Below are 57,120 nucleotides of genomic sequence, written 5' to 3'. Positions count from 1 at the left end.
CGTGCCCATGTCGGCCGCCGAGGAGCGCGGGGCGACGCCCGCCGAGGCCGTCGAGGAGGCGCGGGAGCGGCTGGCCGCGCTGCCCGCGGAGCGGTATCCGCACTTGGTCGCGCTGGCCGGGGAGCTCACCGGCCCCGACATGGACAGCCGTTTCGAGTTCGGGCTGGCCCTGCTGCTGGACGGGCTGGGGATGCTGCGGGAGGCCGGGGCGGGGTAGCCGGCCGGGGCGCGGCTTGGGAGGGGTGTGGCGTCTGTGATGTGCTGTGGCGTTCCCTTCGCTCGATACCGCTCGCCAGGAGGCGCCCCAGCATGGCCCGGATACCGATACCCAAGGCACCGCCCGGGAGGCGGTGCCCAGTGGAGGAGGCGGCGGCGGCGCGGCCTCCCGGGGAGCGCGGTCCGGGCCGCCGCCCCGGCCCGCCGGCCGCCGCGGTCCGGTTCCTGCGGCTCGACCGGCTGGACGCCGCGGACCGGGCCGTGCTCGGGTTCTACGCGCTCACCAGGATCGCCGTCCTGATCACCGGCTACTGCGGCGCCTGGCTGTTCTCCTCGGACCCCGAGGCCCGGCGGGCGCCCTCGTTCCTGTCGCTGTGGGCGCGCTGGGACTGGGACTTCTTCCGGCGGATCGCCGAGGACGGCTACTTCGCCGAGCCAGGCGCCCCCGGCTCGGCCCATCCGGACAACCGGGAGGCGTTCTTCCCCGGCCTGCCGATGGTCCTGCGGGCCGTGCACACGGTGGTGCCGAGCTGGCCGCTGGCCGGCCTGCTGGTCTCCTTCGCGGCCGGCGCGGTGGCCGCCGTGGCGCTCTCCCGGATCGCACGGCTGCGCCTCCCGGCGGAGGCCGGGGAACGGGCGGGGCCGCGCGCCGCGCTGTTCCTGCTGGTGTCGCCGTGCGCGGTGTTCCTGGCCGTCGGCTACACGGAGGCCCTGTTCCTGGCCTTCGCGCTGCCGGCCTGGCTGGCCGCCGAGCGGAACCGCTGGGCGCTCGCCGCCGTCCTGGGCGCCCTGGCCACGACCGTCCGCATCAGCGGTCTCTTCCTGGCGGCGGCCCTCGTCGTCCGGTTCCTGGCCGCCGCGCGGGAGTCCGGACGTGAGAACCGGCGGTGGCGCTCGGCCGGCTGGCTCGCGCTCCCCGCCCTGCCGGCCCTGGCCTACAGCTGGTACCTCCAGGCGCACACCGGCGACTGGATGGCCTGGAAGCACGCGCAGGAGCGCGGCTGGTACCGGCAGTTCCACACGCCGTGGGAGGCGTGGTGGCACACCTGGGACGGCGCCTTCTCGCACACCAACCCCACCGCCTACGCCGCGATGTTCCAGGCGGAGCTGCTCGCCATGGCGGTCGGGGTGCTGCTGCTGGCCCTGCTGGTGCGGCGGCGGCAGTGGCCGGAGGCGGTGTACATCGGGCTGAGCCTGTGGGCGCTGGGCACCTCGTACTGGTACATGTCGGTCCCCCGGGCCACCCTGCTGTGGTGGCCGCTCTGGGTCGCGCTGGCCGTGGCGAGCGTGCGCCGGCCGTGGATCCGCGCCGCCTACCTGACGGTGGCGGCCCCTCTGGCGACCGTGCTCACCCTGGTCTTCACGTCGGGCAAGTGGGCCGGCTGACCGGTCAGCGTTCGCCGGCCACGGCGTCGCGCCCCTCGGCGGGCGCCGCCGTGCCGCCGGCCGCCTCCAGGGTCCAGCTGGCCAGCAGCCGCAGCGACTCGGCGGACGCCGACCCCGGCTCCGCGTGGTACGTCACCACCCGCTGGTCCTGGTCGACGGGCAGCACCAGCGTCTCGCAGGCGAGGGTCAGCGGGCCGACGACGGGGTGGCGCATCTCCTTGATCCCGAAGCACTTGTCGCGGACGTCGTGCGCGGCCCACAGCTTCCGGAACTCGGGGCTCTTCATGGACAGTTCGCCGATCAGCGAGGCGAGGGCGGGGTCGTCGGGGTAGCAGCCGGCGTGCGAGCGGAGCAGTGCGACGATGTCGGACGCCTTGCCCTCCCAGTCCGCGTAGAGCTCCCTGGTCGCCGGGTCGAGGAAGACCATCCAGGCCATGTTGCGCCGCTGCGGCGGCAGCGCGCCGAAGTCGCCCAGCAGCGCGGTGTTCATCCGGTTCCAGGCGAGGACGTCCAGCCTCCGGCCGAGCACGTGCGCGGGCACGTTCTCCATGGAGTCCAGCAGGTGCCGCACGGCGGGCCGGACGCGCTGCGGCCGGTCGGCGGGGCGCCGCGGCCGGTTCTCGGGGCGGGCGAGTTTGTGCAGGTGGTGCCGTTCGGCCGTGTCCAGCCGGAGGGCGTCGGCGATGGCGTCCAGCACCGACGTGGACACGTTCTGGCCCCGCCCCTGTTCGAGCCGGGTGTAGTAGGCGACGCTGACCCCCGCGACCTGGGCCAGCTCCTCGCGCCGCAGCCCCGGCACCCGCCGCCGCCCGCCGAAGGGCGTCAGCCCCACGTCCTCCGGCCGCAGCCGGGCACGGCGGGAGCGGAGGAATTCGCTGAGCTCTGTCACTTTGGTTGCCACTCCCCCACCCTAGCCAGAGCCAGTGGTTTTACGGAGCGTAGTCAACCGGGCGACCGGATTCACCTTGTGCGGATACCAGGGAGACACAGCGGCGCGTTTCGGCCAGGCAGCACCCTGATGCCGACGGTCCGCGAACCCGAGGGGGCGGCGGGGTGGAGGTCAGGTCGTACCTACGGCGGCTGCGCCGGTGGCAGACGCTCGCCGCCGCGGTCGTCACCGCGCTCCTGGCCCTGGTGGGAACCGTCGTCGGCGCCGTCATCACCTCCTCCTCTCATGACGACGACTCCGCCGGGCCGCGGGCCGGCACGCCGCCCATGGGCCGCGAGAGCACTCCGCCCCTCTCGCTGGGCATCACCTCGGTCACCGAGCGGGCGGTCGGTCCCGGCGCCCGCGAGTACGAGTTCGTCGGGCGCGTGGCCGGTCTGCCGGAGCACTGGAGCGTCTACGTGATAGTCGAGAACCCCGCACCCGAGCTTCCCCGGCCGGTCGGCTCCGGCCCCGCCCCCGGCCCGACGGTCCACTCCTCCGGGGGGCGCTGGCTCGTCTCCCCGTCGGCCACCGTGGACAAGGCGGGACGGTGGGAGGTCCGCTGGCGCGTCGAGCGGCTCCCCCTGAAGGTCACCTGGCGGGCGGCCGTGTTCGACAACGGGTGCGATCGCGAGAAGGCCTGCTCCGCCACACCCGCGTCCCCGCCCTCCCTCGTGGACGAGGGACCGGCGGCCGGGGGCGTACGGGCCACGGCCACCTTCCGGTAGCCACCGCCCAAGGTGGTCCTGCCAGTGGTAGGCACCGCGAGCCTACGTTGAACGGGGTTCTGGCTGCCCGCCGCGCGCCCCCGCATGATCGAGGGCATGAACAGCATGACCGTCGCCGCGTACGCCGCACCGGCCCCGAAGGCCCCCCTCGTCAAGACCACCGTCACCCGCCGCGCCCTGGGGGCGCACGACATCCTCATCGACATCAAGTACGCGGGCATCTGCCACTCCGACATCCACACCGTCCAGGGCGACTGGGGAGACCGCGTCTACCCGATCGTCCCCGGCCACGAGATCGCCGGCGTCGTCGCCGCGGTCGGCGCCGAGGTCACCCGGTACGCCGTCGGCGACCGGGTCGGCGTGGGCTGCTTCGTGGACTCCTGCCGCACCTGCGACAACTGCCGGGCCGGGCTCCAGCAGTACTGCACGGGCGAGTCGGGCATGGTCGGCACCTACGCCGCCACCGGCCGGGACGGCGAGCAGACGCAGGGCGGCTACTCGACCCACGTCGTCGTGGACGAGGAGTACGTCCTCCGGATCCCCGACGCCATCCCCCTGGACACCGCCGCCCCGCTGCTCTGCGCGGGCGTGACGCTCTACTCCCCGCTCGCCCACTGGCAGGCCGGTCCCGGCAAGAAGGTCGCGATCGTCGGCCTGGGCGGCCTCGGCCACCTCGGGGTGCGGATCGCGGACGCGATGGGCGCCGAGGTCACCGTCCTCAGCCAGTCGCTGCGCAAGAAGGAGGACGGCCTGCGGCTGGGCGCGGACCACTACCGGGCCACCTCCGACCCGGCCACCTTCGAGGAGCTGGCCGGCACCTTCGACCTGATCGTCAACACCGTCTCGGCCGACCTGGACCTGGACGCCTACCTGGGCCTGCTGCGGCCGGGCGGCACCATGGTCCAGCTCGGCGGTCCGGAGAAGCCGCTGGCCGTCTCGCCGTTCGCCCTGATCACCCACCGCAAGTCGCTCGCCGGCTCGATGATCGGCGGCATCCCCGAGACGCAGGAGACGCTGGACTTCTGCGCCGAGCACGGCATCGCCGCCGAGGTCGAGGTGATCGACGCCGCGCGGGTCAACGAGGCGTACGAGCGGGTGCTCGCCGGTGACGTCCGCTTCCGGTTCGTCATCGACACGGCCACCATCTGACGGCCGGCGCACCGCGAGGACGGCCCCGGGCGCCGGAAGGGCGCGCCCGGGGCCGTCCCGCGCCGTCAGGGCAGCTGGGCCCCGAGGGCGCTCAGCGCGTCGGTGACGGGCTGGAAGAACGTCTCGCCGCCGGACGAGCAGTCGCCGCTGCCCCCGGAGGTGAGGCCGACGGCGGACGAGTCGGCGAACAGGGCGCCGCCGCTGTCGCCCGGCTCGGCGCAGACGGTGGTGTCGATCATCCCGGTGACCGAGCCCTCCTGGTAGTTGACGGTGGCGTCGAGCCCGGTGACCTGGCCGCCGTACACCCCTGTGGTACTGCCGCTGCGCTGCACCGACTGGCCCACGGCGGCCTCGGCGGCGCCGGTGATGGGCTGCTGTCCGCCGTCGTAGAGGTCGACGGCGCTGGGGTGGTCGATGTTCGCCGTGTATCTGACGAGGGCGTAGTCGTGGCCGGGGAAGACGGACGTCACCGTCCTGCCGATGGCGGCGCCGCTCTGCCGGTCGGACCAGGTGGACGAGATGTTGCCGCAGTGTCCGGCGGTCAGGAAGTGCGCCTGCCCGTTCTTGGTGACGTTGAAGCCGAGGGAGCAGCGGGCCCGCGGGGCCCAGATGGCGTCGCCGCCGGCGAGGGTCGGCCGGAAGGCGCCGGGCACCCGGCGGAGGGTCGCGGCGTCGCCGAGGGAGGCGACGGCCTTGTCGAGCCGCGCGAGCCGCTCGCCGCGCACGGTGCTGTCGGCCTTGACGACGACCTTGTTGGTGCGCGGGTCGACCGCCCAGGCGGTGCCGGGGATCCGGGCCTGGGCGTCCAGGGTCTTCGTGGCCGCGGCGAGCCGCGCGGCCGAGCGGGTGACCGTGCGCGGTTCGGCGCCTGCCGCCCGTACCGCGGCGGCGGTCTTGGCGTCGACGACGTTGACGACCAGTTTCCCGGTCGCGGCGTCGTAGTAGGCGCCGGCGGTCCGGTCGCCGAGGTCGTGGGTGATCCGGTGGGCGAGCGCGCCGGCCTGGGTGTCCGTCAGCGGGGTGGGGTCCGCAGCGGGTGCCGCGCCCGCGCCCTGGGCGCCGAGGGCGGTCGCCGTCATGACCGCCGCGGCGGTCGCGGCCAGGGCGGCGTGGCGCGCGCGTGTGCGTCGTGTTGTCAACTCGACCTCCTGTGAGGGGGGTGTGCCCGCTGTGGCGGCGGGCCCGGAGGCAGTGAGGACCGGTCGCGGCGATATCGCACCCGAAAGAGGGGTGGTCGTCGCGTCCATGCCAAACGTGAGGCGAGTATCGGACCGCTCTCATCCGTCTACAAGGGACGGCGCCCGCCGACACCCCTGGGACGCACGGGAAACCGGTCACTCCGAGGCGCCTCCCCCGGCCTTTCCCCACCCCGGGCGACACCCTCCGCACCGAGCCGCCGCCCGCCCTTCGCGGAGGTCACGGCCGTTGCCCGGCCGGGCAACGGCCCCCGGCACAGGCCACCGGCATGCCCCCGGCCCCCGCGCACAACGGCCGTAAACGGCCCCCTTTCAACCACCTCTGACATGACAGACGCCGGGATCTCCCGCCACCGGTCCGGCAACCCTTCGGCCGCCGACGGCCTCTTCTCCGGAGGGCGCGGCGCCGCCACGCCCCACGACGACGGTCACACGGAAGCCGAGGGACGCATGGGCGCGGTAGGCAGGACCAGGGGACGGGCGAGGCCGGAGGCACCACCCGCACGCCGGGCGGAGTTGCTGATGCTGGGCTTCGCGGTGCTGCTCACCCTGTTCGGCCATGCCTGCGTGGGGGTCGCCACCGCGGACCGGCTGCCGGACGACCTGTTCGGGTACGCGGCCGGGCTGTCGGCCGCCGCGGGCGCCGGGCACCTGATGGTCCGCCGGTTCGCGCCGTACGCCGACCCGTTGATCCTGCCGCTGGCCGTGGCCCTGAGCGGGCTGGGACTGGTCCTGCTGCACCGACTCGACCTCTCGTACGCCATCCGGTTCCACGCCACCCCGACCGAGGGGAATCAGCGGCTGTGGAGCGTGATCGGACTTGCCGTCTGCCTGGCCGTGCCCGCGCTGCTCAAGGACCACCGCCATCTGCGGCGGTACACGTACGTGATGGTGTTCGGCGCGCTGGTGCTGCTGATGGCCCCGGCGTTCTTCGGGGCGGACGCCTACGGCGCCAAACGCTGGATCCGGCTGGGCGCCCTCTCCTTCCAGCCGGGCGAGTTCGTCAAGATCGGCATCGCCGTCTTCTTCGCCGGCTACCTGACCCAGTACAAGGACGCCCTGGCCCTGACCGGCCGCCGCGTCCTGGGCTTCCCGCTGCCGCGGGGACGCCAGTTCGGGCCGATCGCCGCCGTGTGGCTGCTGAGCCTGCTGGTCCTCATCTTCGAACGGGACCTGGGCACGTCGCTCATCTTCTTCGGCCTGTTCGTGATCATGCTGTACGCGGCCACCGAGCGCGGCGGCTGGGTGGTGTCCGGCCTGCTGATGTTCGCCGTGGGCGCCGCGGTGGTCGGCAGCCTCGAACCGCACGTGAAGGGCCGCGTCTCCGCCTGGCTGCACCCGATGTCCTACTGGGACACGCCCCGGCCGCCGGGCATCATCTCCGACCAGTCCGCCCAGGCCCTCTTCAGCTTCGGCAGCGGCGGTGTCCTGGGCACCGGACTCGGCAGCGGCCACTCCGACCTCATCGGCTTCGCCGGCCGCAGCGACTTCATCCTTACCACCGTCGGCGAGGAGCTGGGTCTCGCCGGGCTGATGGCCGTCCTGCTGCTCTACGCCCTCCTCGTCGAGCGCGGTTTCCGTACGGCCCTCGGCGCCCGCGACGCGTTCGGCACCCTGCTCGCCACCGGGCTGTCGGGGGCCCTCGCGCTCCAGGTGTTCGTGGTCGCCGGCGGGGTCACCGGACTGATCCCGCTCACCGGCAAGGCGCTGCCGTTCCTCGCCTCGGGCGGCTCCTCCCAGGTCGCCACCTGGGTGCTCGTCGGCCTTCTGCTCAAGATCAGCGACGCGGCCCGCCGGCCGGACCCGGACCCGGAGGCGGCCGGAGTCGACGAACAGGCGACGCAGATGATCCCCCGATAGCTCCAACTCCCGTGCCGGTACGCCCCCTTGCCTCGTTGTTCAACAATCCCTATCGTCGTCTGACACCACCGCCCCTCCCACACCGGCGAGGTGTCCATGCGCACATTCCCGCACGCCACCACCCCCGCCGCGGCCCGGGCCGCGGTCCGCGCCGGCCGCGCCGAGCCCACCGCGGGCTGGGCGGACGGCCACACCCAGGCCAACCTGATCGCCGTCCCGACCGACTGGGCGTACGACGTCCTCCTCTTCGCCCAGCGCAACCCGCGGCCCTGCCCTGTCCTCGACGTCACCGAGCCGGGCGGCGTCACCACGCCGCTCGCCCCGGGCGCCGATCTGCGGACCGACCTGCCCAGGTACCGCGTCTGGCGCGACGGCCGGCCGGTGGCCGAGCCCACCGACGTCACCGACGTCTGGCGGGACGACCTCGTCGCGTTCCTCATCGGCTGCAGCTTCACCTTCGAGGGCGCCCTGCGCGCGGCGGGCGTGCCGCTGCGCCACGTCGAGCAGGGCCGCAACGTGTCCATGTACGTGACGAACCGTCAGTGCCGCCCGGCCGGCCGGCTCCGCGGGCCGCTCGTGGTGTCCATGCGCCCGGTCCCCGCCGGCCTGGTCGCGACCGCGCACCGGCTGACCGCGCTGATGCCCGCCGTGCACGGCGCGCCCGTGCACGCGGGCGACCCGGCGGAGCTGGGCATCGCGGACCTGGCGCGGCCGGACTTCGGCGACCCGTGCACCGCCCACGAGGGGGACGTGCCCGTCTTCTGGGCCTGCGGCGTCACCCCGCAGGCCGCCCTGGCGGCCTCCGCGCCGCCGTTCGCGATCACCCACGCGCCCGGGCACATGCTGGTCACGGATGTCCGCGACGAGGTGTACCGGGTGCTGTGATCCCGTCCCCGGCCCGGGCCGACGCTCGGAAGACCGCGGCCTCGGGGCCGGGGCCGCCCGGCGGCCGCTCCCGCCCGGCGCGCCAGGCACCGGCACGTGAGCGGCCCCCGGCCAGGCCGAGCGGCTCGGCGCCGGCGGCCCTGACCCGGCGCGTCAAGAGCAACTACTGCTGCTGCAACTCGACGACGAGCAGCTGCTCGACGAACAGCTCGACCCGGACGAGGAGTCGGAGGACGAACAGCCGGAACCGGACGAGCAGAGCAGACCGCCGGTGTGCCCGGCCGAGCCGCCGGAGTCGCGCGAGGTGCCGCTGTCGCAGGAGGCGCCGACGACGAGCACCGCGCCGCAGGACCAGGACGAGGAGGACGACGAGGTGGCAGCCGTTCCCGAGTCCGAGGAGCCCCCGCGGCCCCGGCCCTTCCGCGACCGCCGGGAAGGCACCGGCTCCTGCTCGGCGGCCCGTTCGAACTCCCGGCGCAGCCGGCCGTCGGGCAGCGCGCCCGTCCCGCCGACGGCGACCACGCCCGCGGCGCCCTCCGGGTGGCGGGCCGGGTCGGGTTCGTTCCTGGGGGCCGTTCGGATCCGCTCCCGCGCCAGTCGGCGTCCCTCCCGGGTGAAGGGCATCAGCGTCTTCTCCGGCCGGCACGCGACCCGCGCGACGACGCCCAGCATCACCAGGATGAGGGCCGCCATCGAGGCGGGCTGGAACAGCACCAGGGCGAGGACGCCCGTGACCGGCAGCCCGGGCAACTGGATCCACATCACCCGGCGCCACCAGCGCCGGACGTCCGGCCGCAGCAGCACGCCCCGTTCGACCAGCGACCGGTGCAGGTCCGCCACGGCCGGGTCCTCGCGCAGGGCGCGGCGGAGCTTCCGCAGCGAGCGGGCCCAGTCGTTGCCGCAGTGCCGCAGCAGCGCGCGTTCCAGGGCGTCGCGCGAGGCGGGGCTGACGACCGTGACCCGGCCGCCGTTCACGGTGACGCGCCCGTCCTGCTGCATCGCGGTGATCACGGTGTCCGCGACGCGGCCCGCTCCCCCGGTCAGGTAGGCGAGGTCGAGCCGGTCGAGCTCGATCCCGGGCGCCAGATCACCGTAACCGAGGTACCACAGCCGCAGTATCCAGACGGAGGGGGCGACGACGGTCAGCACCGCCACCAGTAGCAGGAAGATCATCGGTCGCCGCCTTTCGTACGCCAGGTGGACAGGGCCGCGGCGAAGCGGCGCAGTGGCCCCGGCCGGGTGGTCTCCTCCGCCGCGGCCGACCACTCCGCCAGCCGCCGGGCCGGCTCGCCGGCGACCGCCGCGGTGCGCAGCAGGTGGCGGGCGAAGTCCCGGGCGTCGCGCCGGTAGCCGTGCGCCATGGGCCGGCCGGCGGCGTAGGCGAGGAACAGCGGCCGGTACCGGTCGCCGAGGATGCCGGCGATTTCGGGGGCCACCTTGGCGACGACGCGCAGCCGCTTGGTCAGCAGCACGTCGCGCTGGAGTGCCAGCCGGGCCGGGTCGAAGCCCGGTGGCGGCGGGGTGCCCTCGATGAGGGCGGAGAGCAGGTCGTGCTGGGCGCGGGCGAGCCGCCGGCGGGCGGCGTCGAGGTCATCGGACACGGCTGCCCGTCCGGGCGGTCACGGCGCGGACGGCGTCGAGTTCGGCCGCCAGGCCGTCCGCCGAGGGGAAGTCGTCGTCCCGCTCCAGCAGGACGCCGGGCGGGGTGACGCGCGAGCACAGGTCGGCGAGGACGTCGAGGACGGGCGGGCCGACGGGGTGGGCGTGGGTGTCGTGCCACACGCCGTCGCGTTCGTGACCGCCGGCCACGTGGACGTAGGCGATGGCCTCCACCGGCAGCTCGTCGAGCGCGCGGGACGGGTCCTCGCCGCGGTTGACGTGGTTGGTGTGCAGGTTGGCGACGTCGACGAGGAGCCGTACGCCGGTCCGTGCGACGAGTTCGGCGAGGAACTCGCCTTCGGCGAAGTCCTCGTCGGGCCAGGCCAGGTAGCCGGCGATGTTCTCCAGGGCGAGCGGTACCGGCAGGGCCTCCTGGGCCAGCCGGACGTTGGCGCAGAGGACGTCGAGGGCGTCGCGGGTGCGCGGGACGGGCAGCAGGTGCCCGGCCTCCAGCCGGTGGGACGGCAGGAGCCCGCCGCCGGACCGCACGAAGGCGATGTGCTCGCTCACCAGCGGGGAGCCGAGGGCCTCCGCGAGGTCGGCGAGGGCGGCGAGCCGGGCGAGGTCGGGCCGCTCGGCGCCGCCCAGTCCGAGCGAGACGCCGTGCGGCACGACCAGCAGGCCGCGGGCGCGCAGCCGGCGCAGCGGCTCGGGCAGGTGGCCGGGGCACAGGTTCTCGGCCACCGCCTCGACCCAGTCGACGCCGGGCAGCGCCGCGATGTCGTCCGCGATCTCCGGCCGCCAGCCGATCCCCGTCCCCAGCGTCCCCGAAACGTTCATGATCCCCACCCCCATGGCCCCGGGGCCTCAGGGACCCCGGGTGATTCCGCCCGCTCACCTTATAAATCGCCGGGGAAAACGGGAGGAAGCCATGGAGTGATCCAGATCACCCCACCGGGGCGGCCAGCAGGTCGGGGTGGTGGCGCCGGGCCACGCCCGGGTGGGCCCGCAGCCAGCCCTTGATCTCGTTGCGGCCGTACTCGGCGAACAGCGGGTTCGCCGCGTCCTGGGTGACGCCGGGGGCGTGGTGCGCGTGCGGGAAGGGGACGGGCTCGATGCGGGCGTCCAGCCGCGGGTTGTAGAAGAAGGGCACGGAGTAGCGCTCGCGGGCGCCGGGCGGGCTGACGACGCGGTGGTTGGTGGCCTTGAGGTAGCCGTCGGTGGCCACTTCGAGGAGCTCGCCGAGGTTGACGACGAAGGCGCCGGGCAGCGGGGGGACGTCGAGGAACTCCCCGTCGGGGCCCTCCACTTGGAGCCCGCCGACCTCGTCCTGGAGGAGCAGGGTGAGGAAGCCGTAGTCCTTGTGCGCGCCGACGCCCTGCCCGGAGCCGTCGGGGGCGCTGCCGGGGTAGCGGACGAGCTTGAGGTGCAGGTGGGGGCGGTCTGCGAAGGCGTCGTCGTAGAAGTCGGCCGGGGCGCCGATGGAGGCGAGGAGTTCGTGCAGCAGCCGCTCGGCCACGGCGCTGAGGCGGTCGATCCAGTGCAGGGCGGCGGTGCGCAGCTCGGGGAGGGCGGCGGGCCACTGGTTGGGGCCGTCCAGCCACCAGTAGCCCGGCTCGTCGGCGGCGGGCGCGTGCGGCGCGCGCTCGGCCCCGATGTCGAGCTGGTCCCGCCAGTCGCGGCTGCCGCCGGTGCGCTCGTCGCCGATGCGCGTGTAGCCGCGGAAGTGGGGGGAGTTGAGGTTGCTGATGGCGAGCCGGTCGGCTTCCGGCAGGGCGAAGAAGGCGCGCATGGTGCGCATCAGGGCGGCGGTCTCGTCGTCGGTGATGCCGTGGCCCGTCAGATGGAAGAAGCCGACGTCCCGGGCGGCGGCGTGCAGCGCCTCGTGGAGGCGGGCGCGGTCCTCGGGGGTGCCGGAGGCGGCGGAGAGGTCGATGACGGGGAGCTTGTCGTTCATGAGATGTCCACAGCGTGAGGGCCCGGGTACGCCCGTGGTCCCCACGCGTCCCGCACCGCCGCCCGGATACGGGCAGGGCGGAGCGGGGCGCGCGGAGCCGGAACGGGCGGATGCCCGGTGCGAAGTGCGAGCGGTGCGAAAACGATGCGAAAGAACGCTGAGAAGCAGCGCGGAGAACGCGCGGGATCAGCGCGGAGAGCGCCCCGGCCCGGTCGGAGAAGACGGGCGGCAGGAGGCGCGGGTCAGCCGGAGAGGCGACAGGACATGCTCGTGACGCGCAGGAAGTCCACGTGGCGTCGCTTTACAAGCAGATTCACACGAAAGAGCGTATACGACCGCCGGGCGGTTGGCGGTGTCCCCCTCGTCACACCCGTTTGACCTGCGCGAAGGCGGTGCCGGGCGGGAGCCGCCGCGGAGCCTCCGCGGGCCGGGACGAGGTGCTGCAGGCCCGCCCGGCGCGTCGCGTGGGGGCGCCGTCCGGGCGGGCCGACGGCCGGGAGACCCCGCCGCGCACCGCACGCTACCAGCCGGACGCACAGCGTCCGGACAGCGTCACTCACAGGCGTCCCCCGGTGACCGTCCCCCACCGGCGACCGCCCCCGCGGGGGTGGCCGCAAGGCCGCGGCGGCCCCGCGCACCGGCCCCGAAGAGCGGCGATGGGGCGAATGAGTGAAATCCCGGAACTTCCCAAAACGGTCACAGTTACTCAGTTCGCTTCCCAGCGGGAAAAAACCTCTTCGATCGAAAGGCATAGACGTGCTCAAGAAGGCAATCGCCACGGCCGCGGTGACGGCTTCCGCAATCGGCGCCATGGCCACTCCCGCGATGGCATGGGCCGGCGACGAGCAGGACGCCGTCAACGGGAACGGCGCGAAGACCGGTTACGGCAACACCAAGACCGGGGGCAAGGAAAGCCCGCAGATGAGCCTGATCCAGGGCTCGCTCAACAAGCTCTGCATCGGTCTCGGCCGGGCCAACATCCAGAACATCGTGGCCCTGGTCAACATCGGCCTCCAGGACATCCCGATCCTCTCGTCGGAGCAGGAGCAGCAGTGCACCGACAACTCGACGATCAACGACGGCGACGACCCGCTGTCGCACATCCTCGACGATCTGCCGATCCTGTCGGGCAACGGCTCCGCCAACGGCTGACGTAGGCCCCGCGGTTCCAGGGGAATCCCCCCGGTTCCGGCACCCGTGCCGGAACCGGGGGGATTCTTTTTTCCGCGTCCGCCCGGCGGGAACGGCTTTCCGCGCCCGCCGGGCGAGGCCGACGCATTTCCGGCCCGGACGGGGATTCCCCTCTCCGGGCCGGCGGGAATTGCCGGTTCCTGGCCCCTTGACGCAACTCTGGTCCAGTCCAACGATGTTCAGCGCGCAACCGCCCCCACCTCGTGCACACCTCAGTCACCGGGAGCATCCGTTGAGACGACGCTTGTCCGTCCGCGCCGTGGTGGCCTTACTGGCCACCGCATGGGCCGGCGCGGGACTCTCCCTCGGCGGCGCCGGCACGGCGACCGCCGCCACCCCCTCCACCGCCGCCACCCCCTTGCCCCCACGGGTCTTCGCGCCCTACTTCGAGACCTACGGCTCCGACAGCCCGGCCGCGCTCGCCGAGAAGTCGGGCGCCAAGCACCTCACCCTGGCCTTCCTCCAGACCGAGGCCAAGGGCTCCTGCACCCCCTACTGGAACGGCGACACCGGCAAGCCGGTGGACACCTCCGTCCTCGGCTCCGACATCACGGCGATCCGCGCCCGGGGCGGGGACGTCATCCCGTCCTTCGGCGGGTACGCGGCCGACAACGGCGGCACCGAACTCGCCGACAGCTGCACCGACGTGAACCGGATAGCCGAGGCGTTCGAGAAGGTGATCACCACCTACGACGTCACCCGGCTCGACCTGGACATCGAGGACAACTCGCTGACCAACACCGCCGGGATCGACCGCCGCAACAAGGCGATCAAGAAGGTCCAGGACTGGGCCGCCGCCACCGGCCGCACCGTGCGGATCGCGTACACCCTGCCGACCACCACCCGGGGCCTCGCGGACAGCGGACTCGCCGTCCTGCGCAACGCCGTCGACAACGGCGCCCGGGTGGACGTCGTCAACATCATGACGTTCGACTACTACGACGGCGCGCAGCACGACATGGCCGCCGACACCGTCACCGCCGCCGAGGGCCTGCACACCCAACTCGCCGGGCTGTACCCGGACAAGAGCGACGCCCAGCGGTGGGCGATGGTCGGCGTCACCGAGATGCCGGGCATCGACGACTACGGGCCCGCCGAGACCTTCACCACCCAGGACGCGGCCAAGGTCTACGACTGGGCCGTCGGCAAGGGCATCAACACCCTCTCCTTCTGGGCCCTCCAGCGCGACAACGGCGGCTGCCCCGGCACCAAGGGCTCCGACACCTGCTCGGGGATCGTCCAGGACACCTGGTACTTCACCCACGCCTTCGCGCCCTTCACCGGCGGCGGGTCCACGGAGCAGGACTTCTCCCTCGCCGTCTCCCCGGGCGCGGCCTCCGTCCCGCCGGGCGGCACCGCCACGGCGACCGTCGCCACGCGCGCGGTGTCCGGCCCGGCGCAGACCGTGCGGCTCTCGGCGAGCGGTCTGCCGAAGGGGGTGACGGCGGAGTTCAGCCCGTCGTCGGTGACCGCCGGCGAGTCGGCGCGGCTGACGTTCACCGTCGCCAAGGACGCGGCGCCGGGCGCCTCCCCGGTGACCGTGACCGGCACCGCGCCGTCGGGGAGCCACTCGGCGTCGTTCACGCTGACCGTCACCGGCTCCGGCACGCCGGGCCGGGTGGTCAACGGCGACTTCGAGTCGGGCTCCACCGGTCCGTGGACGTGCGACGACGGGGCCTCGGTGGTCAAGAGCCCGGTGCACGGCGGCACTTACGCGCTGCGGACCGTGCCGACGAGCGGCGGGACCGGCGAGTGCCGGCAGACCCTCACCCTCTCCCCCGCCACCTCGTACACGCTCACCGGCTGGGTACGGGGGGACTACGCGTTCCTCGGCGTCTCGGGCGGGGCGAACGCGAGCCGCTGGGCGTCCGCCGGCGACTGGACCCGGCTGTCCGTGCCCTTCACGACCGACTCCACCGGCCGGGTGACGGTCTATGTGCACGGCTGGTTCGGGCAGGGGGCCGTCCTCGCGGACGACATCGCGCTCGGCTGACACGCCGTCCGGTACGCGGGGCCCGCCGGACGGCCGGCGGGCCCCGCGCCGTTCCCCGGCGGGCGCGCGTCACCCGGACGGGTCCGCGGGCTCCCGGCCGGGTGGTGCGCGCCCCCGCGCGCGGACGCGGCCGGGCCCCGTATGGAGTCGGTCAAGGCGCCCGTCGGCCGCCCGGGATCGTCTACAGTCGCGTAGACCGTCCACCGCCGCGCAACCGTCCGGCCCGTACCGTCGCGACGGGCGGGCCACCGCCCTCGACCGCCGGAGGCCGCTCAGCCGTGTCGTTCGCGCCCGCTCCGCCCGCCGCCCTCGCCGTCGACCTCCTCGACGCCTCCTCCCTGCTGTCGTCCTTCGGGGCGGTGGGAGTGGCCGTCGTCCTGTTCGCCGAGACCGGTCTGCTCATCGGCTTCTTCCTGCCCGGCGACTCCCTGCTGTTCACCGCCGGCCTGCTGTGCCGGCCCGGGGCGCACTCCGGGCCGCGCCTGGACCTCGCCGCGGTGCTGGTGTGCGCGGCGGCCGGAGCGCTGGCCGGGGCCCAGTGCGGCTATCTGATCGGGCGGCGCGGCGGCCGGACGCTGCTGGCCCGCTCGGGCAGCCGGCGGCTGCTCGACGGCGCCGCGCGGGCCGAGGAGCTGCTCGGCCGGTACGGGCACGCCCGCGCCGTCGTCCTGGCCCGGTTCGTGCCCGTGGTGCGCACGGTGCTCAACCCGCTGGCCGGGGCGCTGGCCGTGCCGGGGCGCGTCTTCCTCGTCTGGCAGGTGGCCGGCGGGCTGATGTGGACCGCCGGGCTGGTGCTGGCGGGGTACGCCCTGGGGTCCGTCGTCCCGGACGTCGACCGGTATCTGCTGCCGCTGGTCGCGGCGGTGGTGGTGCTCTCGCTGCTGCCGTTCGCCGTGGAGCTGCTGCGCGCCCGCCACCGGGCGGGAGCCGGTACGCGCGGCGGCGACGGGCGCGGGTAGGAACGGCGGACGGGCACGGCGGCAGCCATGAGGGAGGGGACATGACGGTCACTCCGCTGGCCTTCGACGGATCGGGCCTGGACGGTGGCCTCTACACGGCCGTCACCCGGGCGGCCCGGGACGCCCCCTGGCTGCTCAACGACACCGCGTCCGCCTGGTCGGCGCTCGGGCTGACGGCGTTCGCCGCGCTGATGCTGGCGGCCTGGTGGCGCGCGCGCCGGGCGGACGCCCCGGTGATGGCGCGGGCGCTGGCCGTACCGCTGATCGTGGCCCTGGCGTACGGCGTGAACGTGGCGCTCAAGGAGCTGGTGCGGGAGGACCGGCCGTGCCGGTCGCTGCCCGGCCGGTTCACGCTGGAGGCGTGTCCGGCGCCGGGCGACTGGTCGTTCCCCAGCAACCACGCGGCCGTCGCCTTCGCCGCGGCGGCGGCGCTCTGGGTGGTGGACCGGGTGCTGGCGGCGGGCGCCGTCCCGGCCGCGCTGATGATGGCCGCCTCCCGGGTCTGGGTGGGCGCCCACTACCCGCACGACGTGGCGGCGGGCGCGCTGCTCGGCGTCGCCCTGGCCGCACCGCTGACGGTGTCGGCCGCGCGGGGCGCGCCCTGGGTGGCGCGGGCGCGCAAGGGTCCGTTGCGCGCTCTGCTGCTGTCGTCGGTGTGACGGCCGGGTTCCGCGGTCGAGGGGTTCAGCACTGGAGGGGGTACGGGACCTGGTCGGTGGTCGGGCCGGTGTTGCGGCACATCTGGTAACCCTGGTCGCGGAGGTCGTTGATGATGCCGGGGAGAGCGTCGGGGAAGCTGCTGAAGAGGTGGCCGAGGATCACCCCGTTGTTCTTCTCCTCGGGGGTGGCCTCGCGGACGGTGGTGCGGATCGCCTCGGCGTCGCGGAAGGCGCCGTCGGACTGCTGCCAGTCGAGGGTGTCGATGGTCCAGTTGCAGACGCGCTGCCCGATGGAGGCGGCGACCTCCGTCTCGCGCGGGCCGGCGTCACCGTAGGGCGGGCGCAGGAAGTTGCCGGGGAGGCCGTTGCGCAGCTCGTCCTGGAGTTCCTGGTCCGTCAGCCGGGTGAGCTGGCGGTGGGACCAGGTGTGACTGCCGACCCAGTGGCCCTGCTGCCGGAGGGTGGCGGTGATCTGCGGGTACTGCGAGGCGTACTTGTTGATGAGGAAGAACGCGGCGCGGACGCCCTGGGCCTGGAGCTGGGCGCCGATCCGGGTGGCGCGTTCGGGGTCGCTGTAGGCCCAGTCGTCCAGGGAGAGCAGCACCCGGCCGGAGGTGTTGCCGCAGCGTTCCCGGTCGTAGCCGGCGGCCGTGTCGGGGACCAGGGCCGGGGCCTGCCGGCCGCCGGCCGGGGGGTGGCCGGCGCCCTCGGGGGCGCCGTGGCCCTCGGGACGGTGGTCGTGGGCGGCGGTGGGGCGGGTGCCGCAGGTGCCCATGGCCGTGCCGTGCCGGTGGTCGTCGTGCGCGCCGCCCGGCCGGGCCTGCGGCTGGCACTCCGGGCGGTCGTCCACCGCGTTCACCGCGAAGGCCGAGCCGGCCACCAGCACGGCCGCGGCGGCGGCCGTCTTCAACGGCACCCGTTTGCGGCGCCGGTGGCGTCCGCGGCCGCGCCGGAGGACGCCACGGATTTCCGACATGCTGACTCCTCAACGGTGCGGGCCGGCGGCGGGCGGCCGGTCCTGCACCTCACGCCCAGTGCTCACAGACGCGGAGAAGCCCCGCTCCGGGACAAGCACCCGAGCTGGATCGGTGATCTTGGCTCCAGCCTCAGGGCAGGTATCCGCTCCCGCAACCGATGGGTCCGCCGTCCGGACCGCGCGGGGGCGCGGCGGCCGTCGCGGCCTCAGGTCCGGGCGGCGCGCAGCGAGTCGAGGTGCCGGCGGAGGACGGCGCGCATGGCCTCGGGGGTGACGCTGTCGGGCTGGAGGACGGCCTGGAGGGTGAGGCCGTCGAGGAGCGCGCAGAGGCGCAGGCTCTCGGTGGCGGTGTCGAGGCCGTCGGCGAGGGCGCCCCGGTTCCGGATCTCGGTGAGCACGTGCGCGGCCAGCGCGCGCTGGCCGTCGTGCATCTCCCGTGCGCAGGCCCGGAGTTCGGGCCGGGTGCGGGCGGCGGTGGTGAAGGTCAGCCAGACCACCGCCTCGCGGCGGCGCGCGTCGTCGAGCGGGAGGAGCTCGGCGAACAGCTCCTCGGTGAGGGCCGCGCCGTCGGCGCCGGGTTCCAGGGCGAGCAGCGGCTCGCTGCGGGCGGTGAGCCGGCCGCCGATGCGGCGGCCGAGCTCCTCCATGGCGAAGATGATCAGCGCGGTGTGGTCGGCGAAGTAGTGCCGGACCGATCCGACGACCAGCCCGGCCTCGGCGGCCACGTTGCGCAGCGAGGCGCTCTCCAGCCCGTCGCGGGCGACGACGCGGAGCACGGCCTCGGCGACGGCGCGGCGGCGCTCGTCCGGGTCGACGATTTTCGGCATGCGGCTTTATAGCACGGCCGGGTTAGGTGGGGGCCGGCGGAGGGCGGTGCGATCGGTCCGCCGCACCGTCTCCGGCCTGGTCGCGGGCGCCCTCGCGTGGCTTGCCCGACTCGGCCTGGCCCCAGGCCGAATCGGGCAACGGCCGCAGCCTGCCCGCGCTCGTCGTGGCCGTGACGGCCCTGGCCGCCGCACTGGTGATGAACCGGCTCGGCCGGGAGGGCTGGGCCGGCGGCGTCCGATACCGACCGCCACCGACCGACGCTGGCCGACACTGACCCCCGCTGACCGGCGGAAGTCCGCAGGCCGGACGCCGGGCGGCGGACCGGCCGCCACATCCCGGCCGCTTCCCCCGAACGGCCCCCCGCCGAGGTGAAATACGGAAGAATCCGGCCGAGGATCCAGGCGGCGGGCCCTCACCGGATGCCGTCGCCCCTGTCCCCTTTGAGCACCCCGGCGGAGGAGCCCAGCATGCAGAGGCCGGAACGGGAACGCGCGGAGTCGGCCGCCCGGCAGGAGGCCGCCCAGCTCACCGCCCTCGGGGTGCAGGCCGTCGCGCTCACCTGGGTGGACAACGCGGGCATCACCCGCGTCAAGGCCGTCCCCACCGCGCGGCTCGCGCACGCGGCGCGGTGGGGCGTCGGGATGTCGCCCGTCTTCGACGTCTACCTCACCGACGACTCCAGCGTCACCAGCCCGTACACCGGCGGCCCCGACGGCGATCTGCGCCTCTTCCCCGACCTCGGCCGGCTGACCGTGCTGGCCGCCCAGCGCGGCTGGGCCTGGGCGCCCGCCGACCGGTTCGAGCAGGACGGGCGCCCGTACGCCGGCTGCCAGCGGCGGTTCGCCCGCCGGATGGCCGCGCGGGCGGCCGAGCGGGGGCTGCGGCTGCGGATGGGGTTCGAGACCGAGTGGGTGGTCGCCCGCCGCGACGGCCCCGGGCCGGGCGGGCCGCCCGGCGCGGGGCCGGCCTACGGCATGGCCCGGCTGGTCGAGCTGTCCGACTACCTCCGGGACGTGCTCGACGCCCTCACCGCCCAGCGCGTGGAGGTGCTGCAGCTCCATCCGGAGTACACGCCGGGCCAGTTCGAGGTGTCGGTGGCCCCCGCCGACCCGGTCGGCGCGGCCGACCTGGCCGTGCTCGTCCGGGAGACGGTCCGCGCGGTCTCCCACGCGCACGGCCTGGACGCCCTGTTCGGACCCGTCGTCGCGCCCGACACCGTCGGCAACGGCGCCCATCTGCACCTGAGCCTGCTGCGCGGGGAGCGGAACCTGTGCCGGGGCGGCGACGGCCCCTGCGGGATGACGGCGGAGTGCGCCGCGTTCCTCGCCGGCGTGCTCCGCGAACTCCCCGCCCTGCTGGCCCTGGGCGCCCCCTCCCCCGCCAGCCACCTGCGGCTGCGCCCTTCGCGGTGGGCCGGGGCGTACGCCTGCTGGGGGCCGGAGAACCGGGAGGCCGCCCTCCGGTTCATCCCCGGGCCGCCGGACTCCGAGGACCAGGCCAACGCCGAGGTGAAGTGCTTCGACGGCGCCGCCAACCCCTATCTGGTGACCGGCGCGGTGCTCGCCGCAGGGCTGGCCGGGATCGGGGCCGGCGCGGAGCTCCCGCCGCCCGTCGCGGGCGATCCGGCGCACGGGGAGGGACACGAACGGCTGCCGGAGTCGCCGACGGCCGCGCTGGACCGTTTCACCCGGTCCGACGTGCTCCGGGAGGCGCTCGGCGACCCGCTCTTCGAAGCGGTCGCCGCCGTCCGGCGCGGCGAGATCGAGCGGTACGAAGGGGCGACGGCGGAGGAGCTCGCCGACGCGACGAGGGGGCGGTACTGAGGTGAGCACGGCCGTTCCGTCCCCCGCTCCGCCCGCCCTCGTCGACCACCACTGCCACGGCGTGGCCCGGTCCGACCTCGGCCCGGACGCGTTCGTCTCCTTCCTCAGCGAGTCCGACGCGCCCGCCGCGCCCGGCACCAGCTTCTTCGACAGCCAGCTGGGCTACGCGGTCCGCCGCTGGTGCCCGCCGCTGCTCGGCCTCGACCCGCACTGCGCGCCCGCCGAGTACCTGGAGCGCCGCAGCGAGCTGGGCCCGGCCGAGACGGCCCGGCGGCTGCTCGGCGCCACCGGCATCACCGACTACCTGGTGGACACCGGCATCCCCGGCGACCTGACGTCCCCTCGGGAACTGGCCCGGATGGGCGGCGCCGCCTGGCACGAGGTGGTCCGGCTGGAGCGGCTGGCCGAGCGCGTCGCCGACACGGCGGACGGACCGGCGCGCTTCCTCGCCCGCCTCGCGGACGCGGTGGAGACAGCCGCCGAACGGGCCGTCGCCTTCAAGTCGGTGGCCGCGTACCGCTACGGGCTGGACTTCGAGCCCAACCCGCCCGGCCGGACGGAGGTACGGCTGGCGGCCGACCGCTGGCTGGCCCACCGGACCCCGGGCGACCGGCTGGCCGATCCGGTGCTGCTGCGCCACCTGCTGTGGTCCGCGGCCGAGACGGGCCTGCCGATCCAGCTGCACACCGGCTTCGGCGACCCGGACCTGCGGCTGCACCGCTGCGACCCGGCGCTGCTCACCGACTTCGCCCGCGCGGTCCGCCCGACGGGGTCGGCGCTGGTGCTGCTGCACTGCTACCCGTACCACCGCGGAGCCGCCTACCTGGCGCACGCCTTCCCGCACGTGTACGCCGACATCGGGCTGGCCCTGTCGTACAGCGGGGCACGGGCCGAGGCGGTGCTGGCGGAGGCCCTGGAACTGGCCCCCTTCGGCAAGTTGATGTTCTCGACCGACGCGTACGGGCTCCCGGAGCTGTACGTGGTGGGCGCCGCCCTGTTCCGGCGCGGCCTGGACCGGCTGCTGACCACGTGGGTGGGCGACGGCGCCTGGTCGGCCACGGACGCCGCCCGGGTCGCGGAACTCGTGGGCGCGGGGAACGCGCGACGGGTGTACGGGCTGGGGCGGACGGGCTCTCCGCCCGCGCGCTGAGTCCCGGCGGGGCGGGGAATCCGGTGGCCGGAGCACCCGGCGTTCGCCGTGCCGGTCGCCGAGCCGGCTGATCAGCGGAGGGAGGACGGCGCTGGTGAGCAGGGTGGAGCTGAGCACCGCCCAGGACGCGGCGGCCGGTGAGGTGTGCAGGTCGCGCTGGAGGGCGCCGACGGTGGGGACCAGCATCGTCTGGAGGAGCGAGTAGGAGAGGACCGCGAGGACGAGCGCGGCGGGGGCCGCGTTGCCCGCCGGGCCGCCGCGGGAGGGTGAGGTGGCCAAGGGATACCTCAAGAGGGGGAAGGGGGCAGGGATTTCGGGCACACGCGAACGCCGTTCGCGTTAGGTGCGGCTAAGCTAACCAAACAGTGCCCCGCAAGCGGTTCCGGACCCCGGCTCATCACGCTCCGCTGTGTAAAGTGACGGTGTGACATCACCAGTCCCCGGCCGCCGGCGCCCGCTCTCCCGGGCCCTGATCGTCGCCACCGCGCGCCGCATCGCCGACGACGACGGCCTCGGCGCCCTGACGGTCCGTCAGGTCGCCCAACGGCTCGGCACCGGCCAGGCGTCCCTCTACCGGCACATCACCGACCGGGGCCAGCTGCTGGCCCTGCTGGCCGAGGACGTGGCCGTCCGGCTGCCGCGCTGTACGGACACCGGCGGCCCCCGCGAGCGTCTCCGGGAGCACTGGCTGGCGGCCCACGACCATCTGGCCCGGCACCCCTGGGCCGCCCGGATCATCGCCGACGGGGAGCACGCGGTCGACGCCGCCGCGCCGTTCGCCGACGGCGCTCTCGCCGCCCTCGCCGAGGCGGGCCTCCCGCCGGACGAAGCCGCCCGCGCCTACCGCGCCCTCTGGAACCTCCTCCTCGGCCACCTCCTCAACTCCCACCCCGTCGGCCACACCAGCACAGCGCACCCCCAGGGCGGCGACCCCCGCGCCGACTTCGCCTGGGCGCTGTCGCGGCTGCTCGACGGTGTGCTGGGCGGAGTACTGGGCGGCCGGCAGGTGGGCGGCCGGCGGGTGTGACGCGGACGGGCTTACGGTCCGGGGCACTTCGGTCATGGCGTGTCAGATCCCTGAACGCCGGATCCACGGCCGCCGCCCCTCCGCCCCCGCGCGCGGAAACCGCACACCTGCGCCCAGGGTGGCACCCGTGCCGTATCCGCCCGGGGGCCGCGTCGTTGTTCCGGCAGGCACACGCCTCGTGACACGCCGGACCGTCCCGGCGGCCGGGGAGGGCCCGGGAGCAGGGAAGGCCGGAACATTGCGCATCGACATCATCACCGCGGGCACGACCGGGTCCGTCGTCCCGTACACCGGCCTCGGGCACCGGCTCGTCGCCGAGGGGCACGAGGTGGAGCTCGTCACCCACGCGAAATTCGCGGGCATCGTGACCTGTTGCGGGCTCCGGACGCGGCCCCTGGAGCCGGATCCGTTCGAGGAGCTGCTCGCCGCGCACAACGCCTTCCAGGGCACCCGCCGTTCGCCGCGCGCCCTGCGCGACCTCGCGCGCGCCACCGAACGGGCCGCCGTACGGCTGGTGGACGGGATGCTCACGGCCGTCGACCCCAAGGCCGACCTCGTCCTGCTGTCCACCCTCGCCGCGCCCATCGGCCGGGTGGTGGCCCGCTACCACAAGGTGCGCAGCATGGGGGTGTTCCTCCAACCCGACGCCCCCACCTCGGCGTTCCCGCCCTGTGTGCTCCCCTGGCAGCCGCCCGGGTACACCAACCGGCTGCGGGCCCGGGCGGTCAACGCCGTGACCGACGCGCTCTACGCGGCGGCCAACCGGCGGCTGCACGCACGGCTCGGCCTGACCTGCCGGAGCGTCCATCTGCTGCGCAGGGAACGGGAGAAGAGCCGCTGGCCGATCTGGCACGGCTACAGCCGCGCGGTCGTCCCCCGGCCGCCGGACTGGCGGCCCGGGCTGCGGGTGGCCGGCTACTGGTGGCCGCACGAGTGCCCGTCCTGGCAACCCCCGTCCCTGGTCACGGACTTCCTGGCGGCCGGGCCGCCGCCGGTGTTCGTCGGGTTCGGCAGCATGATGCCCGGCGACCCGGAGCGGCTCGGGGACGTCACGGCCCGCGCGCTGCGCCGGGCCGGGCTGCGCGGCATCGTGCAGGCCGGCTGGGCCGGGCTCTCGGTGACCGACGACGACGTGATCACGGTTGGTCCGCTGCCGCACGGCTGGCTGCTCCCCCGGACGGCCGCCGTGGTGCACCACGCCGGGGCCGGGACGGCGGCGGCCGGGCTGCGGGCCGGGGTGCCCGCCGTCCCGGTCCCCTACCTGACCGACCAGCCCTGGTGGGCGTCGCGCCTGGTGCGGCTGGGCGTGAGCCCGGGGGCGCTGCCGCCGTCCGCGCTGACGGCGGGGCGGCTGGCGGAGGCGCTCACCCGAGCGACCGGCGAGCCCCGGTTCGCCGCGCGGGCGTCGGAGCTGGCGGGGCGGCTGGCCCGGGAGGACGGCGCGGGCGCGGTGGCGCGGGCGGTGGCGGCGATGGCGCCGTGAGGGGGCGAGAGGCCACGACGGGCACCCCGATGCCTCCGCTCGACGCCTGGCTGCACCGGCACCAGAGCAGCGGGGCCGTGTGTATGACCGTGGCGCTGCTCGCCCGCTTCACGGGGCCCGCGCCCGGACCGGACGGTCTGCGGTCGCTCGTCGAGAAGCGCTGGTCGGGGTACGACCGGCTGCGGCTCGCCGTCGCGGACGCGGAGCATCCGGCGTGGCCGGGGTGGACGTCCGGGGCGTGGCCGGACCTCGTCCGGCACGTCGTCGCCGAGCCGGGCTGCCCGCCGGAGGAGCACGTCGCACGGCTGCTGGCGCGGCCTCTCGGCCCCGAGCGGCCGCCGTGGCGGCTGCACCTCCTCCCGGGAGAGAGCGGCGAGGACGGATTCGCGCTGCTGCTCCGGGCCCATCACGCGCTCCTCGACGGCCGGTCGCTGCTGGCCCTGGTCCGGGAGCTGCTCGACGGCCCGCCGGCCGCCCCCGGGCCGGCCGGCGCGCCCGTCCCGGCGCCGCGCCGCCGGCCGCTGCACGCCCTGTCCGACCTGCTGCCCCGGGCGCGGCCGCTGCCGTTCCACGGTCCGGTGGACGCCCGCCGGGCGGTCGCCTGGCGCCGCGTCACCGGCGCCGAGCTGGACGCGGCCCGGGACGGGCTGCCGACGGGGCGCGCGTCCGCCAACGCCGTGTTCCTGGCGGGCGCGGCCGGGGCGCTGCGCACGGCGGAGGCGACCGGGCGGCTGCCGTTCCTGCCGGGCGTCTGCGCGATGGTGCCCGTGGACGTGCGCCCGGCCGGTGCGGCGGCGGCGCTCGGCAACCACTACGCGGCGGTCCGCGTCCCGCTGCCGGTGACCGGCGGGCCGGGGCGGCGGCTGGCCGCGGTGGACGGCTTCACCCGGCGGGCGGCGATGCGTGAGCGGGCCCGGGCGCAGGCGCGCGCGGTGGCGGCGGCGCCCCGGCGGCACGGGCCCGTCACCGACGCGATCGGCCGCTATGTGGACTCCGCGCTGTACGCCTCGGTGCTGTGCAGCAGCCTGGCGGAGCGCACCGGGCCGCTGGCGCTGGGCGCGGCCCGGCTGACGGGGCTGTCGCTGCTGCCGCCGCTGAGCCCGGGGCACCCGCTGGCGCTGACCATGACGCGGGACACGACGGGCGCGACGCTCGCCGTGATCACCGATCACGGCCGCCGCGCGCTCGCCGACCGGCTCGCCGCCCTGCTGCGCGAGGAGATCCTCGCGCTGGGCCGGTGACCGGCCGGGCCGCACCGGCCCCGGGACGCCCGTCAGGAGTAACGTCCTCCATCGGCTCTCGTTCCTCTGGTGAAGGCACCCATTCCCCACCCATTCCCTTGGTGATGGCACCCCACGAGATCCCGGCCGCGCGGACCGCGGGGACGCTCCCCCACCGCGCGGCGACGATCGTGAAACGGAGACCGGCTCTGATGACGCCTACCGCACTCTCGGAAGAGGTCATTCCGCTTATCTACGGCGGTTTCGGGTACAGCGGCCGGATCGTCCACCACCCGGAGCCGAGGATCGCGCCCATCGTCCTGGTCGGCGGCGCCTTCCAGCACCAGGGCGGCTGGGGGAGGCTGGAGCGGATGCTCCTGGAGTCCGCCAGTGTCATCACCGTGGACCTGCCGGGCTGGGGCACCTCCGACCGCCTCCCGGCCCACCACGGCATCGACTTCCTCGCCGGCGCCCTCGACCTGTTCCTCTCGAAGATCGCCCCTTATCCGGTCAACGTGGTGGGCGCGTCCTACGGGAGCGCGGTGGCCCACGAGTGGGTGCGCCGGAACCCCGGGCGGGCCGAGCGGCTGGCCCTGGTGGGCACCATGGCCCAGCTGACAGACCATGTGCGGGCCAAGGTGGAGCTCACCATCCGGATGCTGGAGCGGGGCAGCCACGCGGAGTTCGTGGACCAGGTCATCGGCACCATGGTCTGCCGGGACCCCCGGATCACGGTCGCGCGCCGGCCGGTCGTCATCCGCTGCCTCACCCAGGCCCTGAACAAGCTGACCACCGAGGGTGTGGACAAGTACCGGGAGAACTCGCGGCGGTTGCTGGACCACGCCGAGCCCCCCGGCGGTCCCACGGTGGAGATCCCGGTGCTGGTGACGACGGGCGAGCACGACCCGCTGACCACTCCGGCGCTCAGCCGCGAGGTGTCCGCCCGGTGCGCCGACGCCCGGTTCACGGCGCTCAAGGACGCGGACCACCTCGTCCATCTGGAGCGTCCCACCGAGATCGTCGACCTGCTGCTGCGCTTCTTCGGCGGGGAGCCGCTGACCGGTCTGGACTACTGCCATCCGGTGGAGCACCTCGGGGTGCGGGCCCGCGCCGGGGTGGCGCGGGCCCCGCTGCCCGCGCCGCGCACCGGCGGGGAGCACTGAGAAACGGGCCGGCGCCCTCTCGGGGACGCCGGCCCGCTCGCCGTTCCGGGCGCGCTCAGTCCTCGTGCGCCGCCGGGGGGAGCCGGCGCAGCGTCAGCGGAGTGTGCGTCCGGTAGGCGTAGTCCAGCATCTTCGCGGCGTCCGGATAGCGGCTCGCCGCGTCGTCGAGGACCACCCCGACGACCGTCCGGCCGTCCCGCCGGGCCGAGAAGACCAGACAGGGGCCCGAGGCGCGGGTGGAGCCGGTCTTGACGCCGAACACGCCCTCGTACGAGCCGAGCAGTTTGTTGGTGTTGTACCAGGTGTACCGGCGGTTGACGTTGAGCGCCTTCTGCTGGGTGCTCACCGCCTTGGTGACCGTGGTGAACGTGCTGTTCCGCAGCGCGTGCCGGGCGAGCGCGGCGAGGTCGCGGGGGGTGGAGTAGCCGCCGCCCGCGGTGATGCCGTCGAACGAGTCGAACTTCGTGTTCCGCAGCCCCAGCGCGGCGGCCTTGGCGTTCATCCCGGCGACGAACGACCGGGTGCGCGCGGCCTCGTCGGGCCCGCTGCCGAGGGCGTCCGCCAGGGCGTAGGCGGCGTCGCAGCCGGAGGGCAGCATCAGGGCGTAGAGGAGCTGTCGCACGGTCAGCTTGTCGCCGGTCCTGAGGTCGGCGGTGCTGGCTCCGTGGCGGGTGACGTAGTCGCGGTAGGACTGCTTGACGGTGACCTGCTTGTCGAGGTCGGCGGGATGCCCGTCGAGGGCCACCACCGCCGTCATGATCTTGGTGGTGCTGGCGATCGGCCGCCGGGTGTCGGCCGCCTTGCTCCACAGCGCCTTTCCGGCACCGCTGTCGAGCAGGAACGCGCCCTTGGCGCCGATGCCCGTGGGGCCGTCGGCGGCGTGGGTCGCGGTCGGGAGCGCGACGGCCAGGGCCGCGCCGGCCGCGAGGGCGACGGCCGGCACCGCCGCCCGGCGGCGGGCCGTGCTTCCCCCATGTCGTGGCATGGAAACTCCAGGATGGCTCACTGATTCGGTTCGGGAGGAGCGCATGGTCGCACCCCGCCGCGCATGACGGGAAATCGCGCCACGAACGGGTGAGAGGTGCGTACGACCGCCCGTCCGTTCTTCGAACCGGCGTTCTCTGTAGGCGAGTTGCATGACGAGGGGCCCCGGCGGAAGACCGGGGCCCCTCGGTGCGCGGCCGGGCGTCAGAGCGAGCAGACGCCGCGCTGGTAGTCGACGATCGCCGTGTCCTGGGCGTACTCCCACTCGGGCGCCAGCAGCTTCTGGTCGAGCTGCCCGGCGGCCGTCCGGTCCTCGACGATGTAGCCGAAGTCCTGGAGCCAGGACGGGTAGAGGTTCTTCGACCCGATGTAGAACGCCGAGCCGTCCACGGACACCAGCTTGTGGTGCAGCGGGTAGGCGTGCCCGTCGGCCCACTTGGCGCTCTTCGCGCTCCGGAAGCTCGCGAGCTGGACGTTGGAGCACAAGGCGTCCTTCGCCTGGTCCCGGCCGCCGGTGACGAGGGCCAGCCGGTTGCGGAGGACGTCGCTGATCTCCGTCAGGGACTTGATCTGCGAGTAGCCGCCGCTGCCGACGGTGCCGCGGTTGGCGGGGTCGCTGACGACGATGCGGACCTTCACGCCCGACGCGATCTTCTTCGCCAGGGCGTCGTAGAGCCGGATGTCGTACTTGGCGATGGGCGGGCAGGTGGCGTTGAGGTCCTGCTGGGAGATCTCGACGTGCTTCTCCGCGCTGCCGACCAGCGCGCGCAGGGCGCTCTCCTCCGGGTTGACCGTGTCGTAGTCGCGGTCGGCGTTGGTGTTGTCGTGCAGGCCGACGACGCACTTGGTGTCGGCGGCGGACGGCAGTTCCGGCCGGTAGGCGGAGGAGGCGTCGCGGTCCTTGATGCCGACGCCCAGGCCGCCCACGGCGATCACCGGCACGTTACCGGTGGGTCCCGCGGGCTTCGGGTTGGCCTCCTTCTCCAGGTCCGCCATGCAGGACGCGCCCTCTGAGGCGGCGTACCAGACGCTGGCGACGTTGCCCTTGTTGCCGCAGGTCCAGCCCCAGAGGGTGTCCAGGTAGCGGCCGGCGGTGGAGGCCGCGGGGCCGGTCAGGGCCAGGTCGACGTCGGTGACCGGGTGGGTGGTGTCGACGTAGTCGTTCTTCCAGTCGTTGATGCCGCCGGTGATCGCCGACTCGCCGTCCACCACCAGGAGTTTGGAGTGGTTCCACGAGAAGGCCGTCTTGGACGTGGTCATCGAGGCCACGTTCAGCGTGACGGCGCCGGCCGCGGTACCGAGCCGCGCGCGGAGGTCGTCCAGGTAGGCCGAGGGCCGTACGTTGATGTGGTACAGCGGCGCGGCGCCGACGAGGACGCGGACGCGGGGCTTGTTGCCCGCGGCCACCGACGCCTTGAGGCCGGCCGCGATGGCGTCCTGGAAGGCGCCGTCGGGGAACGGCGCGAGGGTGGAGATGTCGACCGTGCGCCGCGCCCGGGAGATGTTCTCGGTCATCTTGGCGAGCAGCCGCTTGGTGCCGGGGCGCTCCGCGCAGCCGGCGTCGCCCCAGCAGCCGGGGGTCTGCAGCAGCCAGTCGGTGGGATCGGCGGCGGAGGCGTCGAGCTTGTTGCCCTCGGTGCGCTGCCAGACGTCGCCCTCCAGGCCGGGGGACACCTGGCGCAGGGTCCGCTCGACGGCGTCGAGGTGCGGGGCGCCGGGCGCGTCCCCGGCGGCGAGCGCCGGGCCGGCCGGCAGGAGAGCGAGGAGGACGGCGGGAACCGTCGCGCGGCGGGTGAGGCGGTGTAAACGGCGGAGCAAGGCTGCGTCCTTCGGACTGGGGAGTCGGGGATCCGTACGGAACTGAACGGTCGACGCCCGCACGCCTGAACGGCCTTCGAACGGCATGCGGATGATCAACTTCCCAGAAGTTACCAGGAGCCGCCGCGGCCCGGCAGCGGGTGGCCGTGACGGCTCCCGGCGGGGCCACTCGGGGCGCGGGTCGCGGTGGCAGCGGAAGCCGGGACGCGGCGCGGCCGGACGGCCGTCGCGGCGCCCTGGGAACGGAAGATTTGCCGTTTCCGCAACAAGGTTTGCCCGGTGGCCCGGCGGGCGTCGACCATGGCGGCACGCGGGCGCCACGGAGGCGCCGGCACCGCGGTGACGCGGTGAGCAGAGTGAGGAAGATCCCGTATGACGGACATCCGGCCGAAGCCCGCCCCCGAGGTCTTCTGGGAGGAGTTCTACGGGCGTGACGACCGCGTGTGGAGCGGGCGGCCCAACCCGCTGCTGGTCCGGGAGGCGGCCGGGCTCGCGCCGGGCACCGCCCTGGACCTCGGATGCGGCGAGGGGGCCGACGCGATCTGGCTCGCCGCGCGGGGCTGGGAGGTCACCGCCGTCGACATCTCGGCGACCGCGCTGGAGCGGGGCGCCGCGCACGCCGCCGAGGCGGGGGTCGCGGACCGGATCGACTGGCGGCGGCACGACCTGGGCGAGTCGTTCCCCGAGAGCCCCGAGAGCCCCGACGGCGGTTACGGCCTCGTCTCCCTCCAGTTCCTGCACTCCCCGCTGGAGTTGCCGGTCGAGCGGATCGTCCGGTCCGCCGCGGCGGCGGTGGCGCCCGGCGGCGTCCTCCTCTTCGTGGGCCACGCCGAGAGCCCGTCCTGGAAGCGGCAGGCCCACGCGGACGTCCGCTTCCCCACCGCCGGCGAACTCCTCGCGGCCATGGGCCTGCCGTCGCCGGACTGGCACGTCGAGGTCCGGGAGTCGCTGCGGACGGAGGTGACCGGGCCGGACGGCGAGGCGGGGTTCCGCGTGGACCACGTCCTGCGCGTCCGGCGCCTGCGCTGACCCATGGACCATCCGGCCCGAGGGGGAACACCACCCGGAACGACCGCCCGGCGGGCCGCTCAGGCGTCCCGCCGCGCCGGAAGCCGCTTGCGGCCCCGGTCCAGTGCCTCGACGACGACGGCGGCGGCCACGACGACCGCCGCGCCGGCCACGTAACACCACGGGCGCGGAAGGTAGTTGACCGCCGTCATCACGCCGGGCTCCTTGTCGGTGAACGCGCGGTAGACGATCGCGATCACCCCTTCCCAGAGGCCGAGCGTGAACGCCACCACCATGCCCAGCCGGTACCCCGCCTCGTCCATCACCGCTCCCACCGTGTCGCGTCACTTCCCGCAAGGACGGTACGAGCGTATCCACGAGTGGCGTCGAAAAGGCCCGGATCCGCTGGTCGTCCTGCTGTAACGTCACACTTTCTTGCGGCTACCCTGAGCACATGCGTGACGAAAAGCAGGTGTCGGCCTGCCGCGTGTGCCGCGCCCCGCTGGCACCGGCCGGGCGGGGCCGGCCGCCCGTGTACTGTTCGCGCGGCTGCCAGGCCCGGGCCTACCGGCGCCGCAAGGATCCGCCGCCGCCCGCGCCGGAGACTCCGCCGCCGGCCGTCCCGTCCGGGCGGCGGCGGCAGATCGCCGAGGCGGTGTGGCGCGTCGCCGCCCAGCGGGGGCTGCACGCGGCGAGCATGCGGGAGATCGCCGCCGAGGCCGGGGTGTCCCTGCGCGTCGTCCAGTACCACTTCGACAGCAAGCACGATCTGCTCGTGGCCGCGCTGCGCATGCTGCACGACGAGAGCGCGCGGCAGGCCGACGCCCGGGTCCGGGCGCTGGGCCGGCCGTCCGACCCACGGGCGCTGCTGCGGGCCGTCCTCGACGAGTTCCTGCCGCTGGACGAGTGGCGCCGCGTCGCCCTGCGCGTCCACGCCGCGTACTACGCGCGCAGCCTCACCGACCCGGCGCTCGCCGAGGTCTTCCTCCACGACGCCCAGCCCCTGGAGGACCTGGTCACCGCGCTCGTCGCCCGGCTGCCCGCCGGCTCCGCCGGCCTGCCGCCGGTCGACCCGCGGCGTGAGGCCGACCTGCTGGTCTCCGGCGTCATCGGGCTGAGCATCGACGTGCTGCACGGGCGCCGGAGCCTGACCGACGTACGGCGCACGGTGGACCACCACCTGGAGCGGATCTTCGCGGCGGGGGCGGGCTGACACGACGGCCGGGGCGCGCACGTCCCGCCCCGGCCGTCCGGGACACCCGCTCGGCCCCCGCCGCTCCGGCGCCGGCAACGACCGGACCTCCTCGTCGTGCAGCTCCCTCCGGCAGGCGAAGCTCTGCCGCGACACGGCCTCCCGAGCCCTCCCGAGCCGCCGGTTCACGGCGGTGCCCGGGCGTCGCCGGCCGAGGCCGACGGCCCGGCCGACGAGGGCGCGCACACCACAGGCCCGCCGGCCCCCGGCCCACCGCGGCCGACGGGTGGACGGAGGTGCCGCCGTGCCGTCTGCGGCGCGGCGGGAGGGGGAACACTTCCGGAGTACCTCCGCGTCCCCGGGAAGGGGGTGTCCCGTGCCCGAGTCCCCCGTTCCCGAGCCCCCCGGGCCCGAGTCCCCGGCGGCCGCCGGTCCGCGTCCGGGGCGGGGTGATTTCTGGGCCCGGGCGTGGGCCGCCTACGAACGGCGGTACCCGGCCGATCCGCTGGTCATGGCCCAGGCGTTCCTCTTCGCCGGGCTGCCGCCGTCCCGGGCGGAGCTGCGCGAGATGGTGCGCCTGGCCGCCCGGTTGATGCCCGCGCTGGCGCCCGCGGAGGCCGAGACGACGGCCGTCCTGGACCGGCACGTCTTCGAGACGCAGGCCGAACGGGGCTCGGGCGAGCGGGGGTTGCGCGCCGTGCTGGGGCGGCTGGCGGTGGCACCGCTGCCGGACACGGGTGCGGACCTGTGGCTGGTGACGGGATACGCCCCGGGGGCGTTCGCGCTGGTGCCACGGGTCCGGCACGGTCTGCTCGACGGGGTGGGCGGCAGCGCGGTCACCGCCCTCATCGTCCGGGCCCTCGCCGGCTCCGGTCACGGCCCGGGGCCGGAGCCGGCTCCGCTCGCGGGGGCCGGCCCGCGGACGGCGAGCGGGTGGGGCGTGTGCCGGGCGGCACTCCTGCTGGCCGACATCGCCGTCGGCGTCCCGCCGGCCGCCCGCCTGGCGGTGGTCCGGGACCGGGCTCCGGACGAACCGCTGCTCCACCGCTGGGCGTTCCTCCGCACCGCGCTGCTGCGCCCGGTGATGTCCGCCTTCGACGCCGGCCCCAGCGACGTCGTCCTCGCCTGCCTGGCGGGCGCCTTGGGGGCACGGGACGGGGGCGGCCGGGTGCCGCGCACGGTGACGGCGCTGGTGCCGGTGACGCTGCGGGCGGACGCGCACGGGCCGGAGGACGGCAACCGGTTCGTCGGGGCGCGGGTGCGGCTGCCCGTCGGGGAGCCGGACCCCGTACGCCGGCTGGCGGCGGTGGCGGCGCGCATGCGCACGGTACGGCGGGTGGCGGCGCGCCCCGAGACGGAGCTGCTGCTGCGCTGGTGTCCCGACGCCGTGGCGGCGTGGACGTTGCGGCGCGGCCTCCGTCCGCGGGTGAGTTCCCTGCTGGCGACCCACGTGCCGGGACCGCCGGGAGGACTCAGGGTGCCGGGCCGGCGGGTGGACCACGTGGTGCCGCTGACGTTCCTGCCCGCGCGCCACCCGCTGGCCGTCGCGGTCATGGACTACGGCGGTGAGATCTGCGTCGCCTTCACGGCACGCGCCGGGTTCGGCGGGCTGGACGGCCTGCCGCGGCGGCTCGAGGAGGCGGTGCGCGAGCTGTGCGCGGCGGCCGTACCGGGCGATGGCGGGCGGTGACTCCGGCCGCTACGGCCGGGCGACCGCCAAGGCCCGTTCGAGGTAGGGGCCGTCGACGGGCCGGGGAGCCGGCAAGTCGCCGACGCACGCCGCCAGACGGGTGCGCTCGTAGGTGCGGTGCTGGCCGCCGTACCCCAGCAGGGGGCCGAACTCCCGTATGACGTGCGCCTCCAGTCTGGTGGGGTCGTCGATCCGCGGCACGATGGTGAGGGACACGCCGGGGTGGACCGCCTCCATCGCCCGGGCGATGGCACGCACCGGCGTGTTGTCCGGGTGGGTGACGTGGACGGTGAGCGCACCGGGCTCGCGATGGGCGGTGACGGCCCGGACCATGGCCCGGACCGCCCAGTCGGCCTGGAGGAGGTTGAGTGATCCGTCCGGGGCCCCCTGGAGGCGGAAGCGCAGCGTCCCCGGGGGTGTTCCGCCCCGGGCGTACGGCGCGGCGGGGGTGCGCGCGGCGCGTTCGTCCAGGGTCGCGCGCAGGGTCCGGGAGAGGACGGCGAAGGGGTGCGGCGGCAGTCCCTCGGGGGCGGGACGGTCGTCGAGGAGGACGCTCGGCCGCAGGACGGTGACGGTACGGCCACGGGCGCGGGCCCAGTGCCGGACCATCCGCTCGGCGGTGAACTTGCTCTGCTCGTAGGCGTTGTGGAAGCCGGCCGCGTCGCACAGGTCCGTCTCCCGGACCACTCCGCGGGTGCGGCGGCCGGCGACGTAGGCGGTGCTGACGTGGGCGAGGCGGGCCGCCGGCAGGCGGTCGGCCAGTTCCAGGACGCGGCGGGTGCCGAGGACGTTGACGCGGTGGACGGGCAGGGGGTCCCCGTACAGGGCGGTCGCGGCGGCGCAGTGCCAGACGGCGGTGGGGGCGGCGGCCGCGGCGTCCGGGAGCGGCCCGGCGCCGGCGAGGTCGGCGGACAGACCGCGCAACCGGTCGTAAGCCCCGGGCCGGAGCGTGCCGTTGACATCAAGCCAGGCGACGGCCGCGCGGACGCGGTCGAGCAGCACGTCCGGGGCGTCGCGGCCGAGGACGACGACGGGGGTGTCGTCGTCCCGGCTCAGGAGGTGGTGGACGAGCCTGCTGCCGAGGAACCCCGTGGCGCCGGTGACGAGTACGGGCATGGGCGACGTCCCTCCGGCGGTCCGGGTGTTCCGGGGGCCGGTGCGTCCGGTGGGCGAGGTCGCCACCGTGGAACGGCCGGCAAGGGGGTCCACCGGTGGACCCGACGGCCCCTCAGCGCCGCATTGACCTCCCCAAATGCCCAGCAGGGAAGCCCTATTGGCCGGATTTCACTCAGACGAGTGAATACCCATACCGGGCCGCTTAGCGCGTGTTTTCAGGCGAAGAAATGACATGAGCCCGCCGGCCGCCGGCCTCCCCGCTCACAGACGGCGCGTACACCGGCGGGCGGCCCGGCGACGGTCGGCGGCCGGACCGCCGACGGGCGATGAGGGGAGGGCCGTGGACATGGCAGCGGACGGACGAGGGGCCCCGGACGAGGCCGCCGCCATCATCGGGGTCTCCTGCCGGCTGCCGGGCGGCATCGGCGGCCTGCCGGAGCTGTGGACGGCCCTCGAAGAAGAGCGTGACATGATCACGACAGTCCCGGCGGACCGGTTCGACACCGCCCGCTTCGTCGACGTCAGCGGCCCCCGGACCGGCAAGAGCTACACGGCCGCCGGCGGATTCCTGGACGACGTCGCGGGCTTCGACGCGGCCTACTTCGGCATCGCGCCCAAGGAAGCCGCCGCCATGGACCCCCAGCACCGGCTGCTTCTGGAACTGACCGCCGAGGCGCTGGACGACGCCGCCGTCGACCCGGCCCGGCTCGCCGGCACCGGCACCGCCGTCTTCGTCGGCATCTCCGACGGCTCGTACCCCCTGATGCCGGCACCGCGCGAGATCACCTCCTACACCATGGTCGGCGGCGCGCTCTCCCTCGCCGCGAACCGCGTCTCCCACGCCTTCGACCTGCGCGGCCCCAGCATGGCCGTCGACACCGCCTGCTCCTCGGCGCTGGTCGCCCTGGACCGGGCCTGCCGGGCCCTGCGGGACGGCTCCTGCCGGACGGCGCTGTGCGGCGGCGTCAACGTGCTGATCAACCCGCAGCAGTTCCTGGGCTTCTCGCAGGCGTCCATGCTCTCCCCGCGCGGCAGGTGCGCGGCCTTCTCCGCCGACGCCGACGGCTTCGTCCGCGCCGAGGGCGGTGTCATGGTGCTGCTCAAGCCCCTGGCGGACGCCCGCGCCGACGGCGACCGCGTCCACGGGGTGATCCTCGGCACCGGCACCAACTGCGACGGCCGCACCCCGGGCGTGTTCCTGCCCAGCGCCGAGGCGCAGGAGGACCTGGTGCGCCGCGTCTGCGCCGAGGCGGGCGTGGACCCCGACGAACTCGTCTACTTCGAGGCCCACGGCACCGGCACGCCGGTCGGCGACCCCATCGAGGCGACCGCGATCGGACGGGCCCTGGGCATGCGCCGGATCACCGGTGACCTGCCCGTCGGATCGGTGAAGGCCAACCTCGGCCACCTGGAACCCGCCGCGGGGCTGGCCGGGCTCTGCAAGGCCCTGCTGGTGCTGCGGCACCGCGCGGTGCCCGCCTCCCCGCACGCCGAACCGGTCAACCCGGCCATCGACTTCACGGGCCTGGGGCTGCGCCCGGTCACCGCGCGCCTCCCGGTGGCCGCGCCCGGGCGCGCGGTCGTGGGCGTCAACTCCTTCGGGTTCGGCGGGGCCAACGCGCACGTCCTCGTCGCCGCGCCCGACCCCGTGCCGGAAGCCGTCCCGCCGTCCCCGGCCCGCCCGCTCCCGGTACTGGTCTCCGCCCGCTCCGCCCGGGCGCTCCGCGAGGCCGTCACCCGGCTCGCGGACCGCCTCGACACCTGCCCGGAGCGGGAGTTCCCCGATATCGCGGGCACCCTCTGGCGGCGCGGCCGGCACGAGCACCGCGCGGTCGTCCTGGCCGCCGGCGCCCGCGAGGCCGCCCGCGGACTGCGCGCGCTGACGGCGGACGGGCCCGCGCCGGACGCTCCCGGGGGAGCCGTCGGGAGGGCCGCCGGGCGCGGCCGGGTGGTGTTCGTGTACGCGGGCAACGGCTCCCAGTGGCCCGGCATGGGCAGCGGTGCGTACGCCCGCGAGGCGGCCTTCCGGGACGCGGTGGACGAGTTGGACGCCCACCTGGCGCCGCGCCTGGGCTGGTCCGTGGCCGAGACGCTGACCCGGCCGCCCGGCTCCTGGCGCCTGGAGGCCACGGAACGCGCCCAGCCGCTGCTGCTCGCCGTCCAGTTGGGGATCACCGCCGTCCTGCGCGCGCACGGGATCACGCCCTCCGCCGTCCTCGGGCACAGCGTCGGCGAGGTGGCCGCCGCGCACGCCGCCGGTGCCCTCGACACCGAGCGGGCCGCACGGGTCATCGCCGAACGCTCCGCCGTCCAGGCCCCCACGCGCGGCCGCGGGCGCATGGCCGCCGTCGGCCTGTCCGCCGAGGAGGCGGCGGACGTGCTCGCCCGGTACGGGGACGCCGTGGTGCTCGCCGGGATCAACAGCCCGCGGGACGTCACCGTCGCCGGCCCCGCCGACGGCCTGGCCGCCATCGGCGGACACCTGCGCGCCCGGGGGGTGTTCTTCCAGGAGCTGGACCTCGACCACGCCTTCCACAGCCCCGCCATGGACGACTGCGAGGCGCCGCTGACCCGCGCGCTCGCCGGGCTCGCCCCCTCCCCCGCCGCCGTCCCCTTCTACTCCACCGTCACCGGCACCCCACTGCGCGGCACGGAACTGGACGCCCACTACTGGTGGCACAACGTCCGCCGGCCCGTGCGCTTCGCCGACGCGGCGGCACTCGCCCGCGAGGACGGCGCGGACGTCTTCCTGGAGCTCGGTCCCCACCCCGTCCTGAGCGGCTACCTGCGCAGAAGCACCGGAGGGGACCGCCGGGCTCCCGCGGTGGTGCTGCCCACCCTGCGCCGCGGTGACGACGGGCCACAGGCCCTGTCCACGGCCGTGGCCGCGCTGATCGCCGCCGGCGCCGACGCCACCGGCCCCGCCTTCCGCCCCGGACGGGCCGTGGACCTGCCGGCCTACCCCTGGGAGCACCGGCGCCACTGGACGAGCGGCCCAAAGGCGTGGCTGCGCACCAGCGGCGACGGAACCCTGGACCACCCGCTGCTCGGCGAGCGCATGCCGGCCCCCCACCCGCAGTGGCACGGCCCCGTCGAGCCGGTGCTGGTGCCCTGGCTGGGCGATCACCGCGTCCGGGGGTCCGTCCTCCTGCCCGCCACCGGATACGTCGAGATGGCCCTGGCGGCCGGCCGCCGCGCGCTGGGCGACGGCCCCGTCGAAGCCGGGCACCTCCTCATCCACGGCGCGCTCGCGGTGGCCTGGGACGACCCCGGAGCCGTCCGGCTCCAGACGTCCCTGCGCCCGGACGACGGTACGGTGACGATCGCGAGCGCCGTCCGGCCCGGCGACCCGCCGCGGATCCACGCCACCGCCCGGGCCCGCGCCCTGACCGCTCCCCGCCCCGCCCCGGTGGACTTGGCCGCCGTCCGCGCGCGCTGCCCGGAACCCGTCGCCGTCGCCGGCTACTACCGCGACCTGGCCGAGGCGGGGCTGGAGTACGGGCCCGCCTTCCGGGTGCTCACCGAACTGGCCGCCGGCCCCGCCGAAGTGCTGGCCGCCTACCGGCACGACGCCCCGGGGACGCCGTACGTCCTCCACCCGGTCGTGCTGGACGCCGCACTGCACGCGGGGGTGCGGCTGCTCGCGGACCGGCTCGACGCCGGGCACGTCTTCCTCCCCGCCTCCATCGCGGCGGTCCGGGTGTGGGACACCCCGCCCCCCACCGGATTCTTCTGGCTCCGGGAGCGCTTCCGCTCCGAGGAGGAGATCCGGTGGGACGTCACCCTCACCGACCCGGACGGCAGGGTCACGGTCCGCGCCGAAGGCTGCCGGCTGCGCCGGATGGCCGTCACCGGCGGCACCCCGGTCACCGTCCACCACACCGTCGTGCGCGCGGCCCTCCGGCCCGGAGAGCCCTGCGCCCCCTCGCCCCTGCCCCCGCCGCGGCGGATCCTCGACGGCCTCCGCCCGCCGGAACCACCGCTCCGCCCCGACGGCGAGCGCCGCGCCCGGGCCGCCATCGACGCGTTCGCCGCCCGCCACCACGCCAACGCCCTCGCGCGCCTCCTGCCCGACGCCCGGGCGCCGTTCACCGTGGACGTCCTGCTCGGCCCCGACGCGCCGGACGGACACCGTGCCTGGGCCCTGCGCGTCCTCGGCCTGGCACACCGGCACGGCACCGCCGAGCCCCTCGGTGACGGCCGCCACCGGCTGACCGCCGAGGCCCACGACACCGCCGAGGCCGCCCACCGCTGCCTGGCCGCCGACCCGGCCTTCGGCACCGCCCTCGCCCTGGCCGCCACGGCGGACCGGTACTGGGCCGCCGCCCCGGACGCCCCGCCCGCGGACCTGACGGCCACCGCCGACCAGGTGCGCGGGGCGCTGCCCGCGGACCGCCGCCGGTACCGGCTGCTCCGCGCCCTGTTCGCCCGGGTCGTCGAACTCTGGCCGTCCGACCGGCCGTTGCGCGTCCTCGACACCGGCGACGGGACGACCGCCCTCGCGCTGCTCCCGGTCCTGCCACCCGACCGCGTCCGCTACCACCTCACCGGCGTGCCGCCGGCCGCCCGCGCCGCGCTGCCCGCCCGGCTGGCGGACCTGGGCCACGACGGCCTCGTCGAACTCATCGAACCCGTCGAACCCGTCGAACCCGTCGAGACGACGGACCCGCCGGCCGGCGCTCCCGCCCACGCGTACGACGTCATCGTCGACGACCGGCCGGGCGACCACCCCGACCCCGACGCCGTCCTCCGCCAGGCGGCCGCCCTCCTGGCGCCCGGCGGACACCTGGTCACCTCCCTCGCGCACGACACCGGGCTGCGCGACCTCCTGTACGGGCCGGGCGACGGGCCGAACCCCGCGCTCCGCCCGCCCCCGGACGACGACGCCTGGCCGGAGGCGCTGCGGCGCGCCGGATTCACCGGTGTCGCCCGCACCGGCATCGACGGGTACACCGTCCTGCTGGGCGCCGCGCCCCACGCCGCGCCCCGGACCGAGCCCCTGCCGTGGCCGCCGCCCGCCGCGCGCCCGGAGGCGACGTTCCTCCTCCTGGCCGACGACCGGAGGGAGGACGCGCTGAGGGACGCCCTCGCCGCCGCCCTCACCCACCCGGGCGCGCCCCCGGTGCCCACCGGCCGCGTGGCCACCACGCCGGAGGAGTGGACCGGCCTGCTCGACGCAGGGGCGTCGGACGTCGTCCTGCTCCTCGGCCGCACGGCCGGCACCGGTCCGGGCGCCCCGGCCGCCCACGCCGCCCGGACGATCGCCGCGCTCGGCGCCCTGGCCGCCGCCTGCGGTCACCGGAGCGCCGGCCGGGAGCCGCGGCTCTGGCTGGTCACCCACCCGCACGACGCGCTCCCGGGCGCCGTCCACCACGCCGACCCGGCCGCCGCCGCGCTCTGGGGCGCCGCCCGTACCCTCGCCAACGAGCATCCGCGCCTGCACACCCGCCGGATCGCCCTGGCCCGTACCGGGGATCCGGCCGCCGACGCCGGGCGCCTGGCCCGCGAACTCCTCGCGCCCGACGGGGAGGACGAGGTCGTGCTCGCCGCCGGGGGCCGGTTCGTGCCCAGGGAACGGCCGGGTACGGCCCCCGAGCGGGTGCGGACGGACGGCGCCGCGTTCCGCCTGCGGGTGCACGACCACGGGCTGAACTACCGGCTGTCCTGGGCGGAGACGGAACCCGGGCGACCCGGCCCGGGGGAAGTGGCGGTGGCCGTGCGCGCCGTCGGGCTGAACTACCGGGACGTCATGCAGATCACGGGACTGCTCCCGGGCGAGTTCACCGAGGGCACGCCCTCCGAACACGGCCCGGGCGTCGAGTGCGCCGGCACCGTCACCGCCTGCGGCCCCGGCGTGACCGCCTTCCGGCCGGGTGACCGGGTCGCCGGCATCGCGCCGTCCTGCCTGGGCACGCACACGGTCACGCCGGCCCACTGGCTCACGCCGCTGCCCGACGACTGGGCCTTCGCCGAGGGCGCCAGCAGGATGATCGCCGCCGTCACCGTCCACTACGGGCTCGGCCACCTGGCCCGGCTGCGCCCGGGCGAGACGCTCCTGGTCCACGGCGCCGCGGGAGCGGTCGGGCTGTTCGCCCTGCACTACGCCTGGCGGGTCGGGGCGCGCCCCATCGCCACCGCCGGCAGCGGAGTCAAACGTTCCGTCCTGCGCTCCCTCGGGGCCGAGGACGTCCTGGACTCCCGCGCCCTCGACTTCGCCGACCGGGTCCGCGCCCTCACCGACGGCCGGGGCGTCGACGTGGTCCTCAACTCGCTCGCGGGCGAGGCCATCGTCCGCGGCCTCGAACTCCTGCGCCCCGGCGGCCGGTTCGTGGAACTGGGGAAGCGCGACATCCACGAGAACAAGCCCCTGCCCCTGCGCCCCTTCCAGAACAACATCGCCTTCTTCGCCGTCGACATCTCCGCGCTCCTCCCCGACCGGGACTTCTGCGCACGGCTGATCGACGAGGCGCTGAGCGCGGAACGGGGCGACGGCGAGTACCACGGCCTGCCGCACAGCGTCTTCCCCGCCGCCCGGGTCCACGAGGCGTTCCGCCTCCTCCGGCACTCACGGCACATCGGGAAGGTCATCGTCACCTTCGACCCCGAGGACGAGCCCGTCCCCGTCGAACCGGCCGCGGCCCCGCCCCGGCCCGACCCGGCCGGCACCTACCTCGTCACCGGCGGAACCGGCGGCTTCGGCGCCGCCACGGCGGTCTGGCTCGCGGACCGCGGCGCCCGGCACATCGCCCTGGTGAGCCGGCGCGGGGCGGAAGCCCCGGAGGCCCCGGCCGTCCTGGCCGCGCTGGCGGCCCGCGGCGTCCGGGTCACCGCCCACGCCGCCGACGTCACCTCCGTGAAGGCCATGCGGAGCCTGATCAGGCGGATCGACCGCACCGGCTTCCCGCTGCGCGGTGTCGTCCACGCCGCGGCGCACTTCGACGACGCGCCGCTCACCGAACCGGACGAGGCCCGGACCGCCGCCGTCCTGGCGCCCAAGGCGACCGGGGCCGCCGTCCTCGACGCGCTCACCCGCGACCGGGACTGCGACCTCTTCCTGTGCCACTCCTCCGGCACCGCGCTGCTCGGCAACGTCACCCAGGCCGCCTACGCGGCCGGGAACCTCGTGGTGGAGGCCCTGGTCCGGCGGCGCCGCCGGGAGGGCCGCCCCGGCCTGGCCATCGCCTGGGGCGCCCTGTCCGGCACCGGTCACGCCGCCCGCGACGATCTTCTTGAGGGCCTCGCCGCGCTGGGTGTCGAACCGCTCTCGCCACGGCGGGCGTTCGCCGCCGCCGAGCGCCTGCCCGCGACCGCCGACGTCGTCGGTGTCGGGCGCTACCGGTGGCCGCGCGTCGCGGGCCTGCTGCCCCAGGCGGCCGGCCCCCGTCTCGGCGCGCTCGTCCCCGCCGGTGCGGCCGACGACGGCGCCGCGCGCGAACAGCGGCTCGACGTCCTCCGCCGCATGCCCGCCGACACCGCACTCGACCACCTCGTCGAGGACCTCACCCGCCTGGTCGCCGACGCCCTGGGCGTCTCCCCCGACGGCCTCGATCCGCACACCCGGCTCGACGCCTACGGCATGGACTCACTGACGGGCACCCAGTTCTTCGCCACGCTCCAGGAGATGTTCGACGTCCGCATCCCTCCGATGGAACTGCTCAGCGGCAACGGCACCATCGCCGGTATCGCCGGTCAAGTGCACATGGCGCTCGGGCCGGCGGGGGCGGGAGGCGGTGACGACGCGGAGGAGGCGGCCGCGGCGCGGGGGACCGACGGCGCGGACGGTCACGCCGGTCACGCCGGAGAGCCGGCGGGGCTCCAGGAGGCGGAGGCGTGAGACGGACGAAGCACCTCGGCCCGGCGGGCGCGGATCGGGCGGGAGTCCCCACCCGTGCCCGGCCGGGGTGCCGGTGCGCGGAGAGTCCGACGCCGCCGAGCTCATCGTCCTGCCGGGCCCCGTACGCCGGGGGCGTCGCCGGACGCGGCGCCCCGAGGCACAGCACTCCCGCGGTCGGGCGCCCCGCCCGTACCCGTCACCGCCCCCTGCGCCTCCGGCGCGCCCCGCAGCTCCTCCGCCTCCTCCGTCTCCCGCGCCTCCTGCACCTCCCGCACCTCCCTCCACTCCCGCCGCGCCCCGCCCGTGACCACCACCGTGACATGGGCGGCCCCCGCCGCCAGCAGCGTCGGGCTCAGGCCCATGGCGGCGGTCAGCGCGCCGGCCGCCAGGCCGCCGAATCGGGGGTACGGGCCGCGGGCACGCCCGTCATGACCGCCCCGCTCCCGTCTCCCCCGGCGCGGCGTCCTGCCCGGGGTCGGGCAGGACGTGCAGGACGACCTTCACCTGCTCGGCGCCGGCGGGTGTGGCATCCTCCGCGCCCGGCGTGAAGCGGCGGTACCGGGCCAGCACGGCCCGCAGTTCCGCCGACAGTTCGGCGGTCTCCCCGGGCGTGAGCCGCAGCAGCCAGTCGCTCGTCTCCAGGACGTCGCGCCAGGGCCGGGGCATGGACGGCGCCCGGCCGAGGGCGACTTGGGTGTGCAGCGCGTGCATGCCGGCGACGGAGCCGCGGAACGCCGCGGCGGCCTCCGGTTCCTCGTCGTAGAGGCTCTTGTCGCGGAGCCACGTCGTCTCGTGGGCCGCGCGCCACCAGCGCTCCCGCGCGTTGCCGCGCTCGCCGTCCTCGGCCACGAACCCGGCCGCGGCGAGCTGCCGGAGGTGGTAGCTGGTCACGCCCGATCCGACGCCCAGGTCCTGGGCGAGGCGGGTGGCGGTGGACGGCCCGTGGGTGCGCAGCAGGCCGACCAGCCGGACGCGGAGGGGGTGCGCGAGGGCGCGGAGGCCCTTGGCGTCCAGGACCACGTCCGTCTCCGGATCGGGCACCAACCCCTTTGGCTTGCTTGCGAGTTCACTCTCGTCTGCCATGAGTGGGCACTCTAGACCGCCAAGAGTTCTTCGCAAAGAGGTTTTCGCGAAGAACTGTTGGCGGTCGCTCCTGCTCCTCTCAGCGGACCGCGTCGTAGGCGCCCAGCGCGATCTCGGCGCAGTGGCGCAGCGACTCCGTGCCGGGCGCGAAGTAGCCGGTGTGGCCGTGGGCGCCCGCCGAGGAGACGCGACGGGCGCCGAAGTCCGCGGAGGTGGGGTCGGCGCCGTGGCCGAGCCCGAACAGCTCGACGTTGGGGATGTTCCCGATCCAGTCGTCGGCGTTGCGGCGGACGGCCCAGACCCGGGCGGTGGTGCGCAGGCCGGCGGCGGAGCCGGCGCGGACGCCCGGGCTGCCCAGGACGACGAGGTCGGTCGCCTCGCCGCGGCCGATGGCGTGGGCGGCGAGGCCGCAGACCACCGAGCCGTAGCTGTGGCAGAAGACGGCCGGCGCGGCGGCCCCGGCGGCGGCCAGCCCGGCGAGGAAGCGGTCGAGACGGGGTGCGCCGGCTTCGGCGAGCCGGCCGGTGGCGGCGTCGGGGCCGACGCCGACGGGGGTGGTGTAGCCGGCCCAGGCGATGACGGCGGTGGGGGTGCCGGGCGACCGCCGGGCCATCTCGGCGCGCAGGGACCGGGCCATGCCGGCCGGGGTGCCGTAGGGGTCGGTGCGCCGGTCGAAGGAGGACAGGTCGATGTCGGAGCCGGGGACGACGACGGCCGTCCGCCGGGCGCCGGCCAGGTCGCCGTACACCTCGGCGAGCTGGCCGCGCCCGCGCGGGTCGAAGGCGAGGATCCGCCGCCCGGGAGCGAGGAGTTCCCGGTAGCGGTCGGCGAGGGCGCGGGCGTCCGCGCGCTCGTACTCCGGGAGGGAGGTGTCGGCCGCCTGCCGGAGCCGGTCGGCGCGCTCGGCGGCGAGGGCGCGGCGGTTGGCCGCGTACCGCAGGGCCGGCGGGGCGCCGTCCAGGTTCCCGACGACCAGGGGGTGGCGGTCCGCGAGCCGCTGCCGGGCACCCTCGGGAAGGGCGGCGAAGAAGCGGGCGACCTCTGCGGGCGAGGCGGTGGCCGGGTCGGGCAGGGTGCGGTGGAGGGAGTGGTCCGCGCGCCAGGCGGCGGTGCCGGGCGGCGGGCCGGTGACCGCGGCCTCCCGGTGGGCGGCGGCCCAGCCCGCCGTCCCCGCGACCACGGTCGTGGTGAGCGCGACGGCGGCCAGGGTGCGCTTGAAGCGGTGCATGTCGGGGCCTTCTCCCTCGTTCCGTGCGGTGCGGGGGGAAGGTAAGGAGGCGGCACCCGGGCGGGCGTCACACTCCGGGGCCAACTCGGGAGTGATACCGGGGTAGGGGGTGGCGCATGGTGCGCGGCGCGGAGTAGCGGGCACGGACGCCCGTTCGCCCTCCCGCGCCGGACCGTCCTACGCTACGGGGATGATCATCGAACCCCGCACCGTCGCGCCCGGCGTCGTCCTCCGCCTCGCGACCCTCGACGACGCGGCCGGCCTGTCCCGGGCCTACTCCGAGAACCGGGATCACCTGCGCCCCTGGGAGCCGCACCGGGCCCCGGAGTTCTTCACCGCCGAGGGCCAGACGGCCCGGCTGGGCGAGCTGACAGCGCTGCGTCGGGAGGGACGGATGGTGCCCTGGGTGCTCGATGACGAGCGGGAGGGCATCGTCGGCATCGTCAACCTGAGCAATATCGTGCGGGGCGCCTTCCAGAGCGGCTCGCTCGGCTACTGGGTCGCCGCCCGGCGGGCCGGCCGGGGGCTGGCCACCGCCGCGGTGACGGCCGTGTGCCGGACAGCGGCCGATGATCTCGGGATGCACCGGGTGGAGGCGGGCACGGTGATCGCCAACGCCGCTTCCCAGCGCGTCCTGGCGAAGTGCGGTTTCGAGCGGATCGGCACCGCCCGGAACTACCTGCGCATTGACGGCGCCTGGCGTGACCATTACCTCTTTCAGAGGATCCTGCACGACCGTGAGCCGCGCTGACATCGCACCGGCCCCACGGCTTTTCAGCCGTCCCACAGCCATTCCCCGTGCTCACGACGCACGATTGCATCGCAATCTATGGTTCGCCGAAGCACGGCTGTTACATGACAGTCGGAAAACCGCGCCCCGCGAGTCGTAAGATCTTACGGTCAACTAAGGGGGGTTGGTTCGACTTTGTCCGACATGTCCGCGTTTGCTCAACCGCGCTTTGGGCGCAGGAGATGGGAGACCCCTGTGCCGGGGCGAATATCACGACTGTCCCGCCGCCGGGTTCTCCAGGTCGGTGGTGCGGGCCTGGTCGTCGGAACGGGCACGGTGGGGGCCTGGCAGTGGCTGGCCCCCGGTTCGGCGCAGGGCAGCGGGCACGAGGACGAGTTCCCCGTGCAGCCGGCGAAGGTGGTGACGACCGAGTCGTTCGTCCACATCATCGCGCACCCCGACGACTCGCTGTACTTCATGAACCCGGAGCTGGAGCAGTCCATCCGGAGCGGCGCCCCGACCGTCACCGTGTGCCTCACCGGCGGTGAGTCGGACGGTCGCAACGCCCTTTCCCAGACGCCCGGGTACCCGAAGCTGCCCATGAAGCGGCCGGAGTTCGTCCGCGCGCGCATCAACGGCCTGCGCGAGGCGACCGCCCAGATGGCCACCGGCGACTGGCTCAGCCCCTGGCGGGTGGAGACGACGCAGCTGATCCCCGGCTTCCAGGCGGAGCTGCACACGCTGAAGGCCGCTCCGCAGGTCCAACTGATCTTCCTTGAGCTGGTGGAGGCCCGGTTCATCCGGGTGCCGCGCAAGGAGAGCCTGCGCGGGCTGTGGCTGGGGGTCACGCCGAAGCTGACGACGCTCGTCCCGGCGCACAGCCCGGTCAAGCGCACGTACCTGTACGAGCGCAAGCACGTCATCGACTCGCTGGTGGCGGTGCTGGACCGGTACCGGCCGACGGTCGTCCGCACCCTCGACCCCAACCCGACGCACCGGGCGATCCAGCAGCAGTTCCCCGGGGTGGCGCACGAGCTGGAGGGCATATCCCACTACGACCACCAGGACCACACCACCTCCGCCCATTTCGCCCAGGCGGCGCTGGCCGAGTACTGGGGACGCCGGCACAGCCGCCCCACGGCGGTCGAGAACTACGTCGGCTACGAGGTCTCCCTCCTGCCGTCCAACCTCGACGCGGCGACCACCCGGCACAAGGTGAAGCTCCTCGACATCTACGGCTGGGCCGACGGCAAGGACTGCGGTGACCCCGCCGGCTGCGGCGACCGCAAGGTCGGCGCCCGCTCCAAGGACGTCCGCTGGTCCAACAACCTCCGCTACCGGGCGCCCGGCACCCAGCGCTGGGTGCAGCCACTGCCCGACGGCCGGCTCGCCGCGTTCGCGCTCCTCGACGGCGCCGTGCACTGCTGGACCGAGACCAAGCCCGGGACCGGCGCCTGGTCCGGCCCCGCCAAGATCGGCGGGTCGATGCTGGAGGGGCAGGTGGAGGTCCTGCGGCACGCGGACGGCACGCTCCAGCTGTTCTCCGTGCGCACGGTCCTGCCGAGCCGCGGCACCCCGCACCACCGGGAGATCGTCACCGCCCGGCAGAACGGCAAGCCCCGCCCGGGAGCCGTCCCGTCCTTCGGGAACTGGGAGTCCCTGGGCTCGCCCGAGGCCGATCCGGAGCGGTCGATGGAGGTCGGCTACCCGGTGACCGTCGCCGGCAAGGACGGCAAGGTCTTCCTCTTCGTCCGCGACTGGGCCGGCGGCCTGATGTACCGCACCGGCGAGCACGGCACGGACTGGACCGACTGGGAGCACCTGGAGTCGGACGGGGACCAGCCGCCAGTGGTCCTGGACGGGCTGGACGCCGCCCTGGACGACAAGGGCCGGATCCATGTGGTCGCCGCCGACAGCAAGACCGTCTACCACTGGATGTCCGAGAACGAGGGCGAGCCGCCGCAGCCCACCGGGGCGACCCGGCTGCCCACCGCGAGCGGCCCGCTGTCGCTGGCCGCCTTCTCGGGCGGCGGCGTGCGGCTGGTCACCCGGCAGCCCTCCACCGCGCGGGTCATGGTCGCCGAGCGCCCGGCGAACGGCCCCTGGCGGATGACGGCCGACCTGCCGCCGATCGGCGGGTACGGCCGGGTGGCGCTGGCCCAGGACGGCCGGAACGTGGTCCTCGCCGCCCGGGACGCCCGGGGCCGGGTGCGGCTGTCGAAGGGCTCGGGGCGTCCCGGCCCCTGGCAGGGCGGCGGCGTGACGTACCGCGCCACGCCGGGCGTCGCCCAGGACGCGCGGGGCCTGACGACCGTCGTGGTGCTCGGCATGGACGGCAAGCTGAGCAGTTCCCGGACGCAGACGTCGGGCAAGTACCCGTTCACGGCCTGGACCGGGCAGGACGGGCGGTCGCAGGGCGGCACGTCGGTGTAGGGGCCTGTGCGCGAACGGCCGCGCCGCCCGCCCCGGTTTCCGGGGCCGGGCGGCGCGGCCGTCGCGGTTCGGCCCGGTTCAGGCGGCGGGCCGCAGCCGTCCCGCGATCTCGCGCACCACCGCGTCCTGATGCTCCGTCAGGTAGAAGTGGCCGCCGGTGAAGACGCGCAGGTCGAAGGAGGACGCGGTGTGGCCGGCCCAGGCCGCCGCCTCGTCCACGGACACCTTGGGGTCGACGTCGCCGGTCAGCGCGACCACGGGGCAGCGCAGCGGCGGCCCGGGCTCGTAGCGGTAGGTCTCGGCGGCCCGGTAGTCCGACCGCAACACCGGGAGGATCATGCGGACGAGCTCGTCGTCTTCCAGCACCTGGGCGTCGGTGCCGCTCAGCCGCCGGGTCTCGGCGAGGATCCCGTCGTCGTCCCTGAGGTGGACGGTCTCCTCCCGGTGGATCGACGGGGCGCGGCGGGCGGACACGAACAGGGCGGTCGCGACGACGTCCTTCTCGCGCTCGAACCGCCGGGCGACCTCGAAGGCGAGGGAGGCGCCCATGCTGTGGCCGAAGAGGGCCAGCGGCCGGTCGGCCCAGGGCAGCAGCATCGAGAAGACCCGGTCCGCGAGGTCGGGGATGTTGTCGACGAGCGGCTCGTCCCGGCGGTCCTGGCGGCCGGGGTACTGGACGCAGAGGACGTCGGCGACGTCGGGCATGGCCCGCGCCATCGGGTAGTAGAAGCTCGCCGAGCCGCCGGCGTGCGGCAGGCAGACCAGCCGGACGTCAGCGTCCGGACGCGGCGCGAACCTGCGTATCCACTGGGTGTTCTCCTCGGTGATGCCTCGGACGTCGTTCACGGGACGGGTCTTCCTTCCAGGGGCTGCCGGGCGGTGCCGCGGACCGGTGGACACCACGATGACAGGTCCGGGTCCCCCACCGGCCGGCCGGGTAGGGCCAGGTCAGACGTGCCCTGGAAGCCGGCTCCGCACACCTGATGCGGCGGGCGTCACGTTCGGCGGCCCGTCGCGGGCCGGATGTCCTGCCGGACGATCCGCTCGATGTTCCGCTCCGCCAGCGCGGTGATGGTGAGGAACGGATTGACGCCGAGCGAGCCGGGGACCAGCGCGCCGTCGGTGACGTAGAGGCCGGGGTGCCCGGGGATCCGGCCGTACGGGTCGGTGGCGCGGCCGAGCACGCAGCCGCCGAGGGGGTGGTAGGTGAAGTCGTCGGCGAACGCCTTGGCGCGGGGGCCGAAGAGGTCGTACCGGTAGTCGGTGCGGTTGGCGCGGTTGACGCGGTCGAAGAAGGAGCGGGCGGCGTCGACGGCGGGCCGGTTCTGGTCCCGGGTCCACCGCAGCCCCATCCGGTCCGTGGCGCGGTCGTAGACGAAGGTGCCGCGCTCGGGGTTGCGGGTGATCGCGATGTAGAGGCTGATCCAGGTCTCGGTGCCGGCCGGCACCGGGGTGATCTCGGCGAAGACCGGGTGCCGCGGGTCGTCCCAGTCGTCGAGGCCGAGGGCGGGGACGGTGGACTGGTGGCAACCGGTGGGGTCGGTGGGGTGGTTGGCGCGCGCGGCCATCACGTTCCCGTTGGGTCCCCAGCCGCGGCCGATCTCGGGGCCGAGGTCCGGCAGGGTGCCGGTCTCCCGGGCGCGCAGCAGGAGTTCGGTGCTCCCGAGGCTCCCGGCCCCGAGGAACAGCCGCCGGCAGCCGATCTCCTTCACGGCGATCCGGCGCCCGGCCTCGTCGGACCGCTCGACCGTCAGGACGTAACCCCCGGCCCGGCGGGGACGGATGGTTTGCGCCCGGTGCAGGGTCGCGATGGTGACCCGCCCGGTGCGCAGGGCGGCGGCCAGATAGGTCTTGTCGAGGGACATCCGTCCGTGGTTGTTGCCGTAGATCAGCTCACCGGCGAGCGCGGACCGCGGTGCCGTACCGTCCGCTTCCCTCCGCATATGCCCGAAGTCATAGACGTTGTCGAGGAACACCGACCGCAGCCCGGCCCGCGCCGCCTGCTCACGCGCCACACGCGAGTACCGGTACCACTCCGTCCCCTCGAACCAGGTCCGGTCGACGCCGTTGGCGCGCAGCATGGCACGGGCGCGCGGGAAGTAGCGGCGGTACATCTCCCCCGCGTCCACCCCCGGGAGCACCCGCCGCAGGTAGTCACGGCGAGGCGCCACGGCCATCCCCCCGTTGACCAGCGAGCCGCCGCCGACACCGCGGCCCGCGTAGACGGCCATGGACCCGAAGTCGACCCGGTCGAGGACGCCGGGGTACGGCTCGATGTTCCGGTCGACGACGTCGAGCCAGAGGAACGAGCCGAGGGGCGCCGCGGTCCGGGTCCGGAACCAGCTCGACCGCCGGTCCGGGTCGAGCATCCCGCAGAACACCCGCCCGTCCGCCCCCGGCCGGTCCCACCACCGCCCCATCTCCAGCATCAGCACCCGCTCCCCCGCCTCCGCGAGCCGTAACGCCGTGACGGCGGCCCCGTACCCGGTCCCGACGACGACGGCGGGCACGAACGCCCCGTCCCGCGCGACCTCGGCGGCTTCGGCACCGGACGCCCCGGGCAGGATCCCGCCGCCGAACGCCGCGGCCCCCAGCGCGAGCCCGCCACCGAGCACCCGACGACGGGACGGATGACGCTGAACCGACATGGACACACCTCACCTCTCCGGGGCCCTGTGGCTGGGATGAATGTCGGGGCCCCGGACGCATGCAAACAGAAGTTGCCGGAGAGGTAAGGGAGTTGCACCGGAACAGCCCTTGATTTCCCCATTCCGCTTGACCGGCGCGGCGGGTCGGCGTAAAGACGCCAGGTCCGACGGCACGCCCGCCCCACTCCCCGTAAATGAGTGGCCAGACCCCACCCGCCGGACGGACCCTGGTATCCGTGACAGCACAGAAACACCGGATCCGCGCCCTGCACTCCGCTTCCACCATCACCGTCTACCAGGCGTACGATCCGGCCATCGGCCTGCCCGCCGCCCGGGACGGCCGGTTTCCGGCCACCTGGAAGCGGGACCGCATGACGTGGACCACACCGCGTTCATAGCCTCTTTTCCATGACGGACGAAGAGATGAACCAGCGCTCCGAGCGATCCGACGCCCGGTTACGCCGAGCCCTCCATGTGTCCCGGAACTCCGGTAGCAGGCAGCGCGGTGAGAAGAAGCGCGCCGGTTGGAAAGGCGAGTCCGCAGCGATCTACTGCCGGATATCCCACGTGAACGACGAGGACCAGACGGGTGTGGAGCGCCAAGAGCGCATCTGCCGGGAAATCGCCGAACGCCTCGGCTTGGTGGTCGTCGAGAACCAGGTGTTCGTGGACAACAACCGTTCCGCGTGGCAGCGCAAGCGGAAGCGCCCGGGTTGGGACGCCCTTCTGGAGCAGGCCAAGCAGGGCCGGGTTAACCACGTGCTGACATACCACCCGGACCGCCTGATGCGGCAGCCCCGCGACCTGGAAGAGTTGTTGCAGATCGCCGACGACCACGACATCACGTTGCACGGCCAGGCGAACCAGCGTGATCTGTCGGACCCTGACGACCGGTTCTTCCTCCGCATCGAGGTAGCGCACGCCTGCCGGTCCAGCGACGACACGTCACGCCGACTGACCGAGTCCATAGTGGACCGGGTGAAGGACGGCCGACCACACACGGGCCGCCGCCGGTACGGGTACGACAAGACGGGCATGCACATCGTTCCCGAGGAAGCGGAGATCGTGAAAGAGGTCTTCACCCGATACCTGGACGGCGAGAGCCCGGTGCAGATCGCGAAGGACTTGCACCGGCGGGGCGTCCCGACTGCCCAGGGCAAGTCCTGGTCAGCACCCCGGGTACGTGATCTCTTGGACAACCGCCACGTCACCGGCATCCGCGTGTTCCAAGGGGAGGAGATCGGCGACGGGGAATGGCCCGCCATCATCGACCGAGGCATGTGGCTGGAAGCGAAGGAGCGTCGGACGTTCCGCGCCGCAGCCAGCAAGCCGGCTGAGAGTTCCAACCGGTTCTACCTGCTGCGCGGCATCGTCGTGTGCACCGGTTGCGGGAAGGTCATGGGCGGATCCGGTTCGGGTGCGAAGTACGTGTGCAACCACACGCACCGCCTGGACGTCCCGCGCTGCCACCGTGCGATATCGGCGCCCATCCTGGAGGACTTCGTCACCAAGGCGGCCCTGAACCTACTGGAGCGCCTGGACATCACCGACGCCCCCACACCCTCTTCCCTCTCGGCCGAGGACCAAGCCGCCCTCGACGCCGACCGGCAAGAGCTCGGCGACCTCAAGGCGATGTGGGAGGCCCAGGAAATCCGCACCCGGGAGTACCGCGACATGCGCAAGAGGGTCGAGGCGCGGATAGCCGAGATCGAACGCAAGATGATCGTCCGCCCGACGGCGGAGGTACTCCAAGGGCTTGCCGGCGCCGATGCCCGAGCGAGTTGGGAGGCGCTGGAGAAGGCGGGAAACCACCAACGAATGAACGCGGTCATGCGCTTCCTTTTCGCGGAAGTACGGATCAAGGAAGCGACCAAGAAGGGCCGCTACTTCGACTACGGCAGGATAGACATCGAGCAGAACCCCATCTGGACCTGATAGGTGCAGCAAGGAGGGCCCCTCGAAAGGGGTCCTCCTTGTATTGTCAGGCGATCTGGCTTGAGGGAGACGCGAGCAGTCGAGCCAATCGCCTGGCTGCCTGGGGACTGATCCTGGTAACGAACCGCTTGCAGACTCGCTCCAGATGACGGGCCATTTCCGCATCCCGATCAGCCTTCCTCACGGCCCGTCTCCCATCTTGGTGTTCGCCCGGGCCAACTGCCGGTTTACGGCGACGTCCACGGCGATTCCCGCAGCGAGAAGCACTCCTCCCTGCGTGTGGCCGGTGCCGACGAAGCGCCATGTGCTTTCGCTGTTTGCCTGGAGCAGGGGGCGTGCGTTATCCGGTGAGGGCCAGGTTGTGGAGCCGCGCGACACCGAGCATCGCTTGGTGAACGCCGTGGCCTTTGAGTCGGCAGTCCCGCAGGACCTTCCAGTTCTTCAACCGTGCCAGGGCGTGTTCCACCCGGGCTCGCACCCGGCGGTGGACGGCGTTCTCCGCTTCTTGCTGTGGGCTGAGGTGCGTCTGGCCCCGTCGTTTGCGGTGCGGGATGAGAAGTCCGGTGCCCTGGTAGCCGCCGTCGGCGATGGTCGGTGCGCCGCGACAGGCCCGGTCGACACCAGACTCCGTAAAGGCCCGGCAGTCGTTGCGGCTGCCGGGCAGCGGGAGGCCGATGGTCATGACCAGGCGACTGTTGGCGTCGATGACGACCTGCAGGTTGGTCGAGTACCGGTAGTTCTTGCTGGAGGCTGCGACGCTGCGGTCGCGGGTGGGCACCAGGGTGCCGTCGACGATGTAGACGGTGTCCTTGCGCGGTCGGCGGGCCGGCGAGATGGCCAGCAGGGGTGCGAGGTGATCGAGGATGCGGTCAGCCGCAGACTTTGAGACCCCGAACAGCGGCGCCATCTGCCGCAACGTGAGGTTCGTGCGCCAATACGTGGCCACCAGTAGCACCCGGTCCTCCAGCGGAAGTCGCCAGGGACGGCCACGCTGAACGTCGCCGCCACGGCGCCGTACCAACGCCATCAATCTGGCAAACTGCGACTCGTTCAGCCCGGAGAACGGCTCGATCCACTTCGGATCATCCGCTGAGATCACCCCATCCATGCCCCGCCAACGCACCAACCTCCACACGGGTTAGGGAGCAAGGGCGTAGAGGTGCACCGGAGGGCAACGCGGGAGCGAATCCAGCCGGAGGCCGTGAAACGCTTCGATCGTGGGGAGAATAACCGGGAGATCGCGGCGGTACAGTGGCCGTCGCGCGCGAACACAGCGAGCTGCCGAGGCCGGACTATTGTGTGGCCATGTCCAGCGTCCAGTAATGGTTCCCTGGCCCACCTTGATAGTGACCTACGCCAGCCTCCACTGTTAGAGACCTGAGAATAGCGTTGCGGTGCTTCCAAGCCCATGTCTGGTCGTCCTGCATCCAGAACCGCACCACTTCTTCGGGAGTGGCAAAGCCTACAGCTACGTTCTCTGCCCGCCAGCTCTTATAGCCATCCTGGTCCATCGGCTCTCCAGGATCCCAAGTAGGTTTCCCGTCGGGCCCGCGATGCATGTTAAGGTCGGCGTTAACCCAATCCACGGGCTGGTCTTTCAGGAATTCGCAGTGGGCACGTGCATCCAAGACCAATGCCCTGGAAGTCTGGAAACGATAACGGCAGGCATCCATTACGGCACCCGTAGCGTCCCCTTGTGGCGGATATTTTTCTGGATGTACGCGGGCATCGTTGACTAGACCCAGGAGCTGCTTTTCCTCCTCAGGGGCGCTCAATGAAAACCACATCTGATCGAACATGTCACTGAACCAAGGGGGCATGCGGATCACCCTATTTCGCGCGTAACCTGAATGCAACGAATAGACTTAAAGAAGCGCGTCCAAAAGGTCGGCACATGCCTGCAAGGCGTATATGCCATAAGGCGGTGCCCGACCACCTAGGTGTAACACCTCCACTCCAGTATCGGTGAATCCTGGGCTGTGCGCACACTGAAGGTTATGGCCAGACATTGATCTTGAATTCATAATTTCGGCCAGCCGTCCATGGGTCCGGGCCGTCCCCGCCGGAAGCCGGGCAGCGTCAGTGTTGACCGGGCCTACAGCAACGGCGTCATCCGCGCCTGCCTGCGACGTCGCGGCATCCGGCACACGATCCCGGAGAAGAGCGACAGCCGGGCCGCCCGCCTGCGCATGGGACCACGCGGCGGCCAGCCCCCGGTCTTCAGCCCGACGCGCTACCGGCAACGCAACACCGTCGAGCGGGCGGTGAACAAGCTGAAGCAGTTCAGAGCCGTCGCCACCTGCTACGACAAACGCGGATACGTCTACCTCGGCGCCGTCACCGCCGCAGCACTCCTCATCTGGCTCCGATCATGATCGGAGAGACACGACTTAGGGGACAGCGGGTCGCATGTCGTGCGACTGCTCTTGCGCCCGCCAGCGCTCACGCGCCTGCACCAACAACCGGTGACTCTGATCGACCGGAAGAGCCGCCGCCGCGACCGCTTCGAAGAGCCGATCGCGCGAAGCAAAGACCGGAACACCAGGGGTGTACACCACGCCCAGCGACTCCCGAACGTACAACCAATTGCCTTGAAGAGTGAGACGACTGAGAAACGCGTCGCCAACGGGCGCGCCGGCCGCAGTGGGCACCACCCGGATCGCAATCCGCCCTTTCCAGGAGAGGCGAAGGAGGTGATCAAGCTGTTGAGCCATGACACGTGCGCCGCCGACCGGACGTTCCAACAGGGAGCTGTCCAGGAAGAGCGTGTACACCTGCCTGTCAGCGAGTTGCCGTGGGATCCGATGGGGAGCGGAATAGGGGGACACCCCGGAAGGCACCAGCGCCCGCTTGTAGGCCAAAATCCGCAGCGGGGCGGGGACGACCGTAGCCGTGTATGTGGCGATGGCCGTGGCCTGTTGCTCACATAGGGCCAAGCGGTCGTGCCAGCCGGGGCCGATGTCGCCCGCTTGCGTCGACAAGTTCGTCACCGACAGGAGATGATCAACAGCCCGAGCAAGATCCTTCGGAACACCGTAATGACGGTGGAACAAAGCGCGAGCGTGGCGAGGGGTGAAAACAACCCCTTGCTCAAGCCGGCTCACCGTGCTGAAGCTGCATCCGAGAGCCAACGCAGCGTCCGTCTGGCTCCACCCCCTAAGGATGCGTAAATACCGCAAATAGGCTCCCAGAACCAGGGCCACAGCACGGTCCGCCGTAGGCATCGGATCATCGCTCGTCATCAGTTCCCTCCTGGTGCACTTCCGCCAAACGGGACGCGAACCAAGAGGGACGGATGATCAAGCCGACAAGCGGACTGAATGCCTGAACGAAGGGCTCCCTAACCCCCGTCACGGATCAAGCGAGCGACCGCCCGGACTGTCGCCGGACTCCACATCAGCCGCACGACCCCCGAACCATCACCCCGCGTCCGCGCCGCCGATGCACCCTCCACCTCGACGCCGACCGCCGCCAGCGCCGCCTCAAGCTCCGCCGCAGCCTCCCGGGCCTCCCGCCAACCGGCCACGTAATCCACCCCGCGCACCCACACCACCGCATCAGGGTCGATCTCGGCGCCGATGCCCTCGAACGCTCCGTCGTCTGCGCTGTGCATGAACGTGCCTCCCCTCCCCGGCCGTTGGCCTGATACGGCGGGGCACCGCGTGCGAGCGCACGGCGAAGCCCCCGGTAGCATCTACTCCGGGGTCTTCGCGATCCCTCCCGGACCACCCCGGTAGCTTCCCGGCGCAGGGGTGGTCCGGTCTTCTGTCTAGTGCTGTGATCCGTTCCGGGCGCGTCCGGGCACGGGCGGGCGGTTGCCCCACCGTTCCTCGAAGTCGCGGCCGGCTTGTGCAATCCAGTCGTCCAGGGCCAGGGCCTTGAAGTGATCGCGCTGCGCGTCCAGGACACGGAAGGTTCGCCGGTCGGACACGTGCCGCCACCACCACTCGCACAGGCGGAACGTCACGTCCGCCACCATCTCGCGGAGAGAGACCAGCATTCTGATCACCGGTCCATGCAAGTGGCGACGAGGAAGGACAGGGCGCCAGTGCAGAACCGCTGATGGCCGGTACGCCGTGCGTGCCGGAGACACCAGACTTCCGCCGCCAGTTTCCGAGCGGATGGCTTGGCGATATCTCCGCAGGTCATGCACTTCGCCGTGTGCTGAGCCCCATCGGCGTCAGGGTCGACCGTCAGCCACCAGTCCACGTGCCCGTACACCGCCCGGACCGTCACCGCCGCCCCCTGGAACGGGCCTGCCTCCCGGCGCGGGTTACGGTCAGCTCGGCGGAGGCGTCGACCACCAGGGGCCGCCCGTCCTTGAACGTCACGATGGCCTGGTGCCGCCCTCCCGAACGGTGGTCCAGGCGAACAGCCTTCACCTCGTAGTGGCGACCCTTGAGCGTCACTACGTCCCCGCGACGCAGGTCTAACGCCGTCAACTGTCTGCCCATGTGCAACACCCCTATCACGTAGCATTTTTGAGAACACTGGTAATTCGGCACGGCCTCCCGGGTGGAGGGGAGGTCCAGCGCCAAGAGGCCGTGCCTATGCCGGGCGAAGTGGTCAGACTCCGCCCGGCTACCGGGCCGCCACGTGCCTGGATCGCTGAGGCACGCGCATGCGGGGCCCGGAGTTTCTAGGGCTCGCCCTCCGAGGAGACGAGATCGAAGCGGCAGTAGACGACCTTGCCGCCCGCCTTCTCCGGCGTCCACCACAAGGCGTCCACCAGGCGGTGCACGAGCTGCAAGCCCCGCCCGTTGTTCGGGAGCAGCGCCTCCGGCAGGTTCAGGGCCCATTCCGGTCCGAAGGTCTCACCGGCCGGGTAAGTCGGCGGTGACGAGTCCTCGTCTCCGACGCCGATGAACAGCCACTTGGGCCACCGGCGAAGACTCACCTCGATACGCCGCTGCCCGCCCGGACGAGCCAGCTCCCGGTCCGGGACAGCGTGGTTGATCACGTTGCCGACGAGTTCCGAAACCACCACCTTCGCCTCGAAGACGAGGTGCCGCAGCCCCCAGTCGGTCAACGTGCTACCCGTCATG

45 protein-coding genes and 5 pseudogenes (2 of these 50 running past the window's edge) are annotated in these 57,120 nt (G+C 74.1%); 26 read left to right on the top strand and 24 right to left on the bottom strand.

The features are described from left to right. Positions 1-217, top strand: partial view of a TetR/AcrR family transcriptional regulator C-terminal domain-containing protein gene (locus ACH4PU_RS27630; RefSeq protein WP_398277524.1) — the end only. It extends 479 nt beyond the left edge of the window; 217 of the gene's 696 nt are visible here — the last part of the coding sequence; the start codon falls outside the window, past its left edge; the stop codon is at positions 215-217. 92 nt (positions 218-309) lie between these two features. After that, positions 310-1,602, top strand: a complete 1,293-nt coding sequence (locus ACH4PU_RS27625) for a mannosyltransferase family protein (RefSeq protein ID WP_398277521.1) — start codon at positions 310-312, stop codon at positions 1,600-1,602. 4 nt (positions 1,603-1,606) lie between these two features. Here the strand turns inward: ACH4PU_RS27625 and ACH4PU_RS27620 are convergent, their stop codons facing one another. Beyond that, complete coding sequence (locus tag ACH4PU_RS27620) at positions 1,607-2,503, bottom strand: helix-turn-helix domain-containing protein (RefSeq protein ID WP_398277518.1); 897 nt, start codon at positions 2,501-2,503, stop codon at positions 1,607-1,609. 152 nt (positions 2,504-2,655) lie between these two features. Between ACH4PU_RS27620 and ACH4PU_RS27615 the strand changes: the two genes are divergently transcribed. Together ACH4PU_RS27615 and ACH4PU_RS27610 are read left to right on the top strand one after the other, a co-directional pair. Then, a complete protein-coding gene (locus ACH4PU_RS27615) occupies positions 2,656-3,258 on the top strand; it encodes a hypothetical protein (RefSeq protein ID WP_398277515.1) in 603 nt (200 codons plus the stop codon). A gap of 96 nt (positions 3,259-3,354) precedes the next feature. Then, positions 3,355-4,407 (top strand): NAD(P)-dependent alcohol dehydrogenase, encoded by a 1,053-nt coding sequence (locus ACH4PU_RS27610; protein WP_398277512.1) that lies wholly within the window; start codon positions 3,355-3,357, stop codon positions 4,405-4,407. Positions 4,408-4,472: 65 nt separating this feature from the next. Here the strand turns inward: ACH4PU_RS27610 and ACH4PU_RS27605 are convergent, their stop codons facing one another. Further along, positions 4,473-5,546: a S1 family peptidase gene (locus ACH4PU_RS27605; RefSeq protein ID WP_398277509.1), complete on the bottom strand. Its 1,074-nt coding sequence runs from the start codon at positions 5,544-5,546 to the stop codon at positions 4,473-4,475. 579 nt (positions 5,547-6,125) lie between these two features. Between ACH4PU_RS27605 and ACH4PU_RS27600 the strand changes: the two genes are divergently transcribed. After that, complete coding sequence (locus tag ACH4PU_RS27600) at positions 6,126-7,463, top strand: FtsW/RodA/SpoVE family cell cycle protein (RefSeq protein WP_398277722.1); 1,338 nt, start codon at positions 6,126-6,128, stop codon at positions 7,461-7,463. A 96-nt stretch (positions 7,464-7,559) separates the two neighbouring features. Beyond that, positions 7,560-8,348, top strand: coding sequence for a putative hydro-lyase (locus tag ACH4PU_RS27595; protein ID WP_398277506.1), 789 nt, complete (start codon positions 7,560-7,562; stop codon positions 8,346-8,348). A 153-nt stretch (positions 8,349-8,501) separates the two neighbouring features. Here the strand turns inward: ACH4PU_RS27595 and ACH4PU_RS27590 are convergent, their stop codons facing one another. From ACH4PU_RS27590 to ACH4PU_RS27580, 3 genes and pseudogenes are all read right to left on the bottom strand, one after another. Beyond that, the gene (locus ACH4PU_RS27590; protein WP_398277503.1) at positions 8,502-9,521 is read right to left on the bottom strand and encodes a TIGR04222 domain-containing membrane protein; all 1,020 of its coding nucleotides are present in this window, start codon (positions 9,519-9,521) and stop codon (positions 8,502-8,504) included. Next, a pseudogene (locus ACH4PU_RS27585) lies at positions 9,518-10,787 on the bottom strand (DUF692 domain-containing protein). The gene ACH4PU_RS27590 and the pseudogene ACH4PU_RS27585 overlap by 4 nt, the downstream one beginning before the upstream one ends. A 106-nt stretch (positions 10,788-10,893) precedes the next feature. Further along, positions 10,894-11,904, bottom strand: a complete 1,011-nt coding sequence (locus tag ACH4PU_RS27580) for an isopenicillin N synthase family dioxygenase (RefSeq protein ID WP_398277500.1) — start codon at positions 11,902-11,904, stop codon at positions 10,894-10,896. A gap of 756 nt (positions 11,905-12,660) precedes the next feature. Between ACH4PU_RS27580 and ACH4PU_RS27575 the strand changes: the two genes are divergently transcribed. From ACH4PU_RS27575 to ACH4PU_RS27560, 4 genes are all read left to right on the top strand, one after another. Next, the gene (locus ACH4PU_RS27575; RefSeq protein ID WP_398277497.1) at positions 12,661-13,056 is read left to right on the top strand and encodes a rodlin; all 396 of its coding nucleotides are present in this window, start codon (positions 12,661-12,663) and stop codon (positions 13,054-13,056) included. Positions 13,057-13,327: 271 nt separating this feature from the next. Next, positions 13,328-15,088: a carbohydrate binding domain-containing protein gene (locus tag ACH4PU_RS27570; protein WP_398277494.1), complete on the top strand. Its 1,761-nt coding sequence runs from the start codon at positions 13,328-13,330 to the stop codon at positions 15,086-15,088. Between the two features lie 278 nt (positions 15,089-15,366). Beyond that, positions 15,367-16,047: a DedA family protein gene (locus ACH4PU_RS27565; RefSeq protein WP_398277491.1), complete on the top strand. Its 681-nt coding sequence runs from the start codon at positions 15,367-15,369 to the stop codon at positions 16,045-16,047. Positions 16,048-16,088: 41 nt separating this feature from the next. Then, positions 16,089-16,706: a phosphatase PAP2 family protein gene (locus tag ACH4PU_RS27560; RefSeq protein WP_398277488.1), complete on the top strand. Its 618-nt coding sequence runs from the start codon at positions 16,089-16,091 to the stop codon at positions 16,704-16,706. Positions 16,707-16,731: 25 nt separating this feature from the next. Here the strand turns inward: ACH4PU_RS27560 and ACH4PU_RS27555 are convergent, their stop codons facing one another. Further along, positions 16,732-17,682 (bottom strand): polysaccharide deacetylase family protein, encoded by a 951-nt coding sequence (locus ACH4PU_RS27555; RefSeq protein WP_398277485.1) that lies wholly within the window; start codon positions 17,680-17,682, stop codon positions 16,732-16,734. 206 nt (positions 17,683-17,888) lie between these two features. Further along, on the bottom strand, positions 17,889-18,509 hold the full coding sequence (locus ACH4PU_RS27550; RefSeq protein WP_398277482.1) for a TetR/AcrR family transcriptional regulator: 621 nt from the start codon (positions 18,507-18,509) through the stop codon (positions 17,889-17,891). Positions 18,510-18,625: 116 nt separating this feature from the next. On the opposite strand from ACH4PU_RS27550, the pseudogene ACH4PU_RS27545 reads away from it, so the two are divergent. The 3 genes and pseudogenes from ACH4PU_RS27545 to ACH4PU_RS27535 all read left to right on the top strand — a co-directional run. Then, positions 18,626-18,736 (top strand): annotated as a pseudogene (locus ACH4PU_RS27545) (cytochrome d ubiquinol oxidase subunit II); the annotation flags it as partial. Positions 18,737-18,977: 241 nt separating this feature from the next. Further along, on the top strand, positions 18,978-20,333 hold the full coding sequence (locus ACH4PU_RS27540; protein WP_398277479.1) for a glutamine synthetase: 1,356 nt from the start codon (positions 18,978-18,980) through the stop codon (positions 20,331-20,333). 1 nt (position 20,334) lies between these two features. Next, positions 20,335-21,483, top strand: a complete 1,149-nt coding sequence (locus ACH4PU_RS27535; RefSeq protein WP_398277477.1) for an amidohydrolase family protein — start codon at positions 20,335-20,337, stop codon at positions 21,481-21,483. Positions 21,484-21,525: 42 nt separating this feature from the next. Here ACH4PU_RS27535 and ACH4PU_RS27530 read toward each other — a convergent pair. After that, positions 21,526-21,804, bottom strand: a pseudogene (locus tag ACH4PU_RS27530) (MFS transporter); the annotation flags it as partial. A 103-nt stretch (positions 21,805-21,907) separates the two neighbouring features. On the opposite strand from ACH4PU_RS27530, the gene ACH4PU_RS27525 reads away from it, so the two are divergent. The 4 genes from ACH4PU_RS27525 to ACH4PU_RS27510 all read left to right on the top strand — a co-directional run bounded on the left by ACH4PU_RS27525 (position 21,908) and on the right by ACH4PU_RS27510 (position 26,376). After that, positions 21,908-22,510, top strand: coding sequence for a TetR/AcrR family transcriptional regulator (locus ACH4PU_RS27525; RefSeq protein ID WP_398277475.1), 603 nt, complete (start codon positions 21,908-21,910; stop codon positions 22,508-22,510). 238 nt (positions 22,511-22,748) lie between these two features. After that, a complete protein-coding gene (locus tag ACH4PU_RS27520) occupies positions 22,749-23,993 on the top strand; it encodes a glycosyltransferase (RefSeq protein ID WP_398277472.1) in 1,245 nt (414 codons plus the stop codon). Between the two features lie 29 nt (positions 23,994-24,022). Next, a complete protein-coding gene (locus tag ACH4PU_RS27515; RefSeq protein ID WP_398277469.1) occupies positions 24,023-25,234 on the top strand; it encodes a wax ester/triacylglycerol synthase domain-containing protein in 1,212 nt (403 codons plus the stop codon). 191 nt (positions 25,235-25,425) lie between these two features. Next, positions 25,426-26,376, top strand: a complete 951-nt coding sequence (locus ACH4PU_RS27510; RefSeq protein ID WP_398277465.1) for an alpha/beta fold hydrolase — start codon at positions 25,426-25,428, stop codon at positions 26,374-26,376. A 55-nt stretch (positions 26,377-26,431) separates the two neighbouring features. Here ACH4PU_RS27510 and ACH4PU_RS27505 read toward each other — a convergent pair whose 3' ends face one another. Beyond that, positions 26,432-27,361, bottom strand: coding sequence for a D-alanyl-D-alanine carboxypeptidase family protein (locus ACH4PU_RS27505; protein WP_398277462.1), 930 nt, complete (start codon positions 27,359-27,361; stop codon positions 26,432-26,434). 203 nt (positions 27,362-27,564) lie between these two features. Next, a complete protein-coding gene (locus tag ACH4PU_RS27500) occupies positions 27,565-29,178 on the bottom strand; it encodes a phospholipase D-like domain-containing protein (protein WP_398277459.1) in 1,614 nt (537 codons plus the stop codon). A gap of 372 nt (positions 29,179-29,550) precedes the next feature. Between ACH4PU_RS27500 and ACH4PU_RS27495 the strand changes: the two genes are divergently transcribed. Continuing rightward, positions 29,551-30,207, top strand: a complete 657-nt coding sequence (locus ACH4PU_RS27495) for a class I SAM-dependent methyltransferase (RefSeq protein ID WP_398277456.1) — start codon at positions 29,551-29,553, stop codon at positions 30,205-30,207. Between the two features lie 59 nt (positions 30,208-30,266). Here the strand turns inward: ACH4PU_RS27495 and ACH4PU_RS27490 are convergent, their stop codons facing one another. Continuing rightward, entirely contained in the window at positions 30,267-30,509 is a 243-nt protein-coding gene (locus ACH4PU_RS27490; protein WP_398277453.1) for a hypothetical protein, read from the bottom strand. A 131-nt stretch (positions 30,510-30,640) separates the two neighbouring features. Between ACH4PU_RS27490 and ACH4PU_RS27485 the strand changes: the two genes are divergently transcribed. Further along, positions 30,641-31,399 (top strand): TetR/AcrR family transcriptional regulator, encoded by a 759-nt coding sequence (locus ACH4PU_RS27485; RefSeq protein ID WP_398277450.1) that lies wholly within the window; start codon positions 30,641-30,643, stop codon positions 31,397-31,399. 355 nt (positions 31,400-31,754) lie between these two features. After that, on the top strand, positions 31,755-33,068 hold the full coding sequence (locus ACH4PU_RS27480; protein WP_398277447.1) for a WS/DGAT domain-containing protein: 1,314 nt from the start codon (positions 31,755-31,757) through the stop codon (positions 33,066-33,068). A 9-nt stretch (positions 33,069-33,077) separates the two neighbouring features. Here ACH4PU_RS27480 and ACH4PU_RS27475 read toward each other — a convergent pair whose 3' ends face one another. Then, positions 33,078-34,184, bottom strand: coding sequence for an SDR family oxidoreductase (locus tag ACH4PU_RS27475; RefSeq protein WP_398277444.1), 1,107 nt, complete (start codon positions 34,182-34,184; stop codon positions 33,078-33,080). Between the two features lie 346 nt (positions 34,185-34,530). On the opposite strand from ACH4PU_RS27475, the gene ACH4PU_RS27470 reads away from it, so the two are divergent. Then, positions 34,531-42,018, top strand: coding sequence for an SDR family NAD(P)-dependent oxidoreductase (locus ACH4PU_RS27470; RefSeq protein WP_398277441.1), 7,488 nt, complete (start codon positions 34,531-34,533; stop codon positions 42,016-42,018). Between the two features lie 101 nt (positions 42,019-42,119). On the opposite strand, the gene ACH4PU_RS27465 is transcribed toward ACH4PU_RS27470, so the two are convergent. From ACH4PU_RS27465 to ACH4PU_RS27455, 3 genes are all read right to left on the bottom strand, one after another. Beyond that, positions 42,120-42,380: a hypothetical protein gene (locus tag ACH4PU_RS27465; protein ID WP_398277438.1), complete on the bottom strand. Its 261-nt coding sequence runs from the start codon at positions 42,378-42,380 to the stop codon at positions 42,120-42,122. A 64-nt stretch (positions 42,381-42,444) separates the two neighbouring features. Then, positions 42,445-43,101 carry a helix-turn-helix domain-containing protein gene (locus ACH4PU_RS27460; protein WP_398277435.1) on the bottom strand — a complete coding sequence of 219 codons (657 nt, stop codon included), beginning with the start codon at positions 43,099-43,101 and terminating at the stop codon, positions 42,445-42,447. 79 nt (positions 43,102-43,180) lie between these two features. Further along, positions 43,181-44,329, bottom strand: a complete 1,149-nt coding sequence (locus ACH4PU_RS27455) for an alpha/beta hydrolase (RefSeq protein ID WP_398277432.1) — start codon at positions 44,327-44,329, stop codon at positions 43,181-43,183. A 190-nt stretch (positions 44,330-44,519) separates the two neighbouring features. Between ACH4PU_RS27455 and ACH4PU_RS27450 the strand changes: the two genes are divergently transcribed. Both ACH4PU_RS27450 and ACH4PU_RS27445 read left to right on the top strand, forming a co-directional pair. Next, on the top strand, positions 44,520-45,080 hold the full coding sequence (locus tag ACH4PU_RS27450; RefSeq protein ID WP_398277429.1) for a GNAT family N-acetyltransferase: 561 nt from the start codon (positions 44,520-44,522) through the stop codon (positions 45,078-45,080). A 234-nt stretch (positions 45,081-45,314) separates the two neighbouring features. Further along, positions 45,315-47,492: a PIG-L family deacetylase gene (locus tag ACH4PU_RS27445; RefSeq protein WP_398277426.1), complete on the top strand. Its 2,178-nt coding sequence runs from the start codon at positions 45,315-45,317 to the stop codon at positions 47,490-47,492. Positions 47,493-47,570: 78 nt separating this feature from the next. Here the strand turns inward: ACH4PU_RS27445 and ACH4PU_RS27440 are convergent, their stop codons facing one another. Next, a complete protein-coding gene (locus tag ACH4PU_RS27440; RefSeq protein WP_398277423.1) occupies positions 47,571-48,338 on the bottom strand; it encodes a thioesterase II family protein in 768 nt (255 codons plus the stop codon). Positions 48,339-48,487: 149 nt separating this feature from the next. Further along, on the bottom strand, positions 48,488-50,140 hold the full coding sequence (locus ACH4PU_RS27435) for a GMC oxidoreductase (protein WP_398277420.1): 1,653 nt from the start codon (positions 50,138-50,140) through the stop codon (positions 48,488-48,490). A gap of 194 nt (positions 50,141-50,334) precedes the next feature. Here ACH4PU_RS27435 and ACH4PU_RS27430 point away from each other — a divergent pair. Further along, positions 50,335-50,529, top strand: a pseudogene (locus ACH4PU_RS27430) (DUF4291 family protein); the annotation flags it as partial. Between the two features lie 19 nt (positions 50,530-50,548). After that, positions 50,549-52,075, top strand: a complete 1,527-nt coding sequence (locus ACH4PU_RS27425) for a recombinase family protein (protein ID WP_398277417.1) — start codon at positions 50,549-50,551, stop codon at positions 52,073-52,075. A gap of 340 nt (positions 52,076-52,415) precedes the next feature. On the opposite strand, the gene ACH4PU_RS27420 is transcribed toward ACH4PU_RS27425, so the two are convergent. Together ACH4PU_RS27420 and ACH4PU_RS27415 are read right to left on the bottom strand one after the other, a co-directional pair. Continuing rightward, positions 52,416-53,183 carry a transposase gene (locus tag ACH4PU_RS27420; RefSeq protein ID WP_398277414.1) on the bottom strand — a complete coding sequence of 256 codons (768 nt, stop codon included), beginning with the start codon at positions 53,181-53,183 and terminating at the stop codon, positions 52,416-52,418. Between the two features lie 184 nt (positions 53,184-53,367). Continuing rightward, the gene (locus ACH4PU_RS27415) at positions 53,368-53,874 is read right to left on the bottom strand and encodes a CAP domain-containing protein (RefSeq protein WP_398277411.1); all 507 of its coding nucleotides are present in this window, start codon (positions 53,872-53,874) and stop codon (positions 53,368-53,370) included. A 252-nt stretch (positions 53,875-54,126) separates the two neighbouring features. Here ACH4PU_RS27415 and ACH4PU_RS27410 point away from each other — a divergent pair. Beyond that, positions 54,127-54,450: pseudogene (locus ACH4PU_RS27410) on the top strand (IS5/IS1182 family transposase); the annotation flags it as partial. 15 nt (positions 54,451-54,465) lie between these two features. On the opposite strand, the gene ACH4PU_RS27405 reads toward ACH4PU_RS27410, so the two are convergent. The 5 genes from ACH4PU_RS27405 to ACH4PU_RS27385 all read right to left on the bottom strand — a co-directional run. Next, entirely contained in the window at positions 54,466-55,317 is an 852-nt protein-coding gene (locus tag ACH4PU_RS27405; RefSeq protein ID WP_398277408.1) for a Scr1 family TA system antitoxin-like transcriptional regulator, read from the bottom strand. A 98-nt stretch (positions 55,318-55,415) separates the two neighbouring features. Next, entirely contained in the window at positions 55,416-55,688 is a 273-nt protein-coding gene (locus ACH4PU_RS27400) for a hypothetical protein (RefSeq protein WP_398277405.1), read from the bottom strand. A gap of 156 nt (positions 55,689-55,844) precedes the next feature. Continuing rightward, positions 55,845-56,084 carry a hypothetical protein gene (locus tag ACH4PU_RS27395; protein WP_398277402.1) on the bottom strand — a complete coding sequence of 80 codons (240 nt, stop codon included), beginning with the start codon at positions 56,082-56,084 and terminating at the stop codon, positions 55,845-55,847. Between the two features lie 223 nt (positions 56,085-56,307). Next, positions 56,308-56,484 (bottom strand): hypothetical protein, encoded by a 177-nt coding sequence (locus tag ACH4PU_RS27390; RefSeq protein WP_398277399.1) that lies wholly within the window; start codon positions 56,482-56,484, stop codon positions 56,308-56,310. A 230-nt stretch (positions 56,485-56,714) separates the two neighbouring features. Then, a protein-coding gene (locus ACH4PU_RS27385) for an ATP-binding protein (RefSeq protein WP_398277396.1) crosses the window boundary here: on the bottom strand, positions 56,715-57,120 show its 3' portion. Its footprint extends 143 nt past the window's final position; only the last 406 of its 549 coding nucleotides appear in the window; the start codon falls outside the window, past its right edge; it ends in the stop codon at positions 56,715-56,717.

Origin of the sequence: Streptomyces sp. NPDC021100, assembly GCF_044333095.1 — a bacterium.
GTDB lineage: Bacteria > Actinomycetota > Actinomycetes > Streptomycetales > Streptomycetaceae > Streptomyces.
The sequence above is the reverse complement of the archived record's forward strand: the minus strand, read 5'-3'. Positions and strand labels throughout refer to the sequence as shown.

What these genes read in the sequence shown, in the direction of transcription:
- ACH4PU_RS27560 (WP_398277488.1), top strand. Translation starts at nt 16,089, where the DNA reads ATGACGGTCACTCCGCTGGCCTTCGACGGATCGGGCCTGGACGGTGGC.
- ACH4PU_RS27425 (WP_398277417.1), top strand. Translation starts at nt 50,549, where the DNA reads ATGACGGACGAAGAGATGAACCAGCGCTCCGAGCGATCCGACGCCCGG.
- ACH4PU_RS27505 (WP_398277462.1), bottom strand. Translation starts at nt 27,361, where the DNA reads ATGCCACGACATGGGGGAAGCACGGCCCGCCGCCGGGCGGCGGTGCCG.
- ACH4PU_RS27540 (WP_398277479.1), top strand. Translation starts at nt 18,978, where the DNA reads ATGCAGAGGCCGGAACGGGAACGCGCGGAGTCGGCCGCCCGGCAGGAG.
- ACH4PU_RS27415 (WP_398277411.1), bottom strand. Translation starts at nt 53,874, where the DNA reads ATGTTCGATCAGATGTGGTTTTCATTGAGCGCCCCTGAGGAGGAAAAG.
- ACH4PU_RS27625 (WP_398277521.1), top strand. Translation starts at nt 310, where the DNA reads ATGGCCCGGATACCGATACCCAAGGCACCGCCCGGGAGGCGGTGCCCA.
- ACH4PU_RS27550 (WP_398277482.1), bottom strand. Translation starts at nt 18,509, where the DNA reads ATGCCGAAAATCGTCGACCCGGACGAGCGCCGCCGCGCCGTCGCCGAG.
- ACH4PU_RS27490 (WP_398277453.1), bottom strand. Translation starts at nt 30,509, where the DNA reads ATGGACGAGGCGGGGTACCGGCTGGGCATGGTGGTGGCGTTCACGCTC.
- ACH4PU_RS27420 (WP_398277414.1), bottom strand. Translation starts at nt 53,183, where the DNA reads ATGGATGGGGTGATCTCAGCGGATGATCCGAAGTGGATCGAGCCGTTC.
- ACH4PU_RS27470 (WP_398277441.1), top strand. Translation starts at nt 34,531, where the DNA reads ATGGCAGCGGACGGACGAGGGGCCCCGGACGAGGCCGCCGCCATCATC.
- ACH4PU_RS27485 (WP_398277450.1), top strand. Translation starts at nt 30,641, where the DNA reads ATGCGTGACGAAAAGCAGGTGTCGGCCTGCCGCGTGTGCCGCGCCCCG.
- ACH4PU_RS27450 (WP_398277429.1), top strand. Translation starts at nt 44,520, where the DNA reads ATGATCATCGAACCCCGCACCGTCGCGCCCGGCGTCGTCCTCCGCCTC.
- ACH4PU_RS27475 (WP_398277444.1), bottom strand. Translation starts at nt 34,184, where the DNA reads ATGCCCGTACTCGTCACCGGCGCCACGGGGTTCCTCGGCAGCAGGCTC.
- ACH4PU_RS27510 (WP_398277465.1), top strand. Translation starts at nt 25,426, where the DNA reads ATGACGCCTACCGCACTCTCGGAAGAGGTCATTCCGCTTATCTACGGC.
- ACH4PU_RS27580 (WP_398277500.1), bottom strand. Translation starts at nt 11,904, where the DNA reads ATGAACGACAAGCTCCCCGTCATCGACCTCTCCGCCGCCTCCGGCACC.
- ACH4PU_RS27465 (WP_398277438.1), bottom strand. Translation starts at nt 42,380, where the DNA reads ATGGGCCTGAGCCCGACGCTGCTGGCGGCGGGGGCCGCCCATGTCACG.
- ACH4PU_RS27400 (WP_398277405.1), bottom strand. Translation starts at nt 55,688, where the DNA reads ATGCACAGCGCAGACGACGGAGCGTTCGAGGGCATCGGCGCCGAGATC.
- ACH4PU_RS27610 (WP_398277512.1), top strand. Translation starts at nt 3,355, where the DNA reads ATGAACAGCATGACCGTCGCCGCGTACGCCGCACCGGCCCCGAAGGCC.
- ACH4PU_RS27600 (WP_398277722.1), top strand. Translation starts at nt 6,126, where the DNA reads ATGCTGGGCTTCGCGGTGCTGCTCACCCTGTTCGGCCATGCCTGCGTG.
- ACH4PU_RS27435 (WP_398277420.1), bottom strand. Translation starts at nt 50,140, where the DNA reads ATGTCGGTTCAGCGTCATCCGTCCCGTCGTCGGGTGCTCGGTGGCGGG.
- ACH4PU_RS27460 (WP_398277435.1), bottom strand. Translation starts at nt 43,101, where the DNA reads ATGGCAGACGAGAGTGAACTCGCAAGCAAGCCAAAGGGGTTGGTGCCC.
- ACH4PU_RS27590 (WP_398277503.1), bottom strand. Translation starts at nt 9,521, where the DNA reads ATGATCTTCCTGCTACTGGTGGCGGTGCTGACCGTCGTCGCCCCCTCC.
- ACH4PU_RS27495 (WP_398277456.1), top strand. Translation starts at nt 29,551, where the DNA reads ATGACGGACATCCGGCCGAAGCCCGCCCCCGAGGTCTTCTGGGAGGAG.
- ACH4PU_RS27555 (WP_398277485.1), bottom strand. Translation starts at nt 17,682, where the DNA reads ATGTCGGAAATCCGTGGCGTCCTCCGGCGCGGCCGCGGACGCCACCGG.
- ACH4PU_RS27515 (WP_398277469.1), top strand. Translation starts at nt 24,023, where the DNA reads ATGCCTCCGCTCGACGCCTGGCTGCACCGGCACCAGAGCAGCGGGGCC.
- ACH4PU_RS27595 (WP_398277506.1), top strand. Translation starts at nt 7,560, where the DNA reads ATGCGCACATTCCCGCACGCCACCACCCCCGCCGCGGCCCGGGCCGCG.
- ACH4PU_RS27405 (WP_398277408.1), bottom strand. Translation starts at nt 55,317, where the DNA reads ATGACGAGCGATGATCCGATGCCTACGGCGGACCGTGCTGTGGCCCTG.
- ACH4PU_RS27455 (WP_398277432.1), bottom strand. Translation starts at nt 44,329, where the DNA reads ATGCACCGCTTCAAGCGCACCCTGGCCGCCGTCGCGCTCACCACGACC.